The sequence below is a fragment of the Mycobacterium sp. 852002-51961_SCH5331710 genome, from assembly GCF_001665535.1.
In the GTDB taxonomy this organism is placed as follows: Bacteria; Actinomycetota; Actinomycetes; order Mycobacteriales; family Mycobacteriaceae; genus Mycobacterium.
This window is the reverse complement of record NZ_LZSQ01000107.1, coordinates 1-55238: the sequence shown is the minus strand read 5'-3', so window position 1 is coordinate 55238 and position 55238 is coordinate 1. Positions and strand designations below refer to the sequence as shown.

The window sequence follows — 55238 nt, the reverse complement described above, 5'->3', positions numbered from 1 at the left end:
GGGCACACGCCGAACGGGTGGCCGCCGAGACCGCGACTGTGCTGCGGGTGCTGGTGGAAATGCTGCGCGACGAGGACGTTCAGGCCGTGCTCGACCGGATGATCGTCAAGCGCATCGCCGAACCGCAATGGGGTCCGCCCGTGGGTCGGGTGCTGTCCACGCTGCTGGCCGAACACCGGCAGGAGGCCCTGCTGCAACTGCTCGCCGACCGCGCCTTCCAGTGGTCGCTCAACGCCGGACCCGTCATCGACCGGGTGATCGAACGCGATTCACCCACCTGGTCCCCGCGCTGGGTGGACCACCTCGTCGGCGACCGCATCCACCGCGAATTGATGGACTTCACCGATAAGGTGCGCCGCAACCCCGACCACGAACTGCGGCGCTCGGCCACCCGGTTCCTGTTCGAGTTCGCCGACGACCTCCAGCACGACGAGGCCACCATCGAGCGCGCCGAGAACGTCAAGGAACAGGTCATGGCGCGCGACGAGGTCGCCCGCGCCGCCGAGACCGCGTGGACCGCGGCTAAACGCATTCTGTTCGAGTCGGTCGACGATCCCTCATCCACGCTGCGGACCCGGATCGCGGATTCGGTGATGCTCATCGGGGAGTCGCTGCGCGACGACGCCGACCTGCGCGACAAGGTCGACAACTGGATCATCCGGGCGGCTCAGCACCTGGTCGCCGAATACGGCGTCGAGATCACCGCGATCATTACCGACACCATCGAGCGCTGGGACGCCAACGAGGCCAGCCGCCGCATCGAACTCCACGTCGGACGCGATCTGCAGTTCATCCGGATCAATGGCACCGTGGTAGGTGCACTCGCGGGCCTCGTCATCTATTCGATAGCCCAACTTATGTTCTGACCTGCGCTAACTAGTGCTTGCAAAAGTTAGCACTCCGTCGTACGGTAGGGACGTCGCTTACTGGATACCCGATGCACGGAGGGCTTCGCATGTCGCAGGATGACAATCTTGCCGTCGTCGTGTCCAACGCTGCTCAGACCGCCGCCCAGGACATCGGCACCTTCATCCGAACACAACGCGAGGCCGCTCAGGTATCCGTACGACAGCTGGCCGAGAAGGCCGGCGTCAGCAATCCCTACCTCAGCCAGATCGAGCGGGGATTGCGGAAACCCTCCGCGGACGTACTGAACCAAATCGCAAAGGCGTTGCGGCTGTCGGCGGAGGTGCTCTACGTGCGGGCCGGGATTCTCGAGCCCAGCGAGAAGAGCGAGGTGCGCGACGCCATCGTCAACGACGCGGCGATCACCGAGCGCCAGAAGCAGGTGCTGCTCGACATCTACACGTCGTTCTGCCAGCAGAACGAGGCCGAAGTAGGCGAGCCCGGCAGCGAGACGGAAGAGGGGCTGACGACTGAATAGAGACCCCATTTTCTGATCACCACCGCAAATCGAACGACACCTTTGAGAAAGGAACACCATGGCCAAGAACACCCCCGCCAAGAACCAGCCCACCGTTGACGACCTGAAGGCGCCGCTGCTTGCCGCCGTCGGTGCCGCGGACCTCGCCCTCGAGCGGGTCAACGAGATCGTCGCGACCCTTCGTGAGCGCGCGGATGACGCCCGCACCGACTCGCGCAGCCGCGTCGAGGAGACCCGTGCGCGCATCGACCGGCTCCAGGAGGACCTGCCGACGCAGTTCGGCGAGCTCCGCGAGCGGCTGAGCTCCGACGAGCTGCGCAAGTTCGCCGAGACCTACGCCGAGGCCGCGCAGACCACCTACAACAAGCTCGTCGAGCGCGGCGAGGCCGCTCTCGAGCGGCTGCGCAGCCAGCCGGGCATCAGCGAGGCCGCCGGCCGCGTCGAGGGGTACACCGACCAGGCCGTCGAGCTGACCCAGGAAGCCCTGGGCAACGTGGCCGCGCAGACCCGTGCCGTCGGTGAGCGCGCCGCCAAGCTGGTGGGCGTCGAGCTGCCGAAGAAGGCCGAGAAGGGCGCCGCGCCGGTGAAGAACACCGCCAAGAAGGCCCCGGCCAAGGCTCCGGCCAAGAAGGCCCCGGCCAAGAAGGCCCCGGCCAAGAAGGCGGCGGCCAAGAAGGTCACCCAGAAGTAAGACTCGACAGCGGGTCTGATGGCCCAAAGTCGACCGAGGGGACGTAACCCGCTTAGTCTTGATGCGTGCAGCTCCAAGGCTTGGTGGGTTACGTCCTCTTCTTCTTGCAGATCGCCGTGCTCGTCACGACGGTCTACGCGTTCGTCCACGCGGCGATGCAGCGGCAGGACGCCTACCCGGCCGCAGACAAGCTGACCAAGCCGGTCTGGCTGGTGATCCTCGGCGTCGCCGGGTTGCTCGCGCTCGTCCTCGGTTCCGTCATGGGCCCCGCCATCGCCGCGGTCGCGTCCGGCGTCTATCTGGTCGACGTCCGTCCCAAGCTGCTCGAGGTCCAGGGGAAGTCCCGGTAGTGCGACGTTTTCTAGCGGTCGCCGTCCTGGCGGCTGGCGTGTTCGCGCCTGCGCTGACGGCCCCGGCGGTTTCGGCCGGCCCCGCGAATCCGACGCTTCCCGCCCCGCCGTTCGTCGACCACGTCGAGTGGGCCAAATGGGGCGACCTGTCCTCTCTACGGGTGTATCCGACACCGGCGGGCCGCCAAGCCTCCGGATTGGCGACTTCCGCTGCGGGCGAACAGGCGTGGGCCGAGGTGCTGGCGCTTTCGCCCGATGCGGACATCCCGGGAATGAAGCCGCAATTCATCTGCCACTGGGAATTCGCCGAGCACTACCAGCCCGGCAAGACCAGCTGGAACCTGGAGCCGTGGCGCCCCGAGGTCCCCTACGACCAGATGGTCGAAACCGGCTGCAACCCCGGCGGGACCGAAGAACCGTTCTAATGGCAGGCGGATATCGACGCGACGAGGTCGCCCGACTGGTCGACCACACACTGCTCAAACCCGAAGCGACCGAAGACGACATCGCCGCGCTCGCTGCGGAGGCCACGGCGCTCGGGGTCTACGCCGTCTGCGTATCGCCGTCGATGGTCTCGATCGCCAAGCGGTCCGGTTCGGCGTCGCAATTGGTGTGCGCGGTGGTCGGATTCCCGTCCGGTAAACACCTTTCGGCCATCAAGGCCGAGGAGGCCCGTCGCGCAGTCGAAGACGGCGCCGGCGAGATCGACATGGTGATCGATGTGGGCGCCGCATTGCACGGTGACTTCGCCGCGGTGCGGGCCGACGTCGAGGCGGTGCGTGCCGCGATCGGCGCCAGCATGACCCTCAAAGTGATTGTCGAATCGGCCGCGTTACTGCAACTGGGGGACGAGCAGACGTTGCTGGCGGCATGCCAGGCCGCCGCGGATGCCGGCGCCGATTTCGTCAAGACCTCCACGGGATTTCACCCCGCGGGCGGTGCTTCGGTGCGTGCCGTGGAACTGATGGCGACGGTCGGACCGCAGGTCAAGGCCAGTGGCGGGATCCGAACCGCGACAGATGCGATCGCGATGCTGGACGCCGGCGCCACGCGCTTGGGGCTGTCGGGGACCAGGGCGGTGCTGGACGGCTGGCCGAAATTCGACCGCGGACAGTAATTTACGCGGTTTGCCGAAATTTGCCGTATGATTGCGGACGCCCCCGACAGGTAAAACCATACGCATCTGCGCACGGGAAACCGTGGATAGGATCTGATCATGATTACCCACACTGGTTTGCTTCGTCGAACACTCGCTGGGGCAGGACTCACTGCGGTGCTCGCTACGGGCGTCTTCACCGCCGGCTGCGCCAAGGAAGAAGAGAAGGCGCCGGAGACGTCGACCACAACGACGACGACCACCACAACCACAACAGCGCCGCCTCCCGCCACTCCGACGGAGAAGGCGCCGCGCATCAATCCCGATGAGCCGAACCCGTTCTCGCCGACGGTCCATGCGCCGCCGGCTCCGGGACCGACGCCCGGTCGACACCGCGGTCCTCACGGCCAGTAAAGGCCGGGCCCCGGCCCTAGTCACCGCCGCGCTGCTGATCGCAGCGACGGGTGCGTGTGCATCGCGCACCCCGGCGGTGATTCCCGGGCCGTACGCGGCCCTGCTTTCGAGCTCGACCGATTTGGGGCCGTCACGTTCGGCGGACGCCCAAGTCACAGTCACGCTCGATGGTCCCGATCGTCCCGCTGCCCTGATGGGCTGGGCCGACGCGCGCAATTTGTGGGTGCGCTGGCGGCCCGGTGACGGATGGGCGATCGTCGAGGGCGGCGCCGGGGATCTCGCGCGCGCCTTCTCGGTTCCGGTGCGCGACTACCGGTCCCCGAAGGGGGAAGAGTTCTACGCATCGGCGGAGCAACCGTCGATACCGCCGCAACTGCGTGACGACGTCACCGCCGTCGGCCGGATCATGAGCTACACCCCGTACCGCATGAAGAGGCCCGACGTCGTTCCGCTCGACGTGCCCAAGGGCGGGCTGGCACCCGACGGGCTGCTGTCGGCGTACAACGCAAATCCATTGTCCGACGCCGGCTTCACCGGTAAGGGCGCGACAATCGTCATCTTCGCGTTCGACAGCGTCGAGCAAGCGGACCTCGACCTGTTCGCCGACACGTCGGGTCTACCGCGGTTCACCCCGGAGATCGTCGGCGGCAAGCCGTCCGAAGTGCACGGTGAGACGGCGATGGATCTGCAAGTGGCGCATGCGATTGCGCCCGATGCCCGACTCGTCGTGGTCAACGCCAGGCCGACCGTGGAGGGCGACGGCACGTACGAAAAGCTCGGGAAGCTGTTCGAGCAGGTCGATCGCGACTACCCGGGGGCGGTGTGGAGCCTGTCGATCGGGTGGGGATGCGAGGCGTTCGCCACCGCAGCCGATCTGGCGCCGGTCGAAGCCGCACTGATGGCCGCGCAGCGGCGCGGTACGACGGCGTTCGACGCCAGCGGAGACACTGCCGGTCTGGAATGCAAAGGCGGTGAACGATGGTCGGCCCCGCCCGGGCCGGACGATATCGGTGTCGACGCGGTCGCCTCGCTGCCGACGATGACGTCCGTCGGCGGCACCACGCTGTCGACGGGCACGCGCGGGCAGTGGTTGGGCGAGCATGCTTGGGTGGATTCCCCGCTGTCGCAGGGCAGTAGCGGTGGGGTGTCGAAACTGTTCGAGCGGCCGGCGTGGCAGCGGAACCTGAGCGTCGAGCGTGACACCGAGGGCCGCCGTCTGCTTCCCGACGTCGCCGCGGTCGCCGATCCGTTCACCGGTGTGCGGTTCATCTTCGGCCAACGCGAGGTGGTCGGTGGCGGCACGTCGCAGTCGGCCCCGATCTGGGCGGCGCTCACGGTACTGATGAACCAGTACCTGGTGGCCAACGGCGGACGGCCGGTGGGCAACCTGAATCCCCTGCTGTACCAGATGGCTTCGGGGTCGCGACTGCCCGGCTTCCGCGATGTGGGCAAGGGTGGCAACGCCGTCGACCTGGCGATGCCGGGCTACGACCTGGTGACGGGCCTCGGTACTCCGAACACCGAGAACCTCGCCCGCAACCTTCTCGACCTTCAGAAGTCGGCGCGTTGACCGAAGCGCCACCACGTCGCCGGTATCGGTGGCGAAACCCGTTGACGGGCATCCTTTTCCCGAACCTTACGGCCTCGTCGCAAACGACGCTCGGGCTGGCGCTCGTGGGGTATACCGCGCTGCTCGTCGTCCTGGCGGCGCTGCGGTGGCAGGCGCCGCTGATCGCGCTCGCCTCGGTCGGCGTGACATTGGTGTTCGCGTTCTATCCCCGCCAGGCGGGCAATGGCGGTGTTCGGCCGTTGGTGATGGCCGCCCTGCTCGCCGCGCTCCTCGGTTTCGGGTGGGCGTTGGCCACCGGCAGAATCGTCGCCGAGGCACACCACGTTGCTCTCAGCGGTGGCGAGTTCAATCGCGAGAAGTTGTTGATCGGCACCGTGATACCGGTCGGCAGCGCACTGCTGATGCTGATTCCACCGACACTGCTGCGTTTACGGCGGCCGGCGGCCCACACCGCGCTGGACGGCTATGCGATCGGTGCGCTGAGCGCCGTCGTTTTCACGACCGCGGCAACCCTGGTGAGGCTGGCCCCGCAGTTCGCGACGGGCGTCAGGGCCGAAGACCTCTGGGTCAGCGCGCTCATGGTGCAGGCCGGTATCCAGGGCCTCATCCTGCCGCTGACGGCGCTCGCGCTCGGCGGGCTCGTCGGGATCGCGCTGTGGGCGGGCAGGTGCCGAGCAGTCGCTTCGAGTGTGGTTGTGACACTGCTGCTTTACGCGATCACCGGCGTCGCCGAGTACGCCCCCGTCCCGCATGTCGTGCAGCTGGCCGTGCACGCGGCCGTCGCGGCGGTGGCAATGGCTGCGCTGCGCGTCGTGCAGGATTCGGCGGGGGGAGCGGCGGAACCGCGGACGGGCCGCGACGGGCGCGCCCGGGTGTTGGCCACGCTCGGCCTCGGCGCCGTCATCGTGGCCGCGGCCGGTGTGGTGGCGGCCGTGCTGAGCACACCGGACATACCGAAGGTCGTGTGCCCACCGGACTGCGGACGGCCACCGATCGGCGAACCCATCGAGTCGAATCCACGCTTCTACGCCGCCGACGGCGCGTTCTCCGTGCAGTATCCGGGCCCGGGCAGCGCGTATGAGGCGACGCTGAACCCCGACGGCGTCGAGCTGGAGTTCACCGGCGGGGACACCGGCACCCTCGAGTTGTTCGGCCTGCCCGCCGACCACCGGACGGCCGAGCAGATCGCCGAGGACCTGATCGACGAGTACTACCCCGACGCCACAACGGAATACGAGATTCCCAACGCGATGGTCGGCTACGAGCCCGGCTACGGCGTCGTCGCCGACGACTATCCACAGGACGCCAGCGGCAGCTTCACCCGGCTCCGGCTGATCGTGATGGTCGCCGTCAAGAACGACTACGCGCTGGTGGCCTCGGCGATCGGCCCGTACCGTGCGTTCAGTCCCGACTTCGGTACCGGCCATCCCTCCGGCGCCAACCTGCAACTGGCGATGGATATGGGCAAGTACGTCAACAGTTTCCGGTGGGGCGGTGTCAGCGACTGACGGTCACAGTGCCGCGAAGCAGGGGTCCTGCTGGCCCTTGGGAATGTCGGCGTTACGCGTCGAGAACCGGCTCTCGACACCGTCGTCGGTCACCTTCACCGAGTCGGCCTTGATGCCCATCGGGTAGTTCTTCGTCAGCTCGGAGGTGAACGCGTCGAGCGCCGGTTGCACGGTCTCACGCGGCAGCGTGAAGCCGAGCCCGGTCAGCGAGATCACCTCCAACGTGATGCCGCCGTCGGCGACCGTCGGCCGCGCCTTGATGCCGCCCAGCGCGCCCTCCAGCTCGATCGTGCCGTCGGATGGGTTGGTGGAGACGCCGGTGACGAACGCGCCGATGATCGGGATGGAGTCGGAGATGGTCCGACGGATGCCATCGGAGGACCAGTCGATGTCCGCGACGAGGGAGCCGACCGTGCCGCCCGAGGTGGGCGTGTCCTCGAGGCGGACGTCTTGGATGGACAGCTCGACCTTCATGCCCTTGGCGTCGCGGATCTGGTTCCCGGCCGTCTCGATGTGGATGTTCGTGTAGTGGCCGGTCATGTGCTGGATCAGGAACGGCGGCATGACGCCGAACGATGCGCTCGCCTCGTCTTCGACGACGCATGACGTGACACCGGCGACCACCGTGTTCGCGCGGTGGCGGGCATACAGTTCTCCGGCCAGCAAACCGGCCAGCACCAGCGCCACCACGATGACGATCACCAGCACGATCGACAGCGGATCGCGCAGCAGGCCCCTGAGCTTGGATTCGGAGCGCGGTGGGTCGTTGGGCCCCTGCGGTCCCTGGGGCCCGGGCGACGGGGTCTGCGCAGGTGGTGGCCCCTGCGGGGGGAGCCCCTGGTCAGCCGGGGGAGCCTGGCCGTGGTCCGGTGTGGGCACCTGGGCGGGCTGAGTCGGGGGGACCTGGCCCTGTTGCGTCGATGGCTGGTTCGGGCGGGCCCATGGGTCGGTCACGACCGCGATTCTGCCTTACCGCGGCGAGCAAAGTCCGCGCGGTTGCGCAGCACCGCGATTGTCTCGCGTACCTTGCGCCCGGCATCCAGGTCGATGTCGGTCACCAGCAACTGCGGGTCGTCGCCCGCGCAGGCCAGCACCTCGCCGGTCGGGGAGGCCACCAGGCTGCCTCCCACACCGGTCGGGCCCAGCGCCGCGATGTCGGGGTCGGGGTGGCCTTGATCGACCGCGGCGACGAAGCCGGTCGTGTCGATGGCGCGGGCCCGCGACAGCAGCGTCCACTGGTCGAGCTTGCCCGGACCGCTGCCCCACGACGCGTGCACGGTGATCAACTCGGCCCCGCGTTCGGCCAACTCGACGTACAACTCGGGAAAGCGCACGTCGTAGCACAGCGTCAGGCCGACAGACACTGGTCCCGAGCCACCGTCGACGTCGATCAGCACGGGTTCGTGTCCCGGCGCCACGGTCTTGGACTCCGTGAACCCGAATGCGTCGTAGAGGTGGATCTTCTCGTAGTGCGCGTCGACACCGGCGCCGGCGGCGATCAGCGTGTTGACCACGCGTCCGTCGCCCGACGGTACGAACATGCCGGCGACGACGACGATGCCCGCGCGCTCGGCGATGGCCCGCACGCCCGAGGCCCACGGCCCGTCGAGCGGTTCGGCGACCGGCGCGAGCGGCACCCCGAACCGGCACATCGTGGCCTCGGGGAACAACACCATCCGCGCGCCTGCGCCGGCGGCGCGGCGGGTGTAGTCCTCGACCAGCCCGAGGTTCGCCGACGGGTCGGTCCCGCTGAGGATCTGCGCGAGGGCAATCCGCATACGGCCCAGACTACTTTCGCCGCGATTTGTGTGCGTTCTGTTGCGCTCAGCGCTCTACAACGCACACAAATCGCGTCTCGCGTCGGCCGCTACGGGCCCCAGGCCGGCCGGGGCAGCGCCGCCGCCTTGTTGCCCAGCTTCCCGGACCGCACCTGTGCGGCGAGGCTGTCGAGGATCACCCGCGAGCTCATCAGCGCGGTCTGCTCGGCCCAGTCGTACGGCGGCGAACACTCGACAACCTCGATGCCGGCCAGGCCCGGTTCGGAGACCATCTTGACCAGGTTCAGCGCCTCGCGCGGCAACAGGCCGCCGGGCTCCGGCCAACCCGTGCCCGGGACGAATCCGGCGTCGATCACATCGATGTCGAAGGACAGGTACACCGCCTTGGCGTCCTTCCACGCGACCTCGAGCGCCATCTCCGCGATCTTCTCGATGCCGACCCGTTCGACGTCGCCGACGGTGATCACGGTCGACTGACGTTCGCGCCCGACCTTCACGCCGGCGCGTGGGGCCTGCCACCCGCCGATGCCGATCTGCACGAGGTTGGTGGCCGGCGCGTTCTTGATGTTGGTCGCGTGGAACCACGGCGTGGTGTGCATGCGCTCGTCGAGGTCGGTCTCCTGCGTGTCGACGTGGCGGTCGAAGTGGATGATCCCGACGTTGCCGTCCAGATACGGGGCCATTCCGCGGATGGTGGGGAAGCCGATGGAATGGTCGCCGCCCAGCACGACCGGCATGACGCCCTTGCTCACCACGTGCGCCATGGCCTGGCTGATCTGGTCGAAGGATTTCTCCAGATTCCCGGGGATCGTGAACACGTCGCCGATGTCGACCATGTTGAGCTGTTCGCGAAGGTCGACACCCGACTCGTAGTTGTAGGTGCCGAAGAGGTTGGTGGAGCGTCGAATTCCCTGCGGGCCGAAGCGGGTGCCCGGACGGTAGGTGGCGCCGGCGTCGAGGGGAACGCCGAAGATCGCGACCTCGGCGTCGTCGACCTGGTTCACGTCCTCGACGAACGGACACTTGAGGAAGGTGCCACGCTCGCCGGCGAAGTGCGGCAACTCGCCGCGCACGAACGTCGAGATACGGCGGTCGTTGATGGTCGGGGCGGCCTCGAGGCCGAAGGTCAGGCTGCGTTCGATCTCCTCGCGTTCGCGACGGTCGGAGAGCCGGGCCTCGGCCTGTTGCGCCCAGGCGCCTTCGGCGTTGAGGGGCTTATTCTCGTCGGTCATAAGGTGCTCCTCACGCGCCGTCTTGTCGCTGACCGGGTACGGCACACCTCGTCCGGGAAGCCGATGGGCTCCTGCCGCTCATTCTTTTCCGACCCGCCGCGATGCGCCACCCGAATCGCAACAAAGCCGTAACGAGGCGCGCGGTCGGACGTAACAGCCGGGGGTTTCGCTTGTCGGCGACTCACGTTGACCTGTGAGGCGCGTCTAGGGTTCCGCCGCGCACACGGTGTGCGGGCTGGTCCGAGAGACGCAGGCGGCCGCGGCGCAGCGGACGTTCCACGGCGGGACAAAAGCCCGGGAGACTCCATCGCGCATAGGAGCTCCACATGATTCTTCTCGGTGTGGCCGTCAGCATCGTGGTCGTCGTCGCCGTCGGTTTCTACGTGTCCAAACGCATCGAGGGTGACAGCGCGAACTTCCTTGTCGGCGGCCGCATGTTGCCCTACTGGCTGATCGGCGGGGCGTTGATGGGTTCGGCCGTCGACACCAACGCCACGCTCGGCAACACCGACCTGGCCTACGAGTTCGGCTTCTGGGCCGGTGCGAGCCTGCCGCTCGGGCTGGCCCTGTGCCTGACCATCACCGGTGTGTTCTTCGCCAAACCGATGAACCGCATGGGGTTGACGTCGTTTCCCGACTACTACCGGCTCAGATTCGGCCGGTCGGTCGAGGTCGGCGCGTCCGCGTTGCTGGCCGTCGGGTTCTGCATGTTGGTGGCGGGCAACCTGGTCGCGGGTGGCTTCCTGTTCAACTACTTCCTCGGCATGCCGTACTGGCTGGGCGTCGTGCTGATCGCCGGAATCGCGGTGGCCTACACCGGTACCGGCGGGCTGATCGCCGACGCCTACACCGCGATCATCCAGATGTCGCTGATCCTGATCGGCGCCGTCGGCATGCTGGTGTGGATGGCCTCGACGCACACCTTCGAGATCGCCGAGGGCACAGGCCCGTTGGCCCTCGGACAGTTGTCGGACCCGGCGCAGGGTGCGGTGATCAACTGGGCAACGCTGATCGCCCTCGGCATCGGCGACATCGTCGCGATCGACTTCATGCAGCGGGTGTTCGCCGCGAAGTCACCGGCGAGCGCGCGCCGTGCGTGTTTCGTCGCGGCGACGGGTACGGTCGCGATCTGCGTGCCGTTCGGTCTGGTGGTGTTGGCCGCCAAAACGTTCCTGCCCGAAGATCTCGACGGCCCAGTGCTTTTCGTGTTGCTCGGCGAGTACGCCCCGACGGTGCTGACCGTGATCGTGTTGTGTGGGCTCGTCGGCGCGTCGATGAGCACCGCCAACGGGGCGATCCTGGCGATCTCGAACGTCTGCGTGCGCAACCTCGGCGGGATCCGCCGTGTCCACGTCCCCGGTCAGCGCGATCCATTGTTGCGCGCCACCCGCATCGCGATGGTTCCGATGACGGTGTTCTCGATCGCGCTGGCGATCTACGTCAAGCAGACGGGCATCCTGCTGACCCTCGCGTTCGACCTGCTGCTCGCGTGCCTGGTCGTCCCGTTCATCCTCGGGTTGGTGTGGCGGCGGGGCACCACCACCGCGGCGATGGCCGCGATGGGTGTGGGACTGGTCGTCCGGCTGGTGCTGTTCGTGCTGACCCCGACGATCTACGGTGTCGACAACACGATCCTGTATGTCCAGAACGATCTGGTTCCAGCGAGTTTCGACGGCTGGCCGACGTTCATCGCGTTCGCCGCTTCGATCGTCACCTACGTCGTGGTGTCGCTGATGACCCGGCCCGCGCATCTGCGTGGGCTCGACATCCAGCTGGCCAAGGACGTCGACGACGCGCTCGACGTCACCGCCGAGGAGATCGAACACGGCGTTCCGGCGTTGGCGGGCAACGCCGAAGCGCGGTAGCCCGGGTCAGACCGGCGCGACGGTGGACCACGGCACGGTGAGCACTCCGTCGCGCATGCGGCGGCGCGCCGGAGCCACCGGGAAGCCGTTGTCGCGCAACAGGTCCAACATCGCGCGCCACCGCACCCGTGGGCCGAATACACCATGACCGGCGACGCTGGCCCACGCCCGGTCGGCGGCGGTCAACAGCGCGTGTACGGGCTGACCGTCGACGTTGTGGTGGATCAGCGCCTTCGGCAGCCGTTCGGCGAGGTCGGACGGCCGCTCGATCGCGAACGGATCGCAGGCCAGCGTCAGGCTCACCGGGCCGTCGGCGTCCAGCAGGATCCAGCAGCATCGCCTGCCGAGCTCATCGCAGGTGCCGTCGACGATGAGTCCACCCGGCGCGAGCTGGCGTTGCATCGTCGACCACGCCTCGTGCACCGCGTCGACCGGGTACTGGCGTAACACGTTGAACGCCCGCACTAGCACCGGCCGCATGCCGGCCAGCTCGAAACCGCCGCGGCCGAATCGGATCGCGTCCGTGCCCGCGGCCTGCGCCGCCTGCACGCGGGCGGGGTCGATCTCCAACCCGACGACGCGAATATCGTTGCGCACCACCCGTAATCGCGCCGCAAGCTCCAGCGTCGTCACCGGCAAGGCGCCGTATCCGAGATCGATGACCAGCGGGTCCCCGGCGGCGGCCAGCGTGGCGCGCACCCGCGGCGCGTGGACGAGCCAACGGTCACTGCGGCGCAACCGGTTGTAGCCGGTGGTGCCCCGAGTCAGCTGACCGATGGGCCCGCTCATGGCCCGAGTGTAGGGCCCGCCGGCCCGCGATCTTCGATCCACGCCGAATGACCCCGAGTATCAGGCGTTCTCGGCGATCCACTGCGTGGTGAAGCGTTGTTCGGCGATCAGCAGGTCGACCAGTTGCCCGCCAATGAAGTTCTCGATCTTGCCGCCCACCAACGGAACTCGCACCTCGACCTCGACGGTGAACTCCAACCGCGAACCGCTGCCCGCAGGCGACAGCACCGCGGTGCCCGTCAGGCTGGCCGGAGCGCCGGGGATCGACCCCTTGACCTTCGCGGTTGCCTTCCCGTCGAGCACCGGGGTCCACGCCTCCTCACGCACGAAGCTCAGGTCCCCGCGGTGGAACTGGGTCACCACACCCGGCAGCCGATCGGCGCGCAGCGTCTGCGTGGTGACCACGTCGATGCCGCCCTGCTCGTCGAGGACCATCGAATCCAGCGAGTACATATCGGCGCCGGAATCGGTGAGCCGCGCGAGCCAATAGCGCTCGTCGCCGAACGCCCGGTGAACCTGCTCGACGGTGCCCCCGTATTCGGCGGCCATGTCGAATGAGCGCGGCATAGCTGGTCAGGCTACCGTTACCGCCCGTGGTCGGTTCGCAACTAGGGGGTGCCTCCGTCGAGGAGCGGGTGCCGCTCGCGCCGTTGACGACGCTGCGGATTGGACCCGTCGCACGCCGGCTGATCAGCTGCGACACCACCCAGAAGGTCATCGACGTGGTTCGCGAGATGGGCCCTGACACCGACGCGCTGGTTCTCGCGGGCGGCTCCAACGTCGTGTTGTCCGACGAGCTGACCGACCTTTCGGTCATTCATCTCGCCAACACCGAGATCACCGTCGACGGCGAGGTGCTGCGCGCCGAGTCCGGTGCGGTCTGGGACGACGTCGTGGTCACCGCGCTGGCGCACGGCCTCGGCGGCCTCGAATGCCTGTCGGGCATCCCCGGCTCCGCGGGCGCCACGCCGGTGCAGAACGTCGGCGCGTACGGCGCCGAGGTGGCCGACACCATCCGGCGGGTGCGGCTGCTGGACCGTCGTACCGGAGAGGACCGCTGGGTTGCGCCCGATGCACTGGGGTTCGGCTACCGCACCAGCGTCCTCAAACATGCGCACGATGCGATCGTGCTCGAGGTCGAGTTCACATTGGACCCCGGAGGGCGCAGCGCGCCACTGCGCTACCGGGAACTGGCCACCGCGCTGGGCGCCGAACAGGGCACCCGCGCCGATCCGCTCGAGGTTCGCGACGCGGTGCTGGCCCTGCGGTCGAGCAAGGGCATGGTGCTCGACGCGGACGACCACGACACCTGGAGCGTGGGCTCGTTCTTCACCAACCCCGTCGTCCCCGCCGCGGAATTCGACCGGCTGCGCGCCTCCTTCGACGGGCCGGTGCCCAACTATCCGGCGCCCGACGGCGTCAAGCTCGCGGCGGGCTGGCTGGTCGAACAGGCCGGCTTCGGTAAGGGCTATCCGGGCGACGGCGCCGCCGCCCGGCTGTCGACAAAGCACGCCCTGGCGCTGACCAACCGCGGCGCGGCCACCACCGCCGACGTGATCGCGCTGGCCAGGGCGGTACGTGACGGAGTCCGAAGAAAGTTCGGGATCGACCTCACACCCGAGCCGGTCCTGGTCGGGTGCTCGCTGTAGGTACGCTCGGTTCACGTGAGTACTCCCGAACCCCAACCGCCGGGGTTCAATCGGCGGCGCGCCCTGGCCGCACTGGCGGTTGGCGTCGTCGCGCCGGGCGTGCTGGCCGCGTGCACGTCCAAGAAAGACGGCTCCCCTGCGTCGCAATCCGATGAAGCGCCCGACGCCCCTTCTCTGAAGTTCACGCCCGACGACGGCGCCTCCGACGTCGCGCCGACCGCCCGCGTCGGGGTCAAGGTCGTCGACGGCTGGTTCCAGCGCGTCACGCTGACCAACTCCAACGGAAAAGCCGTCGCCGGTTCGCTCAACCGCGACCGCACCGAGTTCACGATCACCGAACCTCTCGGTTACGGCGTCGAGTACTCGTGGAAGGGCTCGGCCGTCGGCCGCGACGGCAAGGCGGTGCCCGTCGAGGGCGCTTTCTCCACCGTCAACCCCAGCACCCAGGTGAACGGCAGCTTCCAGCTCGCCGACGGCCAGGTCGTCGGCGTGGCGGCCCCGATCATCATCCAGTTCGACGCGTCGATCAGCGACAAGGCGTCCGTCGAGAAGGCGCTCAAGGTCACCAGCGACCCGCAGGTGGAAGGCAGCTGGGCGTGGCTGCCCGACGAGGTCGGCGGATCGCGCGTGCACTACCGCGCCCGCGACTATTACCCGCCGGGCACCAAGGTCAGCGTCGACGCGAAGCTCTACGGCGTGCCGTTCGGCGAAGGCGCGTACGGCGCGCAGGACATCTCGCTGCACATCGAGATCGGCCGCCGCCAGGTGGTCAAGGCCGAGGCGTCGTCGCACCGCATCCAGGTGCTCGACGGTGCCGGTGCAGTGATCATGGACTTCCCCTGCAGTTACGGCGAGGGTGACGTGGACCGCAACGTCACTCGTAGCGGCATCCACGTCGTGACCGAGAAGTACGAAGACTTCTACATGACCAATCCCGCGGCCGGCTACGCGAATATCCGGGAGCGGTACGCCGTCCGGATCTCGAACAACGGCGAGTTCATCCATGCCAACCCGGCCAGCTCCGGCGCGCAGGGGAACACCAATGTCACCAACGGCTGCATCAACCTGTCGACCGAGGACGCCCAGCAGTACTTCAACACCGCGATGTACGGCGATCCCGTCGAGGTCACCGGCACGCGCATTGAGCTCTCCTACGCCGACGGCGACATCTGGGACTGGGCCGTGCCGTGGGACGAGTGGAAGGCGATGTCGGCGCTGTCGGACGCGAACGCGCCGGACATCCCGAGCACCGCGCCCGCGACACCGTCCGGCGCGCCGGAGCCGGTGAACGGCCGCCCGCCCCGCCCCGGCCGCTAGTGTGCGCTCAGATCGGGAGACCGGCCCAGAGGCCGCCGAATCGCGATCTGGATGCACACCAGACGACCGAGCTCAGGTGCGGCGGTTGAACCGCGATCCGCTGGCCCCGCTGACCTGATCGCGCGGCCGGACCACGATCAGGTCGAGGTCGACGTGCGACGGCCGGCTCGCGACGAACCCGATGATCTCGGCGACGTCCTCGGCCAGCAGTGGAGTGACGCCCTCGTAGACCCTGGCGGCGCGCTCCTCGTCACCTTCGAACCGGTTCAGCGAGAAGTCGGTCTTCACCATGCCGGGCGCAACTTCGGTGAGCCGCACCGGTTTTCCGAACAGCTCGCTGCGCAGCGTGCGGTGCAGCACGCCCTGCGCATGCTTGGCGGAGGTGTACCCGCCGCCGTTGTCGTAGATCTCCACCGCCGCGATCGACGTGACTGTCACGATCAGCCCGTCGCCGGACGCGATCAGCTTCGGTAGCAGCGCGCGGGTCACCAGCAGCGTGCCGAGCACGTTGGACTCCCACATCCAACGCCAGTGCTCGACGTCGGCCTCGACGACCGGGTCGAGACCGCGGGCCCCGCCGGCGTTGTTGACCAGCACGTCGACCCGGTCCACGGCCGCTGCCAGCGCCGATACCGCCTCTTGCGATGTGACGTCCGCCACAATCGCGGTACCGCCGATCTCCGCAGCGAGGGCCTTGATGGGGGCTTCCCGACGGGCCACGCAGACGACGTGAAAGCCTTGTGCAGCAAGGGTTCTCGCGGTCGCTTCACCGATCCCGGCGCTGGCGCCGGTGACCACCGCGACACGACCGTCGGCCTGGAAAGTCGTCATCTGCCCAACCTTAGTTGGCGTGCTAAGTTCACCTCGTGTTGTCCAGTCAGGCCTGTATGCGGCGTGCGTGTTGTTGTTGTCGCACGCCTCGCCGCGCCTGACTGTTTCTGGACGACATCGCTGTCCTGCTGAATCGCCGGGTGTGGCTCGAAGACCCCCCGCAGGCCGATTTTCCTCAAAGGACAAGCAGATGCGCACTTCCGTCACCACGACCCTCCCCGCCAAGAGCCCTGTGCGCAGCGCCCAGCACGCCAAGCGCACGCTGTCGCCCGCTACGCCGCGGTTCCCGCAGGCACGCACGCGGATCGTCGCGCCGTCGCTGAAGGTCGCCGACGCCGCCGCCGCCTCGGTGTTCAGCGCCGCCCGGCTGCGCGGACCCATCGCCCGTGACGTGATCGCCCAGGTCACCGGCCTGAGTATCGCGACCGTCAACCGCCAGGTCACCGCGCTGCTCGAGGCCGGCGTGCTGCGGGAACGCGCCGACCTCGCGGTCTCCGGCGCGATCGGCAGGCCGCGTGTACCCGTCGAGGTGAACCACGAGCCGTTCCTCACTCTCGGCATCCACATCGGCGCGAAGACCACCAGCATCGTCGCCACCGACCTGTTCGGCCGCACCCTCGACGTGGTCGAGACACCGACCCCGCGGGGCACGCAGGCCGCGGCGCTGGCCTCGCTGGCCGCCAGCGCCCGCCGCTACCTGAGTCGCTGGCATCGTCGCCGCCCGCTGTGGGTCGGAATCGCGGCCGGCGGCGTCGTCGACAGCGCGACCGGTTACCTCGACCACCCCCGGCTGGGATGGACGGATGCACCGGTCGGACCCGTGCTCGCCGAAGCGCTCGGACTGCCGGTGTCGGTCGCCTCGCACGTCGACGCGATGGCGGGCGCCGAACTCCTGCTCGGGGTGCGCAGGCCGCCGTCGTGGCCGGACGCGCTACTGGCCCCTGCCGGCACCAGCCTGTACGTCTACGCCCGTGAGACCGTCGGCTACGCGCTGTCGATCGGCGGCCGGGTGCACTCACCGAGCAGCGGCCCCGGCACCATCGCCGGGCTGCCCGCCCACTCCGAATTGCTCGGCGGCACCGGACAATTGGAGTCCACCGTCAGCGACGAGGCGGTGCTGACCGCCGCCCGCAAGTCGCGCATCATCGCGGCCGAGGGTCCGGGTTCGACCATGCAGGCACTGCTCAAGACGGCGCGCCAGGGCAACGGACCGGCGCAGGAACTGCTCGCCGAGCGCGCTCGCGTGCTGGGGGAGGCGGTCGCACTGCTGCGCGACATGCTCAACCCCGACGATCTGGTGGTCGGCGGCCAGGCCTTCACCGAGTACCCGGAGGGCATGGCCGCCGTGGAGGCCGCGTTCGCGCAGCGTTCGGTGATGCCCGCCCGCGAGATCCGGCTCACCGCGTTCGGCAACCGCGTGCAGGAGGCCGGCGCCGGCGTGGTGTCGCTCGGCGGGCTGTACGCCGACCCGATCGGCGCCATGCGGCGCGCCCAGCCGCGGAGGCCCGAAGCAACGGCCTGACGGGCCCCCTTCCGCCGACGGTGTAGACATGTCTGTGTGCGCCTAGCGACGGATCCGCCCCGCTTCGATGCCGCCGGACTGCCGGTCCCGAGGCGCGTCGCCGTGCTCTCGGTGCACACGTCGCCGCTGGCCCAGCCCGGAACCGGTGACGCGGGCGGAATGAACGTCTACGTGCTCCAGAGCGCGCTGCAGATGGCCCGCCGCGGCGTCGAGGTGGAGATCTTCACCCGTGCAACGTCGTCGGCCGACCAACCGATCGTGCGGGTCGCACCCGGTGTGCTGGTGCGCAACGTGGTTGCCGGGCCGTTCGAGGGGCTCGACAAATACGACCTGCCCACCCAGCTGTGCGCGTTCACCGCGGGGGTGTTGCGGGCCGAGGCCACCCACGAACCCGGCTACTACGACGTCGTCCATTCGCACTACTGGCTGTCCGGTCAGGTCGGCTGGCTGGCCCGCGACCGCTGGGCGGTGCCGTTGGTGCACACCGCGCACACGCTGGCCGCGGTCAAGAACGCCGCTCTCGCCGAGGGCGACTCACCCGAGCCTCCGCTGCGCGCGGTCGGCGAGCAGCAGGTGGTCGACGAGGCCGACCGGTTGATCGTCAACACCGAACATGAAGCGCAGCAACTCGTTTCGGTTCACCACGCCGACCCGGCGAGGATCGACGTGGTGCATCCGGGCGTCGACCTCGAGACCTTCACACCCGGGGATGGCAACGCCGCGCGCGCCGCGCTGGGACTCGACCCCGACGAGCAGATCGTCGCGTTCGTCGGCCGCATCCAACCGCTGAAGGCGCCCGATATCGCGCTGCGCGCGGCCGCCAAACTGCCGGGCGTGCGCGTGCTCGTGGCGGGCGGCCCGTCGGGCAGCGGGCTGCAGGCCCCCGACGGGCTGGTTCGGCTGGCCGCGGATCTGGGTATCTCGGACCGCGTGACGTTCCTGCCGCCCCAGTCGCGCGAGCAACTCGTGAACGTGTACCGGGCCGCCGACCTGGTGGCCGTGCCCAGCTATTCGGAGTCCTTCGGCCTGGTCGCGATCGAGGCCCAGGCGTGTGGGACGCCGGTGGTGGCGGCGTCGGTCGGCGGCCTGCCGGTTGCGGTGCGCGACGGTGTGACCGGGACGCTGGTCGACGGGCACGACGACGGCGACTGGGCGCACGCGATCGGCGATCTGCTGCAGCGCGCCGACGACCTTCGGCCCGCAGCCGTCGCGCATGCCGCGACGTTCTCGTGGGCTCGCACTGTCGACGCGCTGCTGGCCAGTTACGGGCGCGCGATGGCCGACTACCGGGGCCGTCATCAGCTGCGCGACGGCGCACGCCGCACCGGCCGGCGATTCGCGAGGCGGCGGGGGGTGCGCGCCTGATGAGCACCGACGCGGCGAAGGTCATTGAGCAGGCGTGCAAGGAGAACGACCTCGTCTGCACGTATCACGAAGGCGCGCACGGCGGGTTGCCCGGCATCATCGTCGAACTCCCCGGCGAGCGTCGCCTCAAGACCAACACCATCCTGTCGATCGGCGAGCACTCGGTGCGGATCGAGGCGTTCGTCTGCCGCAAACCCGACGAGAACCACGAGGGCGTGTACCGGTTCCTGCTCAAGCGCAACCGGCGCCTGTACGGCGTGGCGTACACGCTCGACAACGTCGGCGACATCTATCTCGTCGGCCGGATGTCGCTGGAATCGGTGACGTCCGACGAGGTCGACCGGATCCTCGGCCAGGTGCTCGAAGCGGTCGACAGCGACTTCAACACCTTGCTGGAGTTGGGTTTTCGCTCGTCGATCCAGAAGGAGTGGGAGTGGCGGGTGTCGCGCGGCGAGTCACTGAAGAACCTGCAGGCGTTCGCCCACCTCATCGACGACGAGGACGACTGACCGACCTCCGATAGGCTTCGGCGCATGGGTGACTGCACGCTGATCCTGCTCCGCCACGGCGAGAGCGAATGGAACGAGAAGAACCTGTTCACCGGATGGGTCGACGTCGACCTCACCGAGAAGGGCCGCGCCGAAGCCGTGCGCGCCGGTGAACTGATCAAAGAACTCGACCGCCAACCCGATGTGCTTTACACCTCGCTGCTGCGCCGCGCGATCACGACCGCGAACCTGGCGCTGGACAAGGCTGACCGGCACTGGATCCCCGTGCACCGCGACTGGCGCCTCAACGAGCGGCACTACGGCGCGCTGCAGGGTTTGAACAAGGCCGAGACCAAGGAGAAGTACGGCGAGGAGCAGTTCATGGCGTGGCGACGCAGCTACGACACGCCGCCGCCGCCGATCGAAGACGGCAGCACCTACAGCCAGGACGGCGACCCCCGCTACGCCGACGTGCCCGGCGGCCCGCCGCGCACCGAATGCCTCAAGGACGTCGTCGAGCGGTTCGTGCCGTACTACACCTCGACGATCGAACCGGACCTGCGGGCCGGCAAGACGGTGCTGATCGCCGCGCACGGCAACTCGCTGCGCGCGCTGGTCAAACACCTCGACGGCATGTCCGACGAGGACGTCGTCGGGCTCAACATCCCGACCGGCATCCCGCTGCGCTACGACCTGGACTCCGATCTGAAGCCGACGATCGTCGGCGGCACCTACCTCGATCCCGAGGCCGCGGCCGCCGGCGCCGCCGCGGTGGCGTCGCAGGGCGCCAAGTAAGCACCGCTGCGCGCGACGGCGAACGGACGGTTAACGGGGAAGGACGAGAGGCCGAATTTCCGTCTTTCCGTCTGTGACTTGTCCCGGTTTGGCCGCACGCTGCTGGGATGACGTTCACCCGATGCGTACGATTTTCGCGTGAGTGTCGTCTCGGCACTGCTGCTGGCAGCGGTGGTCGCACTGCTCGCTCTGGCGACCGGTGTCGCGCTCGGGGCGCAACTGAGGCCCCGTCTCATGGACCGCCGGCAGCGCCGCGCCACCGCGCAGACCGGCATCACCGTCTCGCAGATGCTGTCCCACATCGCATCGCGCGCGCCCACGGGGATCGTCGTGGTCGACCACTTCCGTGACGTCGTCTACGCCAACGACAGGGCCCGCGAGCTGGGCCTGGTACGCGACCGCCTGCTCGACGACCGCGCGTGGCGGGCCGCCGAACGCACGCTGGCCACCGGCGAGCCGGTCGACGTCGACCTGGCGGCCGACAAGCGGGCCACCCCCGGCCGCTCCGGCCTGTCGGTGCGGGGACACGTCCAGCTGCTGACCGACCAGGACCGCCGCTTCGCGGTCGTCTACGTCGACGACCACTCCGAGTACGCCCGCATGGAGGCCACCCGTCGGGACTTCGTCGCCAACGTCAGCCACGAGCTCAAGACGCCGGTCGGCGCGATGGGCGTGCTGGCCGAGGCTCTGCTCGCATCGTCCGACGACCCCGAAACCGTGCGCCGGTTCGCCGAGAAGATGGTCGCGGAGTCCAACCGGTTGGCCAACATGATCGGCGAGCTGATCGAGCTGTCCCGGCTGCAGGGCGCCGAACGGCTGCCCGACCTGACCGCGGTCGACGTCGACACCGTGGTGGCCGAGGCGCTGTCGCGGCACAAGGTGCCCGCCGACAACGCCGACATCAAGATCACGACCGACGCGCCGACCGGTTTCCGCGCGCTCGGCGATCAGGCGCTGCTGGTCACCGCCATCGCGAACCTGGTCTCCAACGCGATCGCCTACTCACCGCACGGATCGTCGGTGTCGATCAGCCGCAGGCGCCGCGGGCACGACATCGAAATCGCCGTGACCGACCGCGGTATCGGCATCGCCCGCGAGGACCAGGAGCGGGTGTTCGAGCGATTCTTCCGCGTCGACAAGGCGCGGTCCCGGGCCACCGGCGGCACCGGGCTCGGGTTGGCCATCGTCAAACACGTGGCGGCCAACCACAACGGAAGCATCCGGCTGTGGAGTCAGCCGGGAACGGGATCGACGTTCACCCTGTCGATTCCGGCCTATCCCGATCACGGATCGGACGAACGAGAGGACCAGCGAGACCAATGACCAGTGTGCTGATCGTGGAGGACGAGGAGTCCTTGGCCGATCCCCTGGCCTACCTTCTTCGCAAAGAGGGCTTCGAAGCCACCATCGTCACCGACGGACCGGCGGCCCTGGCCGAATTCGAGCGTTCCGGCGCCGACATCGTGCTGCTCGACCTGATGCTGCCCGGGATGAGCGGCACCGACGTGTGCCGTCAATTACGTTCGCGCTCAAGCGTTCCGGTGATCATGGTGACCGCCCGCGACAGCGAGATCGACAAGGTCGTCGGGCTCGAACTCGGCGCCGACGACTACGTCACCAAGCCGTACTCGGCCCGCGAACTCATCGCCCGCATCCGCGCGGTGTTGCGGCGCGGCGCCGACAACGAGGACACCGGCATCGGCGACGGCGTGCTGGAGGCCGGACCGGTCCGGATGGACGTCGAACGCCACGTCGTTTCGGTGAATGGAGAGCCGGTCACGTTGCCGCTCAAGGAGTTCGACCTGCTCGAGTACCTGATGCGCAACAGCGGGCGGGTGCTGACCCGCGGCCAGTTGATCGACCGCGTGTGGGGCGCCGATTACGTCGGTGACACGAAAACCCTTGACGTCCACGTGAAGCGGCTGCGGTCCAAGATCGAGGCCGATCCGGCCAACCCCGTGCACCTGGTCACGGTCCGCGGTCTCGGCTACAAACTCGAGGGTTGAGTTCCTTCGCGAGCAGACGCGTAACTGCCGCAATTTCCGCGAAAATGGGCAGGTTTGCGTCTGTTCGCGGATAGAAAGGAGCGCGCCGTCAACCCGTGGCGCCGCCCATGATCTCGAGGACGTCGAACGTGTTGACGCCCGCGGTGACCGACGGGTCGCGCTCGGCGATCGCGAGCACCTCGGCGCGGTCGGCGGCGCGCAGCACGCCCAGTCCCCACACGCCTTCCGGATCGGCGACCGGCCCGTAGACGACGACACGGCCGTCGGCCAGAAGCTGCTGCCAGTACGCCTGATGCTCGGCCATGGCCTGCTGTTCGTCGGGCGTCATGGTCTGTGCGAAATCCGCGCGCGGCGGGATCAGTCGGAACAGGAAGAGGTTCATCCGGCCAGGCGGGTCGCGGGGTGTACGGCGATGAGCCCTAACCCGCTGCGCCGCTTGCACATTGCCGCCAACTCCGCGTACGCCTTCTCGCCGAGCAGCTCGGTGAGCTCGGGGCCGTAGGACTCCCAGACCTGCTTGGCGCCGACGTGCGCGTTCGGATCGCCGGTGCAGTACCAGTGCAGATCGGCGCCGCCTTCGCCCCAACCGCGACGGTCGTATTCGGTGATCCAGGTCTTGAGGATCTCCGTCCCGTCGGGCCGCTCCACCCACTCCTGGGTGCGGCGGATCGGCAGCTGCCAGCACACGTCGGGCTTCATGGTCAGCGGTTCGACGCCGAGCTTGAGCGCCTTGCTGTGCAGCGCACAACCGATGCCGCCGGCGAAGCCGGGCCGGTTGAGGAAGATGCAGGCGCCCTTGTACTTCCGGGTCCGCAGGTTGGGCTTGTCGTCGTACTCGTCCATCTCGAGGTAGCCCTTTTTGCCGAGCCCCTTCTCGCGGAACTGCCAGTCCTCGTCGGTCAGCGTCTTGACCGCGTCGTCGAGGCGGGCGATGTCGTCGTCGTCGGACATGAACGCCCCGTGCGAACAGCATCCGTCGTCCGGGCGTCCCTCGACCGTGCCCTTGCACGCGGGCGTTCCGAAAACGCATGTCCACCGGGAGAGCAGCCATGTCAGATCGGCGGCGATCAAATGCTCGGGATTGTCGGGGTCATAGAACTCGACCCACTCACGGGCGAAATCGAGTTCGACCTCTCCACGGTGCGGTGCAGTCACAATTCCCAACGGTAGACCCATTAAGTTGGATGAGTGCGATTAGGCGTGCTCGACGTGGGCAGCAATACCGTCCACCTTCTGGTGGTGGACGCGCGCCGTGGTGGGCACCCGACGCCGATGAGTTCGACCAAGGCCTCGCTGCGCCTCGCCGAGGCCATCGACAGCGACGGCAAGATCACCCGCAAGGGCGCCGACAAACTGATCGGCACCATCGACGAATTCGCCAAGATCGCCACGAGTTCCGGTTGCGCTGAGCTGATGGCGTTCGCCACCTCCGCGGTGCGCGACGCCAAGAACTCCGAGGAACTGCTCGCCCGGATACTCGCCGAGACCGGAGTGGCGCTGCGCGTGCTCGCCGGCGTCGATGAATCGCGGCTGACGTTCCTGGCGGTGCGGCGGTGGTACGGGTGGAGCGCCGGACGCATCATCAACATCGACATCGGCGGAGGTTCGCTCGAACTGTCCAACGGCGTCGACGAGGAGCCTGAGGTCGCGCTGTCGCTTCCGCTCGGCGCGGGCCGGCTCACCCGCGAATGGCTGCCCGACGATCCGCCGGGCCGGCGGCGCGTGGCGATGCTGCGCGACTGGCTGACGACCGAACTCGCCGACGCCGGCGCCGAGATGCTCAAACCCGGCGCCCCCGACCTGGCCGTGGCCACCTCGAAGACGTTTCGCTCGCTGGCCCGGCTCACCGGCGCGGCGCCGTCCGGGGCCGGTCCGAGGGTCAAACGAACGCTGACGGCCACCGGATTAAGGCAGCTCATAGCTTTCATCTCTAGGATGACCGCGGCCGACCGAGCGGAATTGGAAGGAGTGAGCGCCGAACGGGCGCCACAGATCGTGGCCGGAGCTCTGGTTGCTGAGGCGAGCATGAAAGCCCTCGGTGTCGAGAGCGTGGACATCTGCCCCTGGGCGTTGCGGGAGGGGCTGATTCTGCGGAGACTCGACAGCGAAGCCGATGGCAGCGGTTTCGTCGGCGGTGCCGACAATCCGGCCTCAGTACAGACGTTTGTGCGCAATGCTGGACGATAGGTGACGAGGCCCGAAGGCAAACACAATGACAGGAACTGAAGACGATCACAGCAACACGCGACCCATCTCGGTCGCGGAGTTGCTGGCGCGCAACGGAACGATCGGCGCCCCGCCGATCGGCGGTCGGCGCCGTCGTCGTCGCGGCGCGGACTCGATCACCGTCGCCGAACTGACCGGCGAGATCCCGATCGTCCGCGACCATGACGACGACGCCCCCGCCGAGACCGCCGAGACCGCCGAGACCGAAGCCGCCGCTCCCGCCGAATCGGAGGAGGTAGCGGCCACCAACGGCGCCGTCGACCACGTCGAAGACACCGAGTCCGAGGCCGAGCCCGCGGTCGAGCCCGCGGTCGAGCCCAAGGTCGAGGAGGCCCCCGAGGCGGTCGACACCTCGGAGGCTCCCGAAGCCCCGGCCGACAAGGACGACGACTACGCCGAAGCCGTCGCCGACTATCAGAGCCACATCGAACAGCGCGACGCCGACGAGGACCTGGACTTCTTCGCCCCACCGCGGCGCTCCACCTTCGCGCGGCGGCGCTTCGGCATCCTCGGGCGCAGCGCGTCGGCTCAGCGCAGCGAGCCGGAAACCACCGAGATCAGCCAGGTGGCGGACGAAACCACCGAGCTCGGCACGGTGGACGAGACCACCGACGAGGCGACGGTGGACAGCGACACCGCGGTCGGCGCCGAGGAGATGAGCCCGGACCCACTCGATTGGGCCGATCCCCAGGCCGACGAGGACGAGGCCGAAGACGCCGCGGTCGCCGTGGCCGAGCCCGAAGACGACGATGACCGCGAGGACCTGCCGTCGTACCTGCGGTCCCCGGACAACGCGTTGTTCGGCGGACCCGATGCGGCCGACGACGTGGCCCACCGCGGTAACGGCCTGAGCCCGGCCGACATCGACCTCGACGAGGACGAGGACGAGGAGGCCGCCCGCTCGGGCGCGATGTCGTCGTTCCTGCGCGGAGCGCTGGTGGTCGGGCAATGCGTGGTCGCGGTCGCGTTCGGCGCGGGGCTGTTCATCGCCTTTGATCAGCTGTGGAAGTGGAACAGCATCGTCGCGCTGGTGCTCGGCGTGCTGGTGATCCTCGGCCTGGTCGTCGGCGTGCGGGTGGTCCGCAAGACCGAGGACATCGGCAGCACTCTGATCGCCGTCGCGGTCGGCGCGATGGTGACATTCGGGCCGCTGGCACTGATGCAGGCGGCCTGAGGCGCCCTATAACTCGTGCGTCCAGCCATCAAGGTCGGTCTGTCGACGGCCTCCGTTTACCCGCTGAGAACCGAGGCCGCCTTCGAGTACGCGGCGAAGCTCGGCTACGACGGCGTCGAGCTCATGGTGTGGGCCGAGACGGTCAGCCAGGACGTCGACGCGATCGAGGAGCTGTCGAAGCGGTACGAAATGCCGGTGCTCTCGGTGCACGCGCCGTGCCTGCTGATCTCCCAGCGGGTGTGGGGAGCCAACCCGATCCCGAAACTCGAACGCAGTGTGCGCGCGGCCGAGCAGCTGGGCGCGCAGACCGTCGTCGTGCATCCGCCGTTCCGGTGGCAGCGCCGCTACGCCGAGGGGTTCTCCGACCAGGTCGCCGAGCTCGAGGAGTCGAGCGAGGTGATGGTGGCCGTCGAGAACATGTTCCCGTTCCGCGCCGACCGCTTCTTCGGCGCGGGGCAGACCTCCATCGAGCGCATGCGCAAACGTGGCGGCCGACCGGGACCGGGCATCTCGGCGTTCGCCCCGTCCTACGACCCGCTCGACGGTAACCACGCCCACTACACCCTCGACCTGTCGCACACCGCGACCGCCGGGTCCGACGCCCTCGAAATGGCGCGCCGCATGGGCGAGGGCCTGGTGCACCTGCATCTGTGCGACGGCAGCGGCGCCTCGACCGACGAGCACCTGGTGCCCGGACGCGGCACCCAGCCGACGGTGGAGGTCTGCGAGATGCTGGCCGCCAGCGACTTCAACGGCCACGTGATCCTCGAGGTGACGACGTCGGGCGCGCGGACGGCGGCCGAGCGCGAGGCGCTGCTGGTGGAGTCGCTACAGTTCGCGCGCAGGCACCTGCTGCGCTGACCGCACGCTTCCGAAGGATTCACCAGATGGCCGGCTCCACCTTGTTCACCGACGCCATGGCGCTCACCAAAGCCGACGACGGCGTGTATCACGGTGAGCTGAACGAACATTGGACGATCGGACCGAAGGTGCACGGCGGCGCGATGCTCGCGCTGTGCGCCAACGCCGCCCGAACCGAGCACGCCGGGGACGTCCAACCCATCGCGGTGTCGGGAAACTTCCTGTGGGCCCCCGATCCCGGGCCGATGGAGTTGGTCACCACGGTGCGCAAGCGAGGACGCCGCGTCAGCCTGATCGATGTTGAACTCAATCAAGGCGACCGCACGGCGGTGCGTGCCGCGGTCACCCTCGGCGACCCGGAACACCATGTGGCGCCGCTGCTCTCGGTCAATCCGGTGATCCCGCTGATGCAACCCGAGCCCCCGCCCGGCCTGGAGCCGATCGGCGAGGGCCATCCGATGGCCGACATCGTGCACCTCGCGCACGGCTGCGACATCCGGCCGTCGCTGACCACGATGCAGCCGCGGTCCGACGGCGGACCGCCGGTGATCGAGTATTGGGTGCGGCCCAAAGGCGTTGCCCCGGATGTCCTTTTCGCGCTGCTGTGCGGCGACGTGTCGGCTCCGGTGACCTTCGGCGTCAACCGGTTCGGTTGGGCGCCCACCGTCCAGCTGACGGCCTATCTGCGCACCCTGCCCGCCGACGGGTGGCTGCGAGTGCTGTGTACGACGGTGCAGATCGGCCAGGACTGGTTCGACGAGGACCACATCGTCGTCGACTGTGAGGGCCACATCGTCGTGCAGACGCGCCAACTCGCGCTGGTGCCTCAGGCCTGAACCGGCTTCGCCGGTCGCCGAACGTGCACTCAGGACGAAAAATCGGCCCGGATCTCGCGCTGAGCGCACGTTCGGCGCACCCCGCGGTGGGTGGTCGCACGCGCCGGTGCCCGGCCGTCTGCAATGCTTTGCGGCATGGCCAGAATCGCGATCGTCGGCGGTGGAAGTATCGGTGAGGCGCTGCTGTCCGGGCTGCTGAGGGCCGGACGACAGGTCAAGGACCTGGTGGTGGCGGAGAAGGACCCGAACCGCGCGCAGTACCTCGCCGACACCTACTCGGTGCTGGTGACGACGGTGGCCAACGCGGTGGACCACGCGAGCTACGTGATCGTCGCCGTCAAGCCCGCCGACGTCGCCGGGCTCGTCGACGAAATCGTCGACGCGGCGGCCAACGCCGAAAGCGACACGGCCGAACAGGTTTTCGTGACCGTCGCCGCCGGGGTCACCACCGAGTACTACGAGAACAAGCTGCCCGCCGGCGCGCCGGTGATCCGCGTCATGCCCAACGCCCCGATGGTCGTCGGCGGCGGTGTCAGCGCGCTGTCGGCGGGACGCTTCGCCACCGCCGAGCAGATGAAGGAGGTCTCGGCGATCTTCGACGCGGTCGGCGGGGTGCTCACGGTTCCGGAGTCTCAACTCGACGCGGTCACCGCGATCTCGGGGTCGGGGCCGGCCTATTTCTTCCTGATGGTCGAGGCGCTCGTCGACGCCGGCGTGGACGCCGGGCTGTCGCGGTCGGCGGCCACCGATCTCGTCGCGCAGACCATGGCCGGATCCGCCGCGATGTTGCTGGATCGCCTCGATCGGGCCGCGGACGCCGCAGGCGGCGCATCGGGTTCGTCGGGCGCCGGAATGGACACCACGCCCGCCCAGCTGCGCGCGACCGTCACTTCGCCGGGCGGCACCACCGCGGCCGGTCTGCGCGAACTCGAGAGGGGCGGATTGCGGGCAGCGGTTGCCAGGGCGGTCGAGGCCGCGAAAAAGCGCTCTGAGCAGCTCGGAATTACAACTGAGTAATTCTTTAAATTGCCCACACCCGTCGCAGTAACACCATCTGCCACGCTATTCTCCTCGTGTAAGCACGGGTCGGTGCCAGCGGTGGGGAAGCCGCTGGAACTGCCCGTGCCTGAATGATTGGGTTGCGATGACGTCTATGAACGGGCCATCCGCGCGGGATTCGGCCAGTGGGAAGTCGGCTCGGGACTCCGGATCCGACGGCCAACAGCCACGGGCGCAATTCCTCACCGTCGCCGAGGTGGCGAGCCTGATGCGGGTCAGCAAGATGACGGTGTACCGACTGGTGCACAACGGCGAGCTGCCTGCCGTCCGGGTCGGCCGCTCGTTCCGGGTGCACGCGAAGGCTGTTCACGACATGTTGGAGAGCTCGTACTTCGACGCAGGCTGATCGATCCCGCGTACTCGGCGCCGCCCACCAGGCAATGGGCGCGTTTCGCGGTTACCTGCGCAGCCCGGTAAAGTAGCCGGGTCAGTCAACGATGCTCATCGGGCAGGTAAGGCGTAGGTAGCGGAGTTCATGGGTTCAGTCATCAAGAAGCGGCGCAAGCGCATGTCGAAGAAGAAGCACCGCAAGCTGCTTCGTCGCACCCGGGTCCAGCGCAGAAAACTCGGCAAGTAATCGCCACCCGCGGTCGCTAGGCTGACCGGACATGGATTCCGAGGGCCGTTCCAATGGACACGTCAACGGGACTGACCCCCGCGACGCCGTGCAGTATCCGAAGGTCGTCCTGGTCACCGGGGCGTGCCGGTTTCTCGGCGGCTACCTGACGGCCAGGCTGGCACAGAACCCGTTGATCAACCACGTGATCGCCGTCGACGCGATCACGCCGAGCAAGGATCTGCTGCGTCGGATGGGCCGCGCGGAATTCGTCCGCGCCGACATCCGCAACCCGTTCATCGCGAAGGTCATCCGCAACGGCGACGTCGACACCGTGGTGCACGCCGCCGCGGCGTCCTACGCGCCCCGCTCCGGCGGACGCGCGACGCTCAAGGAACTCAACGTGATGGGCGCGATCCAGCTGTTCGCGGCCTGCCAGAAGGCGCCGTCGGTGCAGCGCGTCGTGCTCAAGTCGACCTCGGAGGTGTACGGCTCGAGCGCGCGCGACCCGGTGATGTTCACCGAGGACACCAGCGCGCGGCGGCCACCGGGGGAGGGCTTCGCCCGCGACAGCATCGACATCGAGGGCTATGCGCGCGGACTGGGCCGTCGCCGGCCGGACATCGCGGTCACCATCCTGCGGCTGGCCAACATGATCGGGCCGGGGATGGATACGGCGCTGTCGCGCTACCTGGCCGGCCCCGTGGTGCCGACCGTCATCGGGCACGACGCCCGCCTCCAGCTGCTGCACGAACAGGACGCGCTCGGGGCGCTCGAGCGCGCGACGATGGCGGGCAAGGCGGGCACGTTCAACGTCGGAGCGCCCGGGGTCGTGATGATGAGCCAGGCGATCCGGCGGGCCGGGCGGATCGCGTTGCCGGTGCCTCGATCGGCGCTGGCCGCTGTGGATTCGCTGAGGCGTGCGACTCGCTACACTGAACTCGATCGTGAGCAGCTGAACTACCTCAGTTATGGCAGAGTCATGGATACGTCGCGGATGCGAAACGAACTCGGCTATAACCCGAAGTGGACGACAGTCGAGGCCTTCGACGATTACGTCAGAGGTCGCGGATTGACTCCGATCGTCGACCCGCGGTGGGTACGCTCAATGGAGAGTCGCGCCGTTGCTGCGGCGCAAAGGTGGGGACGCTAGGCGCATCAACTGATCGGGTGGGGAGAAGGAAACGACCGTGGCGGGCGAGTCCAAGGCGAAAGTTATTCCGCTGCATGGTAATTCGGGTCGTGCAGCGGCTCAGCGGCGGAACGCCGCGCGAGCGCAGGGCTCCCGCCGACATCCGTCGCAGCTCTCGGATCCGGTCAGCGGCGCCTCGGCCGAGGAGATCGCCGCCGTCGTCCGCGAGATCGATGAGCACCGCGGCGGCGTGACCGGCGGCGCACCGATCGTCGAGGAGACGCCCACCGAACTCGCCAAGAACATCGCGGCCGTCGCCGAATTCGTTCGCAAGCGGATGACGGGCGATTACACCGTCGACGAATTCGGGTTCGATGCCCACCTCAACAACGCAATCTTTTTGCCTTTGCTGAGAGTCTTCTTCAAGTCGTGGTTCCGCGTCGAGGTCAGCGGCATCGAGCATTTGCCCGAGACCGGCGCCGCGCTGGTGGTCGCCAACCACGCCGGCGTGCTGCCGTTCGACGGACTGATGGCCTCAGTGGCGGTGCACGACCACCACCCGACGCACCGCGACCTGCGCCTGCTGGCCGCTGACATGGTGTTCGACCTGCCCGTGGTCGGCCAGGCCGCCCGCAAGGCCGGCCACACCATGGCCTGCACCGCCGACGCCTACCGGCTGCTGGCCGCGGGCGAGCTGACCGCGGTGTTCCCCGAGGGCTACAAGGGCCTGGGCAAACACTTCAAAGACCGTTACAAGCTGCAGCGATTCGGCCGCGGTGGCTTCGTCTCGGCGGCGCTGCGCACCAAGGCGCCCATCGTCCCGTGCTCGATCGTCGGGTCCGAGGAGATCTATCCGATGATCGCCGACGTCAAGCTGCTGGCCCGACTGCTCGGGCTGCCGTACTTCCCGATCACGCCGTTCTTCCCGCTGGCGGGACCCGCGGGGATGATCCCGCTGCCGTCGAAGTGGCACATCCAGTTCGGTGAGCCGATCGAGACCGCGGACTACGACGAGTCGGCGGCCGACGACCCGATGGTCACCTTCGAGCTCACCGACCAGGTGCGCGAGACCATCCAGCAGACGCTGTACCAATTGCTCACCCAGCGCAGGAACACGTTCCTCGGCTGAGCGGCCGGAAAAGAGGCTAGCTCTCCGAACTACTTTGCTTGGCAATCATTTTCGCGATCGCCTCGTCGCGTGCGGCGGCGATGCGCTGGCTCACCTCGTCGGCCTCGGTGTCCGACTGGGCCTCACCCATGACGGTGACGACGCTCGTCAGGACGGGCTTGCCCTCGGCGTCGGTGACCTCGCCTCGGACCTCGGTGACGATGGCGCCGTGCGACTCGGTGACCGAGTCGAGGTAGGAGTCGAAGAACAGCTTGTCGCCGGCCAGGATCGGGCGGTGGAACGTGATCTTCTGGTCGCGGTGCAGCACGCGCTCCATGTTGATCGGCACGTCGAACTGGTTGAAGATCTCCAGCTGGACGCGGCGGCCGGCGACGGCGAGGAAGGTCAGCGGGGCGATCAGCGAGTCGTAGCCGTACTCGGCGGCGGCCTCTTCGGTGAAATGCGCCGGGTGCTCGTCCTTGACCGCACGGGCGAACTCACGGATCTTCTCCCGGTCGACCTCGAAGTAGTCGGGATACCGGTAGTGGGTTCCGATGATGTTCTCTGCGATTGCCATGCCTGACCTGCTCCTCGCGTGCGCGGGCTGCCGTCTCGTCTTGTCGGAGTCAGCGGCGCGAGCCTATCAGCGGGCGTGGGCCCCAGCCTCGCCCAGCGCGGCTCGTCAGCGGCCCTCCTGGCGGCGCGAGACCACCGCCGCCAGTGCCCCGCCGGCCGCGCCGAGCGCGAGCGCCGACGGCACGCCGATGCGCGCGGCCTTGCGCGCGGTGCGGAAATCGCGGATCTCCCAGCCGCGCTCACGTGCGAGGTCGCGCAGGTCGGCGTCGGGGTTGATCGCCACCGCGGTGCCGACCAGCGAGAGCATCGGCACGTCGTTGAAGCTGTCCGAGTAGGCCGTGCAGCGGCGCAGGTTGAGCCCTTCGCGGATCGCCAGGGATCGCACCGCGTGCGCCTTACCGGTGCCGTGCAGGATGTCGCCGACCAGGCGGCCGGTGAACACCCCGTCGACGGATTCGGCGACGGTGCCCAGCGCGCCGGTGAGCCCGAGCCGTTTGGCGATGGTCGCGGCCAGCTCGTACGGGGTCGCGGTGACCAGCCATACCTGCTGGCCGGCGTCGAGGTGCATCTGCGCGAGCGCTCGGGTGCCGGGCCAGATCTTGTCGGCGATGATCTCGTCGTAGATCTCCTCGCCGACCGCCATCAACTCGGCCGTCGAGCGGCCTTCGATGAACGCCAGTGCCTTGCGTCGGCCAGCGGCCACGTCCTCGCTGTTCTCGCGGCCGGTCAGCTGGAACTTCGCCTGCGCATAGACGAACCGAGCGATGTCGCCGTAGGTGAAGAACTTGCGGGCGGCTAGGCCGCGGGCGAAGTGCAGCAGCGACGACCCCTGCACCAGGGTGTTGTCGACGTCGAAGAACGCCGCTGCGGTCAGATCCGGTGGCGGAGTCGGTGGGGCCGGGGCGGTTTCGGCCGCCAGGTCGGTGACGGCCGCCTCCGCGCTTGCCTCGCCGGCGAGTTGCTGTTCAGCAGCTTCGCGGTCGCCGATTCCAGACACGAATCAACCCTAAGTCACCGGTGCGGCGATACTGGCGAGGTGGAGCACGCGGTGGAGTTGTTGACGCGCGACGGGTGCACGATCTGCACGGGCGCTGCGGCGCGGCTGGCCCAGCTGGCCGACGAACTGGGGTTCACGCTGGCTGTCACCGATGTCGACGCCGCCGCGAAGGCCGGCGATCCGGGGCTGCGTGCGGAGTTCGGCGACCGGCTCCCGGTGGTTCTGCTCGACGGGCGCGAACACAGCTACTGGGAGATCGACGAGCCACGCCTGCGGGCCGATCTCGCGACGTGACGGGCGCCGCCGCGAAGCGGGATACCAGTACGGGTTTCGCCGTCGGAATACGGGTCCGACGAAAACAGCGCGGAATTTGGTGAGCTAACTGTTCACCGACTACCTTGGATGACGTGGTGATGAAGCCGTGAGCGTGCTGCTTTTCGGGGTTTCGCACCGCAGCGCGCCGGTGTCCGTGCTCGAGCAGCTCAGTACCGACGAGTCCGATCAGGCAAAGATCGTCGACCAGGTGCTGCAGTCCTCCCTCGTCACCGAGGCCATGGTGCTGTCAACGTGCAACCGCGTCGAGGTCTATGCGGTCGTCGACGCGTTCCACGGCGGCCTGTCGGTGATCGGGCAGGTGCTCTCCGACCATTCCGGGATGAGCCTCAACGACCTGACAAAATACGCCTACGTCCGGTACGCCGAAGCGGCCGTCGAGCACCTGTTCGCGGTGGCCTCCGGCCTGGATTCCGCGGTCGTCGGCGAGCAGCAGGTGCTCGGCCAGGTCCGCCGCGCCTACGCGGCCGCCGAGGCCAACCACACCGTCGGCCGCACCCTGCACGAACTGTCGCAGCGCGCGCTGGCCGTCGGCAAGCGGGTGCACACCGAGACGGGCATCGACGCCGCGGGCGCTTCGGTCGTCTCCGTCGCGCTGGACACCGCCGAAAGCAAGCTCGGCTCGCTGGCCGGCCGCACCGCGGTGGTCATCGGCGCGGGTTCGATGGGCTCGCTGGCCGCCAAGCACCTGGCGCGGGCGGGCGTCGAGCGCATCCACGTGGTGAACCGCAGCCAGCCTCGGGCCAAGCGCCTCGCGGCCAACGTTCGCGAGTTGGGCATCGAGTCGCAACCCTTCCCGTTTGATCACCTGCCGCCGCTGCTCACCGACGCCGACGTCGTCGTCTGCTGCACCGGAGCGGTTCGGCCGGTGGTCTCGCTGGCCGACGTCCACCGCGGTCTGGCGCACGGCCAAGAGCCAAAACAGCTGGTCATCTGCGACCTCGGCATGCCGCGCGACGTGGATCCCGCGGTGGCGGGTCTACCCGGCGTCTACGTCGTCGACATGGAACGCATCCAGCGCGAACCGGCCGCCCGAGCCGCGTCGTCCGACGCCGAAGCCGCCCGCGCGATCGTCGCCGCGGAGGTCGCCAAGTACCTTGCCGGTCAGCGGATGGCCGAGGTCACCCCGACGGTCACCGCGCTGCGTCAACGCGCCGCCGACGTGGTCGAGGCCGAGCTACTGCGCCTCGACAACCGGCTTCCCGACTTGGGCACCGCGCAGCGCGACGAGGTCGCCAGGACGGTGCGCCGGGTCGTCGACAAGCTCCTGCACGCCCCGACGGTGCGGGTCAAGCAATTGGCCAGCGCACCCGGCGGGGACAGTTACGCCGAGGCGCTGCGCGAGCTGTTCGAGCTCGACCAGCAGGCCGTCGACGCCGTCGCGGGGCCCGAAATGCCTTTGCTCGCATCGGATCTCGACAAGGCCGAGTAACGGTTGACTGTAATTCGGATAGGCACTCGCGCCAGTCTCTTGGCGACCACCCAGGCGGGGACAATTCGGGACGCGCTGATCGCGAACGGACACGCCGCCGAGCTCGTCCCCGTCTCCACCGAGGGCGACCGCAACCAGGGCCCGATCGCCGATATCGGCGTGGGTGTGTTCACCGCGGCTCTGCGGGAGGCCATCCACGAGGGCCGGGTCGACGCCGCCGTGCACTCGTTCAAGGATTTGCCGACCGCGGTCGACCCGCGCTTCGTCATCGCCGCAAGCCCCCCGCGCGAAGATCCGCGAGACGCGCTGGTGGCGCGCGATGGACTGGTGCTCGGGGAGTTGCCCGCGGGGTCGGTTGTCGGCACATCGAGCCCGCGACGGGCCGCACAGCTTAGAGCACTGGGTCTCGGTTTGGAAATCCGCCCCCTAAGAGGCAACCTGGATACCAGGTTGAACAGGGTTAGCAACGGTGATCTCGACGGCATCGTAGTCGCACGGGCGGGACTGGCCCGCATCGGGCGGCTGGCAGATGTCACCGAGACTCTCGAGCCGGTGCAGATGTTGCCAGCGCCGGCTCAAGGTGCGCTCGCGGTCGAGTGCCGCGCAGGCGACACCGAGCTCGCCGCGCTGCTGGCGGAGTTGGACGACGCCGACACGCGCGCCGCAGTCACCGCGGAACGGGCCCTGCTCGCCCGACTGGAGGCGGGTTGTTCCGCACCGGTGGGAGCGATCGCGGAGGTGGTCGAGTCCATCGATGAGGACGGCAACGTCTTCGAAGAGGTGTCGCTGCGCGGCTGCGTAGCGGCGCTGGACGGATCCGACGTGATCCGCGCGTCCGGCGTCGGCACTCCCGACCGGGCCCGGGAGCTGGGGCTCTCGGTCGCCGAGGAGTTGTTCGACCTCGGGGCGCGCGAACTCATGGCGGACGCCAACTGAGCTGTAGAGCTGCGATGAGCGACAAGCGAAGAGCAGAGAGATGAGTGAGTGAGATGACAGGCCAGACCAGCGGGCGGGGGCGCAAGCCGAAGCCGGGCCGCATCACGTTCGTCGGATCGGGTCCCGGCGACCCCGGGCTGCTGACGACGCGGGCCCACACCGTGCTCGCCAACGCCGCCCTGGTGTTCACCGACCCCGATGTGCCGGAAGCCGTGCTGGCCCTGGTGGGTTGCGAACTGCCGCCCCCGTCGGGGCCCGAACCTGCCGAGGCCCCCAAAGACGGCGAGGCCTCCGACGCCGAAGCGCCAGCCATCCCAGGCGGGCCCGATATCCGGTCGGCCGTCGGCGATCCGGCCGAGGTGGCCAAGACGCTGATCACCGAGGCCCGTACCGGCGTGGACGTGGTGCGCCTGGTCGCGGGCGATCCGCTGTCGGTGGACGCGGTGATCACCGAGGTGTCGGCGCTGGCGAAGTCGCACCTGAACTTCGAGATCGTGCCGGGCCTGCCGGACACCACCGCGGTACCCACATATGCGGGTCTGCCGCTGGGGTCCGCGCACACCGTGGCCGACGTCCGCGATCCCGACGTCGACTGGGCCGCACTGGCCGCCGCGCCCGGTCCGCTGATCCTGCACGCGACGGCGTCACATCTGCCCGACGCGGCGCGCACCCTGATCGAGTACGGACTGACCGACACCACGCCGCTGGTGGTGACCGCGAATGGCACGACGTGCCAACAGCGTTCGGTCGAGACGACGCTGGCCGGGCTGCTCGACAAGGCCACGCTGGCCGGCACCGAGCCGTCGGGCCCGTTGTCCGGTCCTCTCGTCGTGACCATCGGCAAGACCGTCGCCAACCGCACCAAGCTGAACTGGTGGGAGAGCCGCGCCCTGTACGGCTGGACCGTGCTGGTGCCGCGTACCAAGGATCAGGCCGGCGAGATGAGCGAGAAGCTGGTGGGCCACGGCGCATTGCCGATCGAGGTCCCCACCATCGCTGTCGAGCCGCCGCGCAGCCCCGCGCAGATGGAGCGCGCGGTCAAGGGTCTGGTCGACGGCCGGTTCCAGTGGGTGGTGTTCACCTCCACCAACGCCGTGCGCGCGGTGTGGGAGAAGTTCAACGAGTTCGGCCTCGACGCGAGGGCGTTCTCGGGTGTGAAGATCGCCTGCGTCGGCCAGGCCACCGCCGACCGGGTGCGGGCGTTCGGCATCAACCCCGAGCTGGTGCCCGCCGGTGAGCAGTCGTCGCTGGGCCTGCTCGATGAATTCCCGCCGTATGACGACGTTTTCGACCCGGTGAACCGCGTGCTGCTGCCGCGCGCCGACATCGCCACCGAGACGCTGGCCGAAGGCCTGCGCGAACGCGGCTGGGAGATCGAGGACGTCACGGCGTACCGCACGGTGCGTGCCGCACCGCCGCCCGCGCACACCCGCGAGATGATCAAGACCGGCGGCTTCGACGCGGTCTGCTTCACCTCGAGTTCTACGGTGCGCAACCTGGTCGGTATCGCGGGCAAGCCGCACGCGCGCACCATCGTCGCGTGCATCGGACCGAAAACCGCCGAGACCGCAGCGGAATTCGGCCTGCGCGTCGATGTGCAGCCCGAGGTCGCCGCCGTCGGTCCGCTGGTGGAGGCGCTCGCCGAGCACGCCGCCCGGCTGCGCGCCGAGGGCGCACTGCCCCCGCCGCGTAAGAAGAGCCGCCGCCGCTGACCGAGATGGGTTTTCCCAGGCATCGTCCCCGCCGGCTGCGCGCGACTCCGGCGTTGCGGCGGCTGGTCGCCGAAACCGCCTTGGAGCCACGGCAACTGGTGCTGCCGATGTTCGTCGCCGACGGCATCGACGAACCCCGTGAGATCTCCTCGATGCCCGGCGTCGTGCAGCACACCCGCGACTCGCTGCGCCGCGCCGCCGCCGACGCGGTGGCGGCCGGTGTCGGCGGCCTGATGCTGTTCGGCGTTCCGCGCGACGAGGACAAGGACCCGACCGGTTCGATCGGCGTTGCCGAGGACGGCATCCTCAACGTCGCACTGCGCGACCTGGCCGGCGACCTCGGCGACGACACCGTCCTGATGGCCGACACCTGCCTCGACGAGTTCACCGATCACGGTCATTGCGGGGTGCTCGACGGCGCGGGCCGGGTCGACAACGACCTGACCAACAAGCGCTACGTGGAGCTCGCTGTGGCGCAAGCTGATTCGGGTGCCCACGTCGTGGGTCCGAGCGGCATGATGGACGGCCAGGTCGCCGCGATCCGCGACGGCCTGGACGCTGCGGGGCACACCGACACGGTCATCCTGGCCTACGCCGCGAAGTTCGCCTCGGGTTTCTACGGCCCGTTCCGGGATGCGGTGGGGTCGAGCTTGCGTGGCGATCGTCGTACGTATCAACAGAATCCGGGCAATGCGCGCGAGGCGTTGCACGAGATCGAACTCGACATCGGCGAGGGCGCCGACATCGTGATGGTCAAGCCCGCGATGGGTTATCTCGACGTCGTGCGCGCGGCGGCCGACCTGTCGCCCGTGCCGGTGGCCGCCTACCAGGTCTCCGGCGAGTACTCGATGATCAGCGCGGCCGCCGCCAACGGCTGGATCGACCTGCAGACCGTTGCCCTCGAGACCCTGACCAGCATCCGGCGGGCGGGGGCGGACATCGTCTTGACGTACTGGGCGGCCGACGTCGCCGCCTGGCTGGCGTGAGCCCGGAGTCCCACGGCCGTTCGGATCCCGCCGGGCAGCCATCACGCGAACCCGGCACCCGCCCCGACGACGTGGACACCGGCTTCTGGCTCTGGGTCGCCTCGCTTCCGCTGCTGACCGTCGGCCACATCGTCGACCTGCTGGTCGACGACCGCACCGACAAGCTGCCGGCACCGGTGCTTGCGCTCTCGGTGGTGTTCATCCTGATCATCGGGGCCATCGTGTTGACCTTTCAGATCCTGATGCGCCAGGGCTATCGGTGGGCGCGGACCGTGCTGACCGGCACGGGCGTCGCGGTCGTGGTCTACGTCGCGAGCAACCTGTTGCGCGGCGACCGGCCGCCGGCCGCCGCAGTCTCCTATGCGGTCACCGCGATCCTCGGCTCGGTGTTGATCGTCGGCGGCGTATATCTGCTGCACCGCAAAGACGCCACCGACTTCTTCACCCGGTGACCCGATAGGCTGACCCGACCATGACCGCTCCTGCGCCGCGAAACCGCGTCGTCACCGCCGCCTTCTGGTGCTGGGTCGTCGCTTCGGTGATGTTGATGCTCGGCGGTCTGATCGCCGCCTCGGTGAACCTTCCGACGCTGTTCCGCGGCGCGGGGATCCTCACGGTCGCCGCGGGTGCGGGGATGGCCTTCCTCGCCGGCCGCAGCCGCACCGGCGATGTCCGGTTCCGCCGGGCCGGTGTGGCGCTGGCGTCGACCATCGTCGTGTTCGTCGCCCTGCTCGCCCTGAGCGGCGTCGTCCACTTCGTCACCGTGCTCGCGGTGCTGCCGCTGATCGCGGGGGCGGTGCTGATCACGCGGCCCGCGGCCGACCAGGGGGAAGCGACATGACCGAGAAGGCACCGCAGGTGCTGTTCTACGAGCAGGGTGCCAGCTGGTGGTGGCTGGCGGCCGGACCCGCCTCGGCGATCGCCATGGGGCTGATCCAGGCGTCGGCCGGATACGGCTTCCAGTGGATGGTGCCCGGCATGTTCCTACTCCTTGTCACCGGCTTCCTGGGCATCCAGGTCAAGGCCGCCCGCATCCACACCTCGGTCGAGCTGACCCCGGACACCCTGCGCCAGGGCACCGAACGGATCCGCACCGACGAGATCGTGCGCATCTACCCCGAACCCACCGGCCCCGATGCCCCGAAATGGCAGTCGGCGCGCGCGCTCGGCGAACTCACCGGCGTCCCCCGCGGCCGCACCGGCATCGGGCTGAAGATGACCAATGACCGCACCGCTCAGGCGTGGGCCCGCAAGCATCAGAAGCTGCGGGAGTCGCTGACCCAGCTGATCGAAGAGCGCATCCCGCCCGCATGAGGGTCCGGGCAGCGCTCGAGCTTGTGCTGGCCGTCGCCGCGGCGGTGGGCAGCGTGCTGAGCTGGACGGCGGCCGCGACGACGGTCGCGGTGGCGCCGGTGCTGGAAGGCGAGCCGGAGACGTCCTCGGTCGAGTACAGCGCGCCGATGCTCGGCCTTGCGCTGCTGCTGGCGGCGGTCGCCGGGGTGCTCGTCGTGCTGGCCGTCGCCCACTGGCGTCGTGCTCGCGTGCGAGCTGACACGAAATAGCATTCCCGGTCGCTGATCGGCCGCTTTCAGATCACGGCTTCTCTCCCGCGCGCCCGATGCTGTCTGTCGTGAGCCCTCTCACAGCCGCTTGGTACAAAGTGCGAAATTTGTAACACTGTTCCACATGACCGAGTTGGTGGAGACGAACAGACCCGTCGACGACGCGCTCCCGCTGGGGCCGCAGTCGCTGGTGTGGCGCTATTTCGGGGACAACCGGATGTACTTGATCGGGCCGCGGCCCGCGGTGCTGCAGAACATGCTGGCCGAACTCGGTCAGGGCGTGCTCGACCACTCGGTGTTCTTCGACGACACCGCCGCGCGGGTGAAGCGTTCGCTGCCGCCGATCTTCAACACCGTCTACGGCTCCGACGACGACAACCCCGGGACGCAGGTCCGTGACTTCCACACCGAGATCAAGGGCGAGATGCCCGACGGCAAGCGCTACCACGCGCTGGATCCGGAGACCTACTTCTGGGCGCACGCGACATTCGTCGAACAGGTGCTGTACTTCGCCGACACCTTCGTCAAGCGGCTGAGCCGTGAGGAGAAGGAGCAGATCTATCTCGAGTCGAAGACGTGGTACCGCCGCTACGGCGTGAGTGAGCGGCCGATGCCGGCCACCTACGACGAGTTCGAGCGCTACTGGGACCGCATGCTCGACGAGATCGTTGTCGCACACAAGACCGCGGTGTACGGCGTCGGCTACGTCACCAAGGGGTTCCCGTGGCCCAAGGGCGTTCCCGCATGGGCATGGCGGCTGATCGGGCCGCTGTTCAACCCGCTGGCGGCGTTCCTGACCACCGGCGGGTTGCCGCCCCGCGCCCGCGAGCTGCTGCAACTGCCGTGGAGCGAGCGCCAGGAGCGTCGCTACCAACGCTTCGCGGCGTTCTGGCGCTCGCCTCCGGTCAACTGGGTGTGGGATCGTCTGCCTATGAAGTGGCGCTACAACGGCTACGCCCAAAAAGGTTATGCCCGAGCCTGACCCGGCGACGGGCAACGACCCGGCGATGGAAGCCATCCTCGACGCCGCCGTCATCGAGTTCGAGCGACACGGCTTCCGTCGGGTCGCGCTCGACGACGTCGCGCGTCGCGCAGGCGTCAGCCGAACGACCATCTACCGGCGTTTCGCCAACCGCGACGAGCTCGTGGCCGCGGTGATCGAGCGCGAGAACATCGCGCTGTTCGCCGACATCGCCGAAGAGGTCAAACGAGTTGGGCCGCAGTCGAATTACTATGTCGAGGCGTTCACGCTGTCGATCTTGAAGTTCCGCCGCCATCGCGTGCTGTACCGGATACTGACCGACGAGCCCGCGCTGCTGCTCGAACTCGCCCGCAGGCACTACGACGCGGCGATCGCCCGGATGGCCGCCGCTTTGCGGATCATCTTCCCCGCCGGATTCGCCGAGCGGATCGGGGAGGAGGCTGTCGAGGAGTTGGCCGACACCATCCTGCGGTACGCGGCGATGGTGTTGCTGCTGCCCAGTTCCCGGCCGCTGGAGTCCGCCGACGACATCCGCGCTTTCGCTCGCAAACACTTTCTTCCCAGCCTGCCCGCTGCTTTGCGAACGGTTCCCACCGGTTAGCCGAAACCGCGTTTCGTATTTCGGCTCTCCGGGCAGTCGTAGTCCATGACCAGCGAACAAGGGCAGAGCGAAGAACAGCAGAGCCCGGAACCCGAAACCGACGAACATCATCAAGTGCTCGACGAGCCCGAGGATCGGCCGCCGACAGAGAAGCCCGAGATCACCGACGAGCATCGGGAAAAGGCCAAAGAGATGCATAAGGCCTACGAGGAGGAACGGCCGACCACCAAGATGCCCGGGACCGGCGGCGCCGTCGCGGGCACCGCGGTCAACGACTGGCTCGACGACGACGGAAACCCCAAGTTCAGCAAGGATTCTGCGGACAGCGAGGCTTCGGAGAGCAGCGGCAGCTGACCGGCCGGGACGGCACCTGCCTACGCTAGGCAACCGTGACCACCCTGGAGCAGATTGCGCCCGCGTTCGTCGAGATGGCCCATTCCATCGTGTGGGCCTCGGTGGCCACGGTCGATGCCAACGGCAGGCCCCGTACCCGCATCCTGCATCCGATCTGGGAGTGGGACGGCACCGACCTGTTCGGCTGGATCGCCACGGTGCCGTCGCCGATCAAGAAGAGCCATCTCGCCGTGCACCCGGAGGTCTCGGTGAGCTACTGGAAGCCCGACCACGACACCTGCAGCGCCGAGTGTCTGGTCGAGTGGTACGTCGACGACGAGACCAAGGCGGCGGTGTGGGACAAGTTCGCGACCGCGCCCGCACCGGTGGGCTACGACCCGCGGATCATCCCGATGTGGCAAGACGGGCCGACCTCCGAAGAGTTCGCCGCGCTACGGTTGTCGCCCTACCGCATCCGGGTCATGCCCGGCGCCGTGATGATGAGAGGTGAAGGCGCGCCGCTCACCTGGTCGGCGTGAATATCCCGTACCGGTGCCGAGCCGACGCGCCAGGGGTGATGATCTGCACATGACCACCACGCTCGACGTCACGGCGTTGCCGCTGGTGCCCAAGAACCCGCTGCCGATCTGGCGGTTGGCCCGACTCCTTCGCCGGCTCGACACCGGGCAGGATGTCATTCGCGACGCAGGGGGCCCCATCACCCGTATTCAGATAGCGCCGAAGTGGGTGTATCCGCCGATCGTCGCGGTGATGTCGCCCAACGGCATGCGCGACGTGCTCACCCGCTCCGACAATTCCTCGGAGCGGTGCATCTACCACGACGAGGTCCGCAACATGGCGGGCGACAGCCTTTTCGTGTTGCCCAATGACCTGTGGCGGCCCCGCAAGCGGGCGCTTCAGCCGGTGTTCACCAAGCAGAACGTCCGCAAGTTCGGCGGTTACATGTCCGCGGCGGCCCAGGCGTTCGTCGATCGCTGGCCCGAGGGCGGCGAACTCGATCTCGACGACGAGTGCCGCCGCGTGGCGATGCAGTCGCTGGGACACTCCGTGCTCGGCATCGACCTCAACGAGCGCGCCGACACCATCGCCCGGTGCATGCACGTCGCGTCGTCTTATACCGCCGACCGTGCGCTGCGACCGGTGCGGGCACCGCGCTGGCTGCCCACACCCGCTCGCCGCCGCGTGCGCCGCGCGGTCGCCGAGATGAAGGAGATCACCGACGACATGGTGCGCGCGTGCCGCACCGACCCAACGCGCGACGCGCCCCTGGTGCGGGCGTTGATGGCGGCGGTGGACCCCGAAACCGGGTTGCCGCTGTCCGACGACGACATCTCGAACGACCTGCTGATCTTCATGCTCGCCGGCCACGACACCACCTCGACCGCGCTCACGTTCACGCTCTGGGTCCTCGGACGTCACCCCGACATCCAGGACCGCGTCGCCGCGGAGGCCGCCGCCATCGGCGAGCGGGAACTGACCCCCGACGATGTGCCGCGGCTTCAATACACCGTGCAGGTGCTGCACGAGGCGATCCGGCTGTGCCCACCCGCGGCCGGCGTGGCCCGGCTGGCGACCCGCGACATCGCGGTCGACGGCTACCGCGTCGAGGCCGGCACCCTGGTGGCGCTCGGCATCTACGGGCTGCACCACGACCCGGCCCTGTGGCCGAATCCGAAGGTCTTCGATCCCGAGCGGTTCAGTCCCGAGAACACCCAGAACCGCGATCGCTGGCGGTTCCTGCCGTGGCTGGCCGGCGGGCGGCCGTGCATCGGCGAGCACTTCGCACGCCTGGAGACGACGTTGGCGCTGGCCACGATCGTGCGCGCCGCCCGGGTCGAATCGCTCGACGACACGTTCGAAACCGACGTGCCGTTCACCACCATCGCCAAAGGTCCGGTCCGGGCGCGGATGCGGCCGCGACGCTGAGGTCTACTGCATTGCGGCAGCGCCCAAGCGCGTCGTGCCGCCGGGCATCTCACCGCGGTGCCAATCGGCGACCGCCTCGGCGATCGCCCGTACCTGCCGGTCGGTCTCCACCACCGCATACGACGTCACCAGCCCGGTGAGCCCGTTGATAGAGCCTTCGTAGCCGATCCGGTGCGCGAGATCGCGTAACCATCGCTCGGCGCGGGCCCCGCGTCCGAACGAAAGACCGCGCGCGTCGCCGATGACGAGGACACGGCGCGCGCCCAACTCGCCTGCCGCCATGCTCGCCGCCTCGTAGATGGCGTCCCCGCACTGGCGCAGCCGCCGGCGTACCGCATGGTGCTCGCCGAACATGGAGTCGACGCAGTCGGCGTCGACGATCGCGACGGCGGAATCAAGCGAAGTTGCGTCGTGCGGGACGTTCGGTGTCGTGGCCGCATCGAGCCGGTGTCGAACGACTGCGATGCCGCGGTTTTGACAAGCCGCGGCGATCGCCTCGGACAGGCTCGATGCTCGTCCGACCACCATGATCGGCGCGTCGCCGGGATTTCGGAATTCCACCCACCCACCCTCCTTTCGCTCAGCTCGCGATTCGTTCCTGTTCGCCGTCGATCCTTTCCAGCACAACCGCCGTCGCGTCTCGGTAGCCGGCGGCGTGGTCGTCCGCGCCGAGGACGAACTCATCCGTGAGTCGTGCCGCGATGCGCCGAAGAGCCGCATGGGTCCGTGCGCTCTCGCGCTGCGCGCGGGGCCCACCGTTCAGCGATGCTCGGATGAAGCTGCCCGAATTCGCCGCGATCTCATCGAGGGCGCAGATCCGCGCGAACCGAAGGCCCATGTTGAACCCCCGTCGGTAGGCGTCGCTGCGGCCGGACGGGGGCGACGCTTCGGCAAGGGCGTCGAGGAGCGCCACCAGCGTTGGGTCCGCCGACGACCCCGCTTGGCCGCCCATCGCATTCGGTTGCCTCATCACGCCAGCACGCACGCCGACTCACACATGAAAACTGTCCTCCAAAGACGTTGAAAAATTGCGCATCGCTTTTAGCGACGCGAGATATGCGAAATGCGGAATTTCAAGGATTGAGAAGCGATCAACCGGTCTGAACGGTCACGCAACAGTTCGCCGGTGAATACCGGCGAACCGACACGTCAAAACGCAGCTACCGGCGATCAGCCAGCGCGTTTGCGGCGCGGCAAGAATTCGTCCACCGCTTTCTCGCGTTTGGCGGCGCGGCGTTCCTTCAACGTCATCGCCGGCTTTTTTCGTTCGCGACCCTGCGACTTACTAGCCATTTTTTTCCTTTCGCTAGCACCCGCTTCCAATGCGCGACCATACCCGAGAAAAAAACAAAATCCAGTCAGGCTGCGACACGCCCGCATCGCCCCGAAATCAGGTGCCGCGGACGGCCGCGCTTTTCCGGTTGCGCGGGCTCGGCAGGGGGTCAGACCCGCGTCAGCATGACGGCGTGCTCGACCGGCATCACCCCGTACATCACCCGCATCCACCCCGTGACCCACGGCCCGGCCTCGCCCTTCGCGACCACGCGCGGATCGCGGACATCGAACGACCGGCCCCACCTGGTGATCCGCCCGCCGCCCGCCGCGATCACGTTCTTCAGCCAGTCGCGGTCCGGGCCGTAGGTGAGCAGAATGGCCACCCCGTCGCGGGTGGGGAAGACCGTCAACGGCGTCCGGTAGCGCTTGCCCGACTTTCTGCCGACATGCTCGAGGATGCCCATCCCGGGAGCCCAGCCCGCCGTCAACCGCTGGAACGGATTGGTGACGCGGCGGTTGAACCGGGCGAGCCATTGCGGTAGCTGCATGGGCTCATCCAACCGGGCGCCGGAGCCCTGCTCAAGCGATCGCCCACTACACCCTGTAGTTGACGGTTTGCGCGGGGCTGGGACACTGGTGGCCATGCGTGCTGACCAGATGACCACCGAGGTGTCGGCGCGGTTGTTCGCCGAGGCGTCGGCCGTCATCCCGGGCGGGGTGAACTCGCCCGTGCGGGCCTTCACCTCGGTCGGCGGCACCCCGCGGTTCATCACCTCCGCCAACGGCTACTGGCTGATTGACGCCGACGGTAACCGCTACGTCGACCTGGTCTGCTCATGGGGACCGATGATCCTGGGCCACGCGCACCCCGACGTCGTCGCCGCGGTGCAGCGGGTCGTCACCGACGGGCTGTCGTTCGGCGCGCCGACCCCGTCGGAATCGGAACTGGCCCGCGAGATCATCGACCGGGTCACCCCGGTCGAGCGCCTGCGGCTGGTGAACTCGGGCACCGAGTCCACGATGAGCGCGATCCGGCTGGCTCGCGGCTTCACGGGCCGGGCCAAGATCGTGAAGTTCTCCGGCTGCTATCACGGCCACAGCGACGCACTGCTGGCCGACGCGGGCTCCGGTGTCGCCACACTCGGGTTGCCGTCCTCGCCCGGGGTGACGGGCGCCGCGGCCGCCGACACGATCGTGTTGCCCTACAACAACGTCGCCGCGGTCGAGGAGATCTTCGGCCAGTTCGGTGACGAGATCGCCTGCGTGATCACCGAAGCCAGCGCCGGAAACATGGGCACCGTGCCGCCGCTGCCCGGCTTCAACGCCGCGCTGCGACGCATCACGGCCGACCACGGCGCACTGCTGATCGTCGACGAGGTGATGACCGGATTCCGGGTCAGCCGATCCGGTTGGTACGGCATCGATCCCGTCGACGCCGACCTCTTCACCTTCGGCAAGGTGATGAGCGGCGGGCTGCCCGCGGCGGCCTTCGGCGGACGCGCCGAGGTGATGGACCGCCTCGCGCCGCAGGGGCCGGTGTACCAGGCAGGCACGTTGTCCGGGAACCCCGTCGCCATGGCGGCCGGGCTGGCGACGCTGCGCGCAGCCGACGACGCGGCCTACGTCAAGCTCGACGCCAACGCCGACCGCCTCGCCGGCCTGCTGGGCCGTGCACTGACCGAAGCCGGTGTAGCACACACGGTTTCGCGTGCCGGGAACATGCTCAGCGTGTTCTTCACCGACCAGCCCGTCACCGACTTCGCGTCGGCGCGCGCCTCGGAGACGTGGCGCTTCCCGGCGTTCTTCCACGCGCTGCTGGACGCCGGTATCTACCCGCCGCCGAGTGCTTTCGAGACCTGGTTCGTGTCAACGGCTTTGGATGACGAGGCGTTCGACCGTATCGCCGCCGCGCTGCCCGGCGCGGCCCGGGCCGCGGCTGAGGCGGTCAAACCGGAATGACCGACCAGCTGTCCGAGGCCGGCGAGGCCGTGAAGACTGTGGTGCACGTGATGCGTCACGGCGAAGTGCACAACCCCGAGAAGATTCTGTACGGCCGCCTCCCCGACTACCACCTCTCCGAGCGGGGCAGGGCCCAGGCGCAGGCGGTGGCGGACTGGCTGGCGTCGCGCGACATCGTGTATGTGGTCGCCTCGCCGCTGGAGCGGGCGCAGGAGACTGCGGCACCGATAGCGGCGGCGCTGGGGCTGTCCATCGACACCGACGGCGAGCTCATCGAATCGACGAACATCTTCCAGGGACAACGGGTTTCGCCGGGTGACGGCGCGCTACGCGACCCCCGCAACTGGTGGCACCTGCGCAATCCACGCACGCCGTCGTGGGGGGAGCCGTACCGCGAGATCGCCGAGCGGATGACCGGCGCCGTGCACCGGGCCCGGGCGAAGGCGGCCGGCCACGAGGCGGTGTGTGTCAGCCATCAGCTGCCTGTCGAGACGCTGCGCCGAGCGATGACCGGTCAACCGCTGCACCATTTCCCGACCCGGCGGCTATGCAACCTGGCGTCGGTGACGTCGTTCTACTTTCACGGGGACACCTACGTCGGCTGGGGCTACGCGGAGTTGGCCGGGCAGTGAGGCGGTGGGTCCTGCTGGCCTGCGCGGCGATGCTCGCGCTGGCCAGTTGCTCCACCGGTGACGACGCCGTCGCACAGGGCGGTACCTTCGAATTCGTCGCACCCGGTGGCCAGACCGACATCTTCTATGACCCACCGCAGGATCGTGGTCGCCCCGGCCCACTGAGTGGTCCCGACTTGATGGAGCCGGAGAAGACCATCTCCCTCGACGACTTCGCCGGCAAGGTCGTCGTGCTCAACGTGTGGGGTCAGTGGTGTGGGCCGTGCCGCACCGAGATCGGCCAGCTGCAACAGGTTTACAACGCCACGAAGGATCGCGGGGTGCAGTTCCTCGGCATCGACGTCCGGGACAACAACCGGGACGCGGCGCGGGACTTCATCGTCGACCGCAAGATCACCTTCCCCTCGATCTACGACCCCCCGATGCGGACCATGATCGCGTTCGGCGGCCGCTATCCGGCGACAGTGATTCCCTCCACGGTGGTGCTGGACCGCGAGCACCGGGTCGCCGCGGTGTTCCTGCGCGAACTGCTCGCCGAGGATCTGCAGCCGGTGGTGGAACGCATTGCAGCCGAACAGGATGGTGCGGGCCCGGGGGAGAAGGCCGGCGCATGAGCCTCGACCAGGTGGACCAACTGATCGCCGGCGGTCCGGTCCTGCTGGCCCTTCTGGTCAGCGCGCTTGCCGGGCTGGTGTCGTTCGCCTCGCCGTGCGTGGTGCCCCTGGTACCCGGATACCTGTCGTATCTGGCCGCGGTCGTCGGCGTCGACGACACCGGCGCCGCGGGTTCGGTCAGCACCAAGACCACCCGTCTGCGGGTGGCCGGCGCGGCCGCGCTGTTCGTCGCCGGCTTCACGATCGTCTTCGTGCTCGGCACCGTCGCGGTGCTCGGCATGACGACGTCGTTGATCACCAATCAGCTTCTGCTGCAGCGCATCGGTGGGGTCGTGACGATCGTGATGGGGCTGGCGTTCGTCGGGTTCATCCCCGCGTTGCAGCGCGAGGCCCGCTTCACCCCGCGGCAGATCTCGACGTTGGGTGGCGCGCCACTGCTCGGCGCGGTGTTCGCCCTGGGCTGGACGCCGTGCCTCGGGCCCACCCTCACCGGCGTGATCGCGGTCGCCTCGGCGACCGACGGCTCCAACGTCGCCCGCGGTGTAGCGCTGGTCGTGGCCTATTGTCTGGGTCTCGGAATCCCGTTCGTGCTCTTGGCGTTCGGGTCTGCCCGCGCGGTGCAGGGTCTGGCGTGGCTGCGCAAACACACCCGCACGATCCAGATCTTCGGCGGGGTGCTGCTGATTCTGGTCGGCGTCGCGCTGGTCACGGGAGTGTGGAACGACTTCGTGTCGTGGGTCCGCGACGCGTTCGTCAGCGACGTGACGCTGCCGATATGAGCACCCCATCCCCGCGTGGGCCCACGCGTAAGCAGGGGAGAGACGCAAAACTGCCCGAAAATCGCGGAAATGGGGCAGTTTGGCGTCTGCTCGCGCTGGTACGGAACACCTGGCGGACCCTCACGTCGATGGGTACCGCGTTGGTGCTGCTGTTCCTGCTCGCGCTCGGCGCGATCCCCGGGGCCCTGCTGCCGCAGCGCAGCCTCAACGAGTCCAAGGTCGACCAGTACATCGCCGAGCATCCGACGATCGGGCCCTGGCTCGACCGGGTGCAGGCGTTCGACGTGTTCTCCAGCTTCTGGTTCACCGCGATCTACGTGCTGCTGTTCGTCTCGCTGGTCGGCTGCCTGACCCCGCGCCTCGTCGAGCACTTCCGCAGCATGCGGGCCAATCCCGTGCCTGCCCCCCGCAACCTGGGCCGGCTGCCCAAACACCACAGCGCCGAGGTGTCTGCAGAGGCGGACGATCTGGCCGCGACGATCAGCGAGCGGTTGCGGGGCTGGCGCAAGGTCACCCGCGAAGACGACGGAACCATCGAAATCGCCGCGGAGAAGGGCTATCTGCGCGAGTTAGGCAACATCGTCTTCCACTTCTCACTGTTGGGTCTGCTCGTCGCGGTCGCAGCGGGCAAGCTGTTCGGATACGAGGGCAACGTCATCGTCATCGCCGACGGCGGTCCCGGATTCTGTTCGGCCTCGCCCGCGGCGTTCGACTCCTTCCGCGCGGGCAACACCGTCGACGGCACCTCGCTGCATCCGATCTGCCTGCGGGTCAACGATTTCCAGGCCGACTATCTGCCGACGGGTCAGGCGACGTCGTTTGCCGCCGACATCGAATACCAGGCGGGCGCAGACCTGCAGTCCGGCGATTGGCGGCCGTATCACCTGAAGGTCAACCATCCGCTGCGCGTCGGCGGCGACCGCGTGTACCTGCAGGGCCACGGCTATGCGCCGACCTTCACCGTGACCTTCCCCGACGGGCAGACCCGCACCCAGACGTTGCAGTGGCGACCCGAGGACCAGATCACGTTCCTGTCGTCGGGCGCCATGCGGTTCGACCCGCCCGCCGGCACGTACCCGGACCCGGACGACCGTCGTAAGAACCAGCTCGCAATCCAGGGCCTGTTCGCGCCGACCGAACTGCTGCACGGGACGCTGCTGTCCTCGAGCTTCCCGGCACTCAACGATCCCGCCGTCGCGATCGACGTCTACCGCGGCGACACCGGCCTGGACACCGGGCGGCCGCAGTCGCTGTTCAACCTCGATCCCCGCTTGATCGAGCAGGGCCGGCTCACCAAGAAGGCGCGCGTCAACCTGGGTGCGGGCGAGTCGACGCGTCTCGACGACGGCACCGTCGTGCGGTTCGACGGCGCGGTCCCGTTCATCAACGTCCAGGTCTCCCATGACCCGGCGCAGGTCTGGGTTCTGGTGTTCGCGCTGACCATGATGGCCGGGCTGTTGGTGTCGCTCGTCATCCGCCGTCGCCGCGTCTGGATTCGGATCAACCCCGCAGGTCCGGGTACCGTAACCGTCGAGCTGGGCGGGCTGGCGCGCACCGACAACTCGGGGTGGGGCGACGAGTTCGAGCGGTTGACGCAGCGTCTGCTTCCCGACGCGGCGCCGGCGAATCGTGCAGGAGAGAAGGTCACATGAACGGCGAGCGAGAAGCGGAGGCGGATCGCGCATGAATAGCGAGCGAGAAGCGGAGGCGGATCCCGCATGAATAGCGAGCGAGAAGCGGAGGCGGATCGCGCATGAATAGCGTGGACATCGATATCGACCTGGCCCGGTACTCGGACTGGGCGTTCACGTCGTCGGTACTGGTCCTGGTGGGTGCGCTGGTGTTGCTCGCGGTCGAGCTGGCCTACAGCCGCGGTCGCAAGGTCGAGGCCCGCGAGTTGGTCGGAGCCGGCGTGCGCGCGGACAGCGCCGCGCCCGGTGTCGTCTCCGATGCGCCCCGACGCCCGCTCGACGAGCGGATCGGCGGCGCCGGTCTCGCGCTGACCTACCTGGGCATCGGCCTGCTGCTGGTCTGCATCGTGCTGCGCGGCGCCGCGACCGCACGGGTGCCGTGGGGCAACATGTACGAGTTCATCAACCTGACCAGCTTCTGCGGGCTGGTCGCCGCTGCGGTGGTGTTGCGGCGGCGCCAGTACCGCACGCTGTGGGTGTTCGTGCTCGTTCCGGTTCTGATCCTGCTGACGGTCTCGGGCCGTTGGCTCTACACCAACGCCGCACCGGTGATGCCCGCGCTGCAGTCCTACTGGCTGCCCATCCACGTCTCGGTGGTCAGCCTCGGCTCGGGGGTGTTCCTGGTCGCCGGTGTCGCGAGCATTCTGTTTCTGCTGAAGATGTCGCGGTTCGGCGACCCGCGGCGCCGGGGCGCCTCCGACGGCGTGCTCGCCCGCGCCCTGGACAGGCTCCCCGATCCGCAGACCCTGGACCGAATCGCTTACCGCACCACGATCTTCGCGTTTCCGGTGTTCGGCTTCGGCGTCATCTTCGGCGCGATCTGGGCCGAAGAGGCGTGGGGCCGGTACTGGGGCTGGGACCCCAAGGAGACGGTGTCGTTCATCGCCTGGGTCGTCTACGCCGCGTATCTGCACGCGCGTTCGACGGCCGGTTGGCGGGACAAGAAGGCCGCGTGGATCAACGTCGTCGGCTTCATCGCGATGGTGTTCAACCTGTTCTTCATCAACCTGGTCACCGTGGGCCTGCACTCCTACGCCGGAGTCGGCTGAGTCGCCGCACCGTGCTTGGCTAAGATCGGGCGCGAAAGCCTTTGAAGCCATGGGGGACCGCCGGCGTGCCTGAAGATCGTCTCGGAGACGACGCCATTTCCGCGGCGGTCATCCCCGAAAACGCCTATGCGCCAGGTGGTTTCCGCGCGCAGAGCCGGTTCAGCGATCCCTCGACCGATCCGCCGCCGCAGTGGACGGCGCCGACACCGCCCAAGGATGTGCGGGTCGTCTCGCCGCCGCAGGACAACGCCGAGGCCGACCCGCCGCCGTATCTCGATCTGTCGACGGTGGCGCTGCTGGACCGACCCAAGCGCGCCCCATCCGAAGGCTGGCGCAGGTGGTTGTATTACGCGTCGTTCACGTTGATCAACCTCGGCGACGGGCCCAAGGCGCGACGCCGGCAGCAACTCACGGTGCAGATCCAACGGCCGTTGCGCGGGTGCCACCGCATCGCGGTGCTGTCGCTCAAGGGCGGGGTGGGTAAGACGACGATCACCGCGACGCTGGGCGCGACCCTGGCGTCGCTGCGCGGTGACCGCGTGATCGCCGTCGACGCGAATCCCGACCGCGGCACGCTGAGCGAGAAGGTTCCGCTGGAGACGCCGGCCACGGTGCGCCATCTGCTGCGCGACGCCGAAGGCATCCAGGCCTACAGCGACGTGCGCGCCTACACCTCGCAGGGCCCGAGCCGGCTGGAGGTGCTCGCCTCCGAAAGCGACCCGGCGGTGTCGGAGGCGTTCAGCTCCGACGAATACAGCCGCACGCTGGAGGTTCTCGAGCGCTTCTACAGCCTGGTGCTCACCGATTGCGGCACCGGGCTGATGCACTCGGCGATGTCCGCGGTGCTGGCCAGCGCCGACACGCTGATCGTGATCAGTTCCGGTTCGGTCGACGGCGCCCGCAGCGCCTCGGCCACGCTGGACTGGCTCGACGCCCACGGGCACCAGGACATGGTGCGCAACTCGATCGCGGTGATCAACGCGGTGCGGCCGCGGTCGGGGAAAGTCGACATGAAGAAGGTCGTCGACCATTTCAGCAGGCGGTGCCGGGCGGTGCACGAGGTGCCCTTCGACCCGCATCTCGAAGAAGGCGCGCAGATCAGCCTCGAACGGCTGAAGCCGGAAACCAGGGAAGCGCTACTCGAACTCGCCGCAGCCGTCGCGGCCGGATTTCCTACCGCCCGACGCTGAAACGCTAGAACCGCGCCGTCACGGTCGCGGGTTGTCCTCCTGGCCGAGCCGACGCAGAAACTCTGGATCGTCGTCCGGCCCGATCACCCGGGTGCGCGGACGGCTCGAAGAGACTCGCATCAGCCGCCAGCCGACATACGCCAGCGTGCCCAGTACGAGAATCAGGAGCAGATACGCCACGAGAACAAAACCTCCTTGGTTCGAATATACGCGCCGTCGGTAGGCTCGGTCCGTGTCAGACGGTCGCCAAGGAACTCGGCTCGTGCTCAACGTGCTGGCCTATGTGCTGGCCCGGCTCCTGCTCGTCGCGGCGCTGGCGGCGGCGAACCTCGGCGTCGGACATCTGCTAGGACTGCGCGAATTTCCGCTCGTCGTCGCGTTGCTCTTCGCGCTGGTGATCGCGCTGCCGCTGGGCATTTGGCTGTTCGCGCCCCTTCGTCGCCGCGCCAACGAGAGCATCGCGGTCTTCGACGAGCGCAGGCGCCGCGACAAAGAGCAACTCCAGGCCAGATTGCGCGGCGAAGAGCCACCCTCGCAACGATGACCGCCACCGCGGCGCGGGAGGCTTTTGGGGCTCAATTCGCCGGTGCGGCAGGGTATCTCAACACCCCCACCTACGGTCTGCCGCCGCGTTTCGTCGTCGAGGCGCTGCACGACTGCATCGGCAGATGGCAGGCGGGCACGATGGACGTTCCGTCGTTCGACGACCATGTGCGCGCCGGACGCGACGGCTACGCGGCGTTGACGGGCGTGGCCGTGGAGTCGGTGACCATGGGCAGCACCGTTTCCGGGGCGCTCGGACTGGTCGCGGCCGCGATACCCGACAACAGCCGCGTCGTCGCGCTACCCGGGGAGTTCACCAGCACGACGTTCCCGTTCGCCGCACAGGCCGGCCGCGGCGTCACGGTGACCGAACTCCCCGCCGACCAGCTCGTCTCGTCGGCCGCGGACTTCGACGTGGTGGCGGTGAGCCTCGTGCAGTCGGCAACCGGAGCGCTGCTCGACGCCGACGCGTTGCGCCGCGCCACCGCGGGCACCGACACCGTGACCGTCATCGACGTCACCCAGGCGGTCGGCTGGAAGGCGCTCGATCTCGGCTGGGCGGACATCACCGTCGCCGCGGCCTACAAGTGGCTGCTCGCGCCGCGCGGCGTCACCTGGATGTCGCTCAGCGAGCGTGTGCGTCGCACGATGACGCCGCACGCCGCGAACTGGTATGCCGCCGAGGAGCCGTGGCAGGCGATCTACGGGCTGCCGCTCCGGCTCGCCGGCGACGCGCGACGGTTCGACCTCTCACCGACCTGGTTCAGCGCGCTGGGTACCGGGCTGACGCTGCCGTGGCTCGCCGCGCTCGATCCGGTCGCCGCCGAGCGCCACACCGTCGGCTTGGCCGCCCGGCTGCGTGCGGAGCTGCAGCTGCCTGCGCAGGAGTCGCCGATCGTGTCGCTGCCCATCGAGGGGGCGGCCGACAGGCTCGCCGCCGCCGGCATCCGCGCCTCGGTCCGGGCGGGGGCCGTGCGGGTCGGGTTCCACCTCTACAACGATGACGACGACCTGGACCGACTGCTCGACACGCTGCGCTGACGCAGCGGCGGATTGCGTACCGCCGCGCCGAGCCGGGTAAAACTGCACCATGATTTCGCCTGAAGAGCTCTACGGACGATGGATAGCCGAACTGTGGGCAGGTGAACCCGTGGCGACCGAGCTGGTCACCGACGATTTCGTGGGGCATTGGCCGGGGCGGGTGGTGCGAGGCCCGTCGCAGCTGCAGGACGTCGTGGGGGAGACCCATCGCATGCTCAGCGACCTGAAGTTCGTGATCGAGGTCGAGCCCTTCGTCGACGGCGACATGCTGGCGGCGAGGTGGGTCGGAACGGGCGCGGCCCAGGACGGGCCGAAACGGTTCACCGGTAACGACATCCTGCGCATCGAGGACGGCCGCTTCGCCGAGTACTGGACCGGGACCAGCGCCGGCTAGCTGTTCTGACCACGGACGTTAGGTACGGCGTGGCGTGGTGACATGACGAAGACCTCCGAGTGAAGTGCGAGC

64 protein-coding genes and 2 riboswitches (1 of these 66 running past the window's edge) are annotated in these 55238 nt (G+C 68.5%); of the genes, 50 read left to right on the top strand and 14 right to left on the bottom strand.

The annotated features are described in order from the left end of the window. From A5752_RS18840 to A5752_RS18805, 8 genes are all read left to right on the top strand, one after another. On the top strand, positions 1–866 hold the 3' portion of the coding sequence (locus A5752_RS18840) for a DUF445 domain-containing protein (protein ID WP_067088552.1). Its footprint begins 475 nt before the window's first position; 866 of the gene's 1341 nt are visible here — the last part of the coding sequence; its start codon lies beyond the left edge, outside the window; it ends in the stop codon at positions 864–866. An 89-nt stretch (positions 867–955) separates the two neighbouring features. Beyond that, complete coding sequence (locus A5752_RS18835) at positions 956–1384, top strand: helix-turn-helix domain-containing protein (RefSeq protein ID WP_067088551.1); 429 nt, start codon at positions 956–958, stop codon at positions 1382–1384. A 58-nt stretch (positions 1385–1442) separates the two neighbouring features. Next, a complete protein-coding gene (locus A5752_RS28340) occupies positions 1443–2075 on the top strand; it encodes a heparin-binding hemagglutinin (RefSeq protein WP_067088549.1) in 633 nt (210 codons plus the stop codon). A 65-nt stretch (positions 2076–2140) separates the two neighbouring features. After that, positions 2141–2425 carry a DUF2516 family protein gene (locus A5752_RS18825; RefSeq protein ID WP_067088547.1) on the top strand — a complete coding sequence of 95 codons (285 nt, stop codon included), beginning with the start codon at positions 2141–2143 and terminating at the stop codon, positions 2423–2425. Further along, a complete protein-coding gene (locus A5752_RS18820) occupies positions 2425–2850 on the top strand; it encodes a DUF2599 domain-containing protein (RefSeq protein WP_067088546.1) in 426 nt (141 codons plus the stop codon). Before A5752_RS18825 ends, A5752_RS18820 begins: the two co-directional genes overlap by 1 nt. Beyond that, entirely contained in the window at positions 2850–3542 is a 693-nt protein-coding gene (deoC, locus tag A5752_RS18815; RefSeq protein ID WP_067088545.1) for a deoxyribose-phosphate aldolase, read from the top strand. Before A5752_RS18820 ends, deoC begins: the two co-directional genes overlap by 1 nt. 334 nt (positions 3543–3876) lie before the next feature. Further along, the gene (locus A5752_RS18810; protein ID WP_231967386.1) at positions 3877–5505 is read left to right on the top strand and encodes a S53 family peptidase; all 1629 of its coding nucleotides are present in this window, start codon (positions 3877–3879) and stop codon (positions 5503–5505) included. A gap of 104 nt (positions 5506–5609) precedes the next feature. Beyond that, a complete protein-coding gene (locus A5752_RS18805) occupies positions 5610–7013 on the top strand; it encodes a zinc ribbon domain-containing protein (protein ID WP_231983454.1) in 1404 nt (467 codons plus the stop codon). Positions 7014–7016: 3 nt separating this feature from the next. On the opposite strand, the gene A5752_RS18800 is transcribed toward A5752_RS18805, so the two are convergent. From A5752_RS18800 to A5752_RS18790, 3 genes are all read right to left on the bottom strand, one after another. Beyond that, on the bottom strand, positions 7017–7967 hold the full coding sequence (locus tag A5752_RS18800; RefSeq protein ID WP_082963965.1) for an LmeA family phospholipid-binding protein: 951 nt from the start codon (positions 7965–7967) through the stop codon (positions 7017–7019). Continuing rightward, complete coding sequence (locus tag A5752_RS18795; RefSeq protein ID WP_067088539.1) at positions 7964–8791, bottom strand: carbon-nitrogen hydrolase family protein; 828 nt, start codon at positions 8789–8791, stop codon at positions 7964–7966. Before A5752_RS18795 ends, A5752_RS18800 begins: the two co-directional genes overlap by 4 nt. Before the next feature lie 89 nt (positions 8792–8880). Then, positions 8881–10023: an agmatinase family protein gene (locus A5752_RS18790; protein ID WP_067088568.1), complete on the bottom strand. Its 1143-nt coding sequence runs from the start codon at positions 10021–10023 to the stop codon at positions 8881–8883. A gap of 11 nt (positions 10024–10034) precedes the next feature. Further along, positions 10035–10098, bottom strand: a riboswitch (guanidine-III (ykkC-III) riboswitch). Positions 10099–10216: 118 nt separating this feature from the next. Then, positions 10217–10326: riboswitch (guanidine-I (ykkC/yxkD leader) on the top strand. A gap of 23 nt (positions 10327–10349) precedes the next feature. Here A5752_RS18790 and A5752_RS18785 point away from each other — a divergent pair. Further along, positions 10350–11888 (top strand): high affinity choline transporter 1, encoded by a 1539-nt coding sequence (locus A5752_RS18785; protein WP_067088537.1) that lies wholly within the window; start codon positions 10350–10352, stop codon positions 11886–11888. Between the two features lie 6 nt (positions 11889–11894). On the opposite strand, the gene A5752_RS18780 is transcribed toward A5752_RS18785, so the two are convergent. Next, on the bottom strand, positions 11895–12677 hold the full coding sequence (locus A5752_RS18780) for a methylase (RefSeq protein ID WP_067088535.1): 783 nt from the start codon (positions 12675–12677) through the stop codon (positions 11895–11897). Between the two features lie 60 nt (positions 12678–12737). After that, positions 12738–13244: a DUF2505 domain-containing protein gene (locus tag A5752_RS18775; protein WP_067088534.1), complete on the bottom strand. Its 507-nt coding sequence runs from the start codon at positions 13242–13244 to the stop codon at positions 12738–12740. Positions 13245–13270: 26 nt separating this feature from the next. Between A5752_RS18775 and A5752_RS18770 the strand changes: the two genes are divergently transcribed. Both A5752_RS18770 and A5752_RS18765 read left to right on the top strand, forming a co-directional pair. Further along, positions 13271–14326 carry a UDP-N-acetylmuramate dehydrogenase gene (locus tag A5752_RS18770; RefSeq protein ID WP_067088533.1) on the top strand — a complete coding sequence of 352 codons (1056 nt, stop codon included), beginning with the start codon at positions 13271–13273 and terminating at the stop codon, positions 14324–14326. 15 nt (positions 14327–14341) lie between these two features. Next, the gene (locus tag A5752_RS18765) at positions 14342–15643 is read left to right on the top strand and encodes a L,D-transpeptidase (RefSeq protein ID WP_067088531.1); all 1302 of its coding nucleotides are present in this window, start codon (positions 14342–14344) and stop codon (positions 15641–15643) included. Positions 15644–15715: 72 nt separating this feature from the next. Here the strand turns inward: A5752_RS18765 and A5752_RS18760 are convergent, their stop codons facing one another. Next, a complete protein-coding gene (locus tag A5752_RS18760) occupies positions 15716–16474 on the bottom strand; it encodes an SDR family oxidoreductase (RefSeq protein ID WP_067088529.1) in 759 nt (252 codons plus the stop codon). Between the two features lie 190 nt (positions 16475–16664). Between A5752_RS18760 and A5752_RS18755 the strand changes: the two genes are divergently transcribed. The 6 genes from A5752_RS18755 to regX all read left to right on the top strand — a co-directional run bounded on the left by A5752_RS18755 (position 16665) and on the right by regX (position 22650). Next, positions 16665–17996, top strand: coding sequence for an ROK family protein (locus A5752_RS18755; protein WP_067088525.1), 1332 nt, complete (start codon positions 16665–16667; stop codon positions 17994–17996). Between the two features lie 36 nt (positions 17997–18032). Further along, entirely contained in the window at positions 18033–19361 is a 1329-nt protein-coding gene (gene mshA, locus A5752_RS18750) for a D-inositol-3-phosphate glycosyltransferase (protein ID WP_067088522.1), read from the top strand. Next, the gene (locus A5752_RS18745) at positions 19361–19870 is read left to right on the top strand and encodes a type III secretion system chaperone family protein (RefSeq protein WP_067088521.1); all 510 of its coding nucleotides are present in this window, start codon (positions 19361–19363) and stop codon (positions 19868–19870) included. The genes mshA and A5752_RS18745 overlap by 1 nt, the downstream gene beginning before the upstream one ends. A 24-nt stretch (positions 19871–19894) precedes the next feature. Beyond that, the gene (locus tag A5752_RS18740) at positions 19895–20644 is read left to right on the top strand and encodes a phosphoglyceromutase (protein WP_067088519.1); all 750 of its coding nucleotides are present in this window, start codon (positions 19895–19897) and stop codon (positions 20642–20644) included. Positions 20645–20782: 138 nt separating this feature from the next. After that, on the top strand, positions 20783–21967 hold the full coding sequence (locus tag A5752_RS18735) for a sensor histidine kinase (protein ID WP_067088517.1): 1185 nt from the start codon (positions 20783–20785) through the stop codon (positions 21965–21967). Next, the gene (regX, locus tag A5752_RS18730) at positions 21964–22650 is read left to right on the top strand and encodes a two-component sensory transduction protein RegX (protein WP_067088515.1); all 687 of its coding nucleotides are present in this window, start codon (positions 21964–21966) and stop codon (positions 22648–22650) included. The genes A5752_RS18735 and regX overlap by 4 nt, the downstream gene beginning before the upstream one ends. Before the next feature lie 88 nt (positions 22651–22738). Here the strand turns inward: regX and A5752_RS18725 are convergent, their stop codons facing one another. Continuing rightward, entirely contained in the window at positions 22739–23032 is a 294-nt protein-coding gene (locus A5752_RS18725; protein WP_067088513.1) for a YciI family protein, read from the bottom strand. After that, positions 23029–23826 carry a DUF3109 family protein gene (locus A5752_RS18720; RefSeq protein ID WP_082963964.1) on the bottom strand — a complete coding sequence of 266 codons (798 nt, stop codon included), beginning with the start codon at positions 23824–23826 and terminating at the stop codon, positions 23029–23031. The genes A5752_RS18725 and A5752_RS18720 overlap by 4 nt, the downstream gene beginning before the upstream one ends. Before the next feature lie 12 nt (positions 23827–23838). On the opposite strand from A5752_RS18720, the gene A5752_RS18715 reads away from it, so the two are divergent. From A5752_RS18715 to A5752_RS18680, 9 genes are all read left to right on the top strand, one after another. Beyond that, entirely contained in the window at positions 23839–24837 is a 999-nt protein-coding gene (locus A5752_RS18715; RefSeq protein WP_067088509.1) for a Ppx/GppA family phosphatase, read from the top strand. Positions 24838–24862: 25 nt separating this feature from the next. Beyond that, on the top strand, positions 24863–26050 hold the full coding sequence (locus tag A5752_RS18710) for an Rv0497 family membrane protein (protein ID WP_067088507.1): 1188 nt from the start codon (positions 24863–24865) through the stop codon (positions 26048–26050). A gap of 15 nt (positions 26051–26065) precedes the next feature. Beyond that, on the top strand, positions 26066–26911 hold the full coding sequence (locus tag A5752_RS18705) for a sugar phosphate isomerase/epimerase family protein (protein ID WP_067088505.1): 846 nt from the start codon (positions 26066–26068) through the stop codon (positions 26909–26911). 26 nt (positions 26912–26937) lie between these two features. After that, complete coding sequence (locus A5752_RS18700) at positions 26938–27747, top strand: thioesterase family protein (protein WP_067088504.1); 810 nt, start codon at positions 26938–26940, stop codon at positions 27745–27747. A gap of 135 nt (positions 27748–27882) precedes the next feature. Further along, on the top strand, positions 27883–28764 hold the full coding sequence (gene proC / locus A5752_RS18695; protein ID WP_156613995.1) for a pyrroline-5-carboxylate reductase: 882 nt from the start codon (positions 27883–27885) through the stop codon (positions 28762–28764). Positions 28765–28891: 127 nt separating this feature from the next. Next, a complete protein-coding gene (locus A5752_RS18690; RefSeq protein ID WP_067088497.1) occupies positions 28892–29152 on the top strand; it encodes a helix-turn-helix domain-containing protein in 261 nt (86 codons plus the stop codon). A 129-nt stretch (positions 29153–29281) separates the two neighbouring features. Next, a complete protein-coding gene (locus A5752_RS27190; protein ID WP_003402602.1) occupies positions 29282–29383 on the top strand; it encodes a 30S ribosomal protein bS22 in 102 nt (33 codons plus the stop codon). A gap of 31 nt (positions 29384–29414) precedes the next feature. After that, on the top strand, positions 29415–30515 hold the full coding sequence (locus tag A5752_RS18685; RefSeq protein ID WP_067088495.1) for an SDR family oxidoreductase: 1101 nt from the start codon (positions 29415–29417) through the stop codon (positions 30513–30515). Positions 30516–30552: 37 nt separating this feature from the next. Next, a complete protein-coding gene (locus A5752_RS18680) occupies positions 30553–31623 on the top strand; it encodes a lysophospholipid acyltransferase family protein (protein WP_067088494.1) in 1071 nt (356 codons plus the stop codon). 16 nt (positions 31624–31639) lie between these two features. Here the strand turns inward: A5752_RS18680 and A5752_RS18675 are convergent, their stop codons facing one another. Together A5752_RS18675 and A5752_RS18670 are read right to left on the bottom strand one after the other, a co-directional pair. After that, positions 31640–32179: an FAS1-like dehydratase domain-containing protein gene (locus tag A5752_RS18675; protein ID WP_067088493.1), complete on the bottom strand. Its 540-nt coding sequence runs from the start codon at positions 32177–32179 to the stop codon at positions 31640–31642. Between the two features lie 105 nt (positions 32180–32284). Further along, positions 32285–33175, bottom strand: a complete 891-nt coding sequence (locus tag A5752_RS18670; protein ID WP_067088492.1) for an HAD family hydrolase — start codon at positions 33173–33175, stop codon at positions 32285–32287. A gap of 39 nt (positions 33176–33214) precedes the next feature. Between A5752_RS18670 and A5752_RS18665 the strand changes: the two genes are divergently transcribed. The 14 genes from A5752_RS18665 (at position 33215) to A5752_RS18600 (ending at position 43999) form a co-directional block, all read left to right on the top strand. Then, positions 33215–33469, top strand: coding sequence for a glutaredoxin family protein (locus A5752_RS18665; RefSeq protein ID WP_067088491.1), 255 nt, complete (start codon positions 33215–33217; stop codon positions 33467–33469). Positions 33470–33596: 127 nt separating this feature from the next. Next, positions 33597–34940 carry a glutamyl-tRNA reductase gene (locus A5752_RS18660; RefSeq protein ID WP_067088489.1) on the top strand — a complete coding sequence of 448 codons (1344 nt, stop codon included), beginning with the start codon at positions 33597–33599 and terminating at the stop codon, positions 34938–34940. Positions 34941–34943: 3 nt separating this feature from the next. Continuing rightward, positions 34944–35876 carry a hydroxymethylbilane synthase gene (hemC, locus tag A5752_RS18655; RefSeq protein ID WP_067088487.1) on the top strand — a complete coding sequence of 311 codons (933 nt, stop codon included), beginning with the start codon at positions 34944–34946 and terminating at the stop codon, positions 35874–35876. 53 nt (positions 35877–35929) lie between these two features. After that, positions 35930–37588, top strand: coding sequence for a bifunctional uroporphyrinogen-III C-methyltransferase/uroporphyrinogen-III synthase (locus tag A5752_RS18650; RefSeq protein ID WP_067088485.1), 1659 nt, complete (start codon positions 35930–35932; stop codon positions 37586–37588). A 5-nt stretch (positions 37589–37593) separates the two neighbouring features. Beyond that, on the top strand, positions 37594–38574 hold the full coding sequence (hemB, locus tag A5752_RS18645; protein ID WP_067088483.1) for a porphobilinogen synthase: 981 nt from the start codon (positions 37594–37596) through the stop codon (positions 38572–38574). Further along, positions 38562–39026 carry a hypothetical protein gene (locus A5752_RS18640; protein WP_502686753.1) on the top strand — a complete coding sequence of 155 codons (465 nt, stop codon included), beginning with the start codon at positions 38562–38564 and terminating at the stop codon, positions 39024–39026. The genes hemB and A5752_RS18640 overlap by 13 nt, the downstream gene beginning before the upstream one ends. A 20-nt stretch (positions 39027–39046) precedes the next feature. After that, entirely contained in the window at positions 39047–39415 is a 369-nt protein-coding gene (locus A5752_RS18635; RefSeq protein ID WP_067088478.1) for a hypothetical protein, read from the top strand. Continuing rightward, complete coding sequence (gene mce1N / locus A5752_RS18630; protein ID WP_067088476.1) at positions 39412–39888, top strand: transport-regulating membrane protein Mce1N; 477 nt, start codon at positions 39412–39414, stop codon at positions 39886–39888. The genes A5752_RS18635 and mce1N overlap by 4 nt, the downstream gene beginning before the upstream one ends. Beyond that, positions 39885–40136 carry a hypothetical protein gene (locus A5752_RS18625; protein ID WP_067088474.1) on the top strand — a complete coding sequence of 84 codons (252 nt, stop codon included), beginning with the start codon at positions 39885–39887 and terminating at the stop codon, positions 40134–40136. The genes mce1N and A5752_RS18625 overlap by 4 nt, the downstream gene beginning before the upstream one ends. A gap of 124 nt (positions 40137–40260) precedes the next feature. After that, a complete protein-coding gene (locus tag A5752_RS18620; protein ID WP_067088472.1) occupies positions 40261–41118 on the top strand; it encodes an oxygenase MpaB family protein in 858 nt (285 codons plus the stop codon). Beyond that, complete coding sequence (locus A5752_RS18615; protein WP_067088470.1) at positions 41105–41719, top strand: TetR/AcrR family transcriptional regulator; 615 nt, start codon at positions 41105–41107, stop codon at positions 41717–41719. The genes A5752_RS18620 and A5752_RS18615 overlap by 14 nt, the downstream gene beginning before the upstream one ends. 45 nt (positions 41720–41764) lie before the next feature. Then, positions 41765–42073, top strand: coding sequence for a hypothetical protein (locus tag A5752_RS18610; protein ID WP_231967367.1), 309 nt, complete (start codon positions 41765–41767; stop codon positions 42071–42073). 35 nt (positions 42074–42108) lie between these two features. Then, positions 42109–42591 (top strand): pyridoxamine 5'-phosphate oxidase family protein, encoded by a 483-nt coding sequence (locus A5752_RS18605; RefSeq protein ID WP_067088468.1) that lies wholly within the window; start codon positions 42109–42111, stop codon positions 42589–42591. A gap of 49 nt (positions 42592–42640) precedes the next feature. Then, positions 42641–43999 (top strand): cytochrome P450, encoded by a 1359-nt coding sequence (locus A5752_RS18600; RefSeq protein ID WP_067088466.1) that lies wholly within the window; start codon positions 42641–42643, stop codon positions 43997–43999. A gap of 3 nt (positions 44000–44002) precedes the next feature. Here A5752_RS18600 and A5752_RS18595 read toward each other — a convergent pair whose 3' ends face one another. From A5752_RS18595 to A5752_RS18585, 3 genes are all read right to left on the bottom strand, one after another. After that, positions 44003–44560, bottom strand: coding sequence for a hypothetical protein (locus tag A5752_RS18595; protein ID WP_067088464.1), 558 nt, complete (start codon positions 44558–44560; stop codon positions 44003–44005). A 19-nt stretch (positions 44561–44579) separates the two neighbouring features. Beyond that, complete coding sequence (locus A5752_RS18590) at positions 44580–44969, bottom strand: hypothetical protein (protein WP_156613993.1); 390 nt, start codon at positions 44967–44969, stop codon at positions 44580–44582. A 472-nt stretch (positions 44970–45441) separates the two neighbouring features. Further along, a complete protein-coding gene (locus A5752_RS18585) occupies positions 45442–45822 on the bottom strand; it encodes a nitroreductase family deazaflavin-dependent oxidoreductase (RefSeq protein WP_067088460.1) in 381 nt (126 codons plus the stop codon). 94 nt (positions 45823–45916) lie between these two features. Between A5752_RS18585 and hemL the strand changes: the two genes are divergently transcribed. From hemL to A5752_RS18550, 7 genes are all read left to right on the top strand, one after another. Continuing rightward, positions 45917–47233, top strand: a complete 1317-nt coding sequence (hemL, locus tag A5752_RS18580; RefSeq protein WP_067088458.1) for a glutamate-1-semialdehyde 2,1-aminomutase — start codon at positions 45917–45919, stop codon at positions 47231–47233. Next, the gene (locus tag A5752_RS18575; RefSeq protein ID WP_067088456.1) at positions 47230–47865 is read left to right on the top strand and encodes a histidine phosphatase family protein; all 636 of its coding nucleotides are present in this window, start codon (positions 47230–47232) and stop codon (positions 47863–47865) included. The genes hemL and A5752_RS18575 overlap by 4 nt, the downstream gene beginning before the upstream one ends. 29 nt (positions 47866–47894) lie before the next feature. After that, positions 47895–48479, top strand: coding sequence for a TlpA disulfide reductase family protein (locus A5752_RS18570; protein ID WP_067088565.1), 585 nt, complete (start codon positions 47895–47897; stop codon positions 48477–48479). Further along, complete coding sequence (locus A5752_RS18565) at positions 48476–49258, top strand: cytochrome c biogenesis CcdA family protein (RefSeq protein WP_067088454.1); 783 nt, start codon at positions 48476–48478, stop codon at positions 49256–49258. The genes A5752_RS18570 and A5752_RS18565 overlap by 4 nt, the downstream gene beginning before the upstream one ends. A gap of 128 nt (positions 49259–49386) precedes the next feature. Further along, a complete protein-coding gene (gene resB, locus A5752_RS18560) occupies positions 49387–50910 on the top strand; it encodes a cytochrome c biogenesis protein ResB (RefSeq protein ID WP_197500671.1) in 1524 nt (507 codons plus the stop codon). Between the two features lie 101 nt (positions 50911–51011). Then, entirely contained in the window at positions 51012–51998 is a 987-nt protein-coding gene (gene ccsB, locus A5752_RS18555; protein WP_067088452.1) for a c-type cytochrome biogenesis protein CcsB, read from the top strand. A 65-nt stretch (positions 51999–52063) separates the two neighbouring features. Beyond that, the gene (locus tag A5752_RS18550; RefSeq protein WP_502686750.1) at positions 52064–53188 is read left to right on the top strand and encodes a MinD/ParA family ATP-binding protein; all 1125 of its coding nucleotides are present in this window, start codon (positions 52064–52066) and stop codon (positions 53186–53188) included. Between the two features lie 18 nt (positions 53189–53206). Here A5752_RS18550 and A5752_RS27790 read toward each other — a convergent pair whose 3' ends face one another. Then, complete coding sequence (locus tag A5752_RS27790; protein ID WP_090276363.1) at positions 53207–53368, bottom strand: hypothetical protein; 162 nt, start codon at positions 53366–53368, stop codon at positions 53207–53209. A 52-nt stretch (positions 53369–53420) separates the two neighbouring features. On the opposite strand from A5752_RS27790, the gene A5752_RS18545 reads away from it, so the two are divergent. From A5752_RS18545 to A5752_RS18535, 3 genes are read left to right on the top strand one after another with little or no spacing between them, the layout of a single operon-like run. Further along, positions 53421–53732, top strand: a complete 312-nt coding sequence (locus A5752_RS18545) for a DUF4229 domain-containing protein (RefSeq protein ID WP_067088450.1) — start codon at positions 53421–53423, stop codon at positions 53730–53732. Further along, positions 53729–54772, top strand: a complete 1044-nt coding sequence (locus A5752_RS18540; RefSeq protein ID WP_067088447.1) for an aminotransferase class V-fold PLP-dependent enzyme — start codon at positions 53729–53731, stop codon at positions 54770–54772. The genes A5752_RS18545 and A5752_RS18540 overlap by 4 nt, the downstream gene beginning before the upstream one ends. A 49-nt stretch (positions 54773–54821) precedes the next feature. After that, entirely contained in the window at positions 54822–55166 is a 345-nt protein-coding gene (locus tag A5752_RS18535) for an ester cyclase (protein WP_067088445.1), read from the top strand. Positions 55167–55238: the final 72 nt, after the last annotated feature.

Excerpts from the sequence above, each read along its gene's own strand:
- A5752_RS18700 (WP_067088504.1), top strand. The coding sequence starts at position 26,938 with ATGGCCGGCTCCACCTTGTTCACCGACGCCATGGCGCTCACCAAAGCC.
- A5752_RS18710 (WP_067088507.1), top strand. The coding sequence starts at position 24,863 with ATGACAGGAACTGAAGACGATCACAGCAACACGCGACCCATCTCGGTC.
- A5752_RS18780 (WP_067088535.1), bottom strand. The coding sequence starts at position 12,677 with ATGAGCGGGCCCATCGGTCAGCTGACTCGGGGCACCACCGGCTACAAC.
- A5752_RS18745 (WP_067088521.1), top strand. The coding sequence starts at position 19,361 with ATGAGCACCGACGCGGCGAAGGTCATTGAGCAGGCGTGCAAGGAGAAC.
- A5752_RS18835 (WP_067088551.1), top strand. The coding sequence starts at position 956 with ATGTCGCAGGATGACAATCTTGCCGTCGTCGTGTCCAACGCTGCTCAG.
- A5752_RS18785 (WP_067088537.1), top strand. The coding sequence starts at position 10,350 with ATGATTCTTCTCGGTGTGGCCGTCAGCATCGTGGTCGTCGTCGCCGTC.
- A5752_RS27190 (WP_003402602.1), top strand. The coding sequence starts at position 29,282 with ATGGGTTCAGTCATCAAGAAGCGGCGCAAGCGCATGTCGAAGAAGAAG.
- A5752_RS18810 (WP_231967386.1), top strand. The coding sequence starts at position 3,877 with ATGCGCCGCCGGCTCCGGGACCGACGCCCGGTCGACACCGCGGTCCTC.
- regX (WP_067088515.1), top strand. The coding sequence starts at position 21,964 with ATGACCAGTGTGCTGATCGTGGAGGACGAGGAGTCCTTGGCCGATCCC.
- mce1N (WP_067088476.1), top strand. The coding sequence starts at position 39,412 with ATGACCGAGAAGGCACCGCAGGTGCTGTTCTACGAGCAGGGTGCCAGC.
- A5752_RS18725 (WP_067088513.1), bottom strand. The coding sequence starts at position 23,032 with ATGAACCTCTTCCTGTTCCGACTGATCCCGCCGCGCGCGGATTTCGCA.
- A5752_RS28340 (WP_067088549.1), top strand. The coding sequence starts at position 1,443 with ATGGCCAAGAACACCCCCGCCAAGAACCAGCCCACCGTTGACGACCTG.
- A5752_RS18760 (WP_067088529.1), bottom strand. The coding sequence starts at position 16,474 with ATGACGACTTTCCAGGCCGACGGTCGTGTCGCGGTGGTCACCGGCGCC.
- A5752_RS18540 (WP_067088447.1), top strand. The coding sequence starts at position 53,729 with ATGACCGCCACCGCGGCGCGGGAGGCTTTTGGGGCTCAATTCGCCGGT.
- A5752_RS18570 (WP_067088565.1), top strand. The coding sequence starts at position 47,895 with ATGCTCGCGCTGGCCAGTTGCTCCACCGGTGACGACGCCGTCGCACAG.
- A5752_RS18740 (WP_067088519.1), top strand. The coding sequence starts at position 19,895 with ATGGGTGACTGCACGCTGATCCTGCTCCGCCACGGCGAGAGCGAATGG.
- A5752_RS18600 (WP_067088466.1), top strand. The coding sequence starts at position 42,641 with ATGACCACCACGCTCGACGTCACGGCGTTGCCGCTGGTGCCCAAGAAC.
- A5752_RS18650 (WP_067088485.1), top strand. The coding sequence starts at position 35,930 with ATGACAGGCCAGACCAGCGGGCGGGGGCGCAAGCCGAAGCCGGGCCGC.
- A5752_RS18615 (WP_067088470.1), top strand. The coding sequence starts at position 41,105 with ATGCCCGAGCCTGACCCGGCGACGGGCAACGACCCGGCGATGGAAGCC.
- A5752_RS18685 (WP_067088495.1), top strand. The coding sequence starts at position 29,415 with ATGGATTCCGAGGGCCGTTCCAATGGACACGTCAACGGGACTGACCCC.
- deoC (WP_067088545.1), top strand. The coding sequence starts at position 2,850 with ATGGCAGGCGGATATCGACGCGACGAGGTCGCCCGACTGGTCGACCAC.
- A5752_RS18635 (WP_067088478.1), top strand. The coding sequence starts at position 39,047 with ATGACCGCTCCTGCGCCGCGAAACCGCGTCGTCACCGCCGCCTTCTGG.
- A5752_RS18565 (WP_067088454.1), top strand. The coding sequence starts at position 48,476 with ATGAGCCTCGACCAGGTGGACCAACTGATCGCCGGCGGTCCGGTCCTG.
- A5752_RS18720 (WP_082963964.1), bottom strand. The coding sequence starts at position 23,826 with ATGGGTCTACCGTTGGGAATTGTGACTGCACCGCACCGTGGAGAGGTC.
- A5752_RS18795 (WP_067088539.1), bottom strand. The coding sequence starts at position 8,791 with ATGCGGATTGCCCTCGCGCAGATCCTCAGCGGGACCGACCCGTCGGCG.
- A5752_RS18590 (WP_156613993.1), bottom strand. The coding sequence starts at position 44,969 with ATGAGGCAACCGAATGCGATGGGCGGCCAAGCGGGGTCGTCGGCGGAC.
- A5752_RS18625 (WP_067088474.1), top strand. The coding sequence starts at position 39,885 with ATGAGGGTCCGGGCAGCGCTCGAGCTTGTGCTGGCCGTCGCCGCGGCG.
- A5752_RS18575 (WP_067088456.1), top strand. The coding sequence starts at position 47,230 with ATGACCGACCAGCTGTCCGAGGCCGGCGAGGCCGTGAAGACTGTGGTG.
- A5752_RS18775 (WP_067088534.1), bottom strand. The coding sequence starts at position 13,244 with ATGCCGCGCTCATTCGACATGGCCGCCGAATACGGGGGCACCGTCGAG.
- hemL (WP_067088458.1), top strand. The coding sequence starts at position 45,917 with ATGCGTGCTGACCAGATGACCACCGAGGTGTCGGCGCGGTTGTTCGCC.
- resB (WP_197500671.1), top strand. The coding sequence starts at position 49,387 with ATGGGTACCGCGTTGGTGCTGCTGTTCCTGCTCGCGCTCGGCGCGATC.
- A5752_RS18755 (WP_067088525.1), top strand. The coding sequence starts at position 16,665 with ATGCGCACTTCCGTCACCACGACCCTCCCCGCCAAGAGCCCTGTGCGC.
- A5752_RS18675 (WP_067088493.1), bottom strand. The coding sequence starts at position 32,179 with ATGGCAATCGCAGAGAACATCATCGGAACCCACTACCGGTATCCCGAC.
- A5752_RS18585 (WP_067088460.1), bottom strand. The coding sequence starts at position 45,822 with ATGCAGCTACCGCAATGGCTCGCCCGGTTCAACCGCCGCGTCACCAAT.
- A5752_RS18620 (WP_067088472.1), top strand. The coding sequence starts at position 40,261 with ATGACCGAGTTGGTGGAGACGAACAGACCCGTCGACGACGCGCTCCCG.
- A5752_RS18790 (WP_067088568.1), bottom strand. The coding sequence starts at position 10,023 with ATGACCGACGAGAATAAGCCCCTCAACGCCGAAGGCGCCTGGGCGCAA.
- A5752_RS18610 (WP_231967367.1), top strand. The coding sequence starts at position 41,765 with ATGACCAGCGAACAAGGGCAGAGCGAAGAACAGCAGAGCCCGGAACCC.
- A5752_RS18690 (WP_067088497.1), top strand. The coding sequence starts at position 28,892 with ATGACGTCTATGAACGGGCCATCCGCGCGGGATTCGGCCAGTGGGAAG.
- proC (WP_156613995.1), top strand. The coding sequence starts at position 27,883 with ATGGCCAGAATCGCGATCGTCGGCGGTGGAAGTATCGGTGAGGCGCTG.
- A5752_RS18535 (WP_067088445.1), top strand. The coding sequence starts at position 54,822 with ATGATTTCGCCTGAAGAGCTCTACGGACGATGGATAGCCGAACTGTGG.
- hemB (WP_067088483.1), top strand. The coding sequence starts at position 37,594 with ATGGGTTTTCCCAGGCATCGTCCCCGCCGGCTGCGCGCGACTCCGGCG.
- ccsB (WP_067088452.1), top strand. The coding sequence starts at position 51,012 with ATGAATAGCGTGGACATCGATATCGACCTGGCCCGGTACTCGGACTGG.